This window comes from Aquimarina sp. 433 (genome assembly GCF_054054605.1).
Genome location: NZ_JBSWZK010000002.1, coordinates 1 through 57,671, shown reverse-complemented (window position 1 = coordinate 57,671; position 57,671 = coordinate 1). Strand labels below are relative to the sequence as shown.

Below are 57,671 nucleotides of genomic sequence, written 5' to 3'. Positions count from 1 at the left end.
TTTTAAAGCTGCAGCACAAAACCTTACTCATGTTCAGTTAGAACTTGGAGGAAAAGCACCAGCTATAGTATTTGCAGATGCAGACTTAGATCAGGCAGCAGAAGCCGCGTTCCACTCTAGATTTGATAATTGTGGACAGGTATGTACCTGTAATGAACGTATGTATGTACACGAAGATGTATATGATGCTTTTATGGAGAAATTTATGGAACACTTGAAGACGTACAAGGTTGGAAATCCTTTAGACAGAACTGTGTCTATGGGGCCAAAAGTAAATGCTTCAGAATTGAAAAACATGCAACATTTAGTGGAGGTAAGTATAAAAGAGGGAGCTACCGTTGCAACTGGAGGTAAAAGACCAGAAGGAGCTGAATTTGAAAAAGGACATTGGTTCGAACCTACAGTACTTACAGATGTAACTCAAGACATGACTATCGTACATGAAGAATCATTTGGACCGATATTACCTGTGATTAAATTTTCTGAGTTTGATCAGGTGATTGGATATGCTAATGATTGCGAATATGGACTGGCAGCCATGATTTTTACGAAAGATATGGCAACCATATTACGTTGTAATGATGAGTTAGAATTTGGTGAAATCTATGTGAATCGAGGTCATGGAGAACAGCATCAAGGATTCCATAACGGATATAAGCTTTCAGGAAGTGGAGGAGAAGACGGAAAGTATGGATTCGAGCAGTACCTAGAAAAGAAAACCTTTTATATGAATTATAAATCCTAAAAGGGAGAACAAACAAAACTTTTTAAATTTTGTAATAACATCAATGAGGTATCATTTTATCATATCATGTATTGTTCTTTCTACTATTTCTATAAGTGAAATAATAGGTCAAACTCAATTTAAGTGGTTTGATGAATCTCTATCTTTCGAGAAAAGAATCTCTTTGTTAATTCAAGAGATGACACTTGATGAGAAATGTAAACAACTATTGAACAATACACCTGCAATTCCTAGATTAGGAATACTCAAGTATGATTGGTGGAATGAAGCTCTTCATGGTGTTGCTCGTAATGGAAAAGCAACTATTTTTCCTCAAGCTATTGGTATGGCAGCTACTTTTGATCCTAAGTTGATTAAAACCGTTGCTTCTACAATAGCTGATGAAGGCAGAGCTAAGTTTAAAATTGCGAAATCAATAGGTAATAGAGAAAAGTATAGTGGTTTAACCTACTGGACACCTAATGTAAATATTTTTAGAGATCCTAGGTGGGGACGTGGACAAGAAACTTATGGAGAAGATCCTTATCTCACATCACAAATAGGAACTGCATTTGTTCAAGGGTTACAAGGAAATCATCCAAAGTATTTAAAATCTGTTGCATGTGCCAAACATTACGCGGTACATTCTGGTCCAGAAGCCTTGAGGCACTCTTTTAATGTTAACCCATCTAAGTTAGATCTTTACGAAACCTATTTGCCAGCATTTGAGAAACTAGTTAAAGAAGCAAATGTAAAAGGAATAATGGGGGCTTATAATGCTGTATATGAAGATCCTTCTTGTTCAAGTGATTTATTACTTAACCAATTGCTTAAAAAACAGTGGGGTTTTGACGGATACGTAGTATCGGATTGCGGTGCTTTGGGAGATATTTTCAAAGGTCACAAAGTGGCTAAAAGTGAACAAGAAGCTGCAGCAATGGCTTTGAAAGCAGGGGTGAATCTTAACTGTGGTTGGATTTATTCTAAACTTCCAGAGGCTGTAAAAGAGGGTTTAATCGAAGAAGCGTTAATTGATGAGCGTTTAAAGGATTTATTACTAATACGTTTTAAGCTAGGTTTTTTTGATAAGGAAGAGAGTAACCCTTTTAATCTAGTCAAATCAGATATCATCAATTCTGAAGAAAATCAAAAATTAGCAAAAACGGTTGCTCAAAAATCAATTGTTTTACTCAAAAATGATCAACAAGTATTGCCTTTGCGGAAAGACATTAGTTCTTTATACGTAACAGGACCTTTTGCCGCTTCAAATAATATTTTGATTGGTAATTACTATGGGATGTCCTCTAATTTAGTCACCGTTTTAGAAGGAGTGGCAGAAAAAGTTTCTTTAGGCACTTCATTAAACTATAGACAAGGTGTTCTTCCATTTCAAAAAAACCTTAATCCATTAAATTGGGCACCTCAAGTAGCTAAAACAATTGACGCTACAATAATGGTGGTAGGGATTTCTAATGAAATAGAGGGAGAAGAAGTTGATGCAATAGCATCTACAAATAAGGGAGACAGAAAGGATCTACAATTACCTCAAAGTCAAATTGACTATATAAAAGAAATTAGCGAAGTAAAAAAAGGACCATTAATTCTTGTTGTTGGTGCTGGTAGTCCAGTTTCATTAGATAAAATAGAACCTTTAGTAGATGCAATTTTGTTGATGTGGTATCCAGGTGAACAAGGTGGAAATGCGTTAGCCGATATCATTTTTGGTGATGTAGCTCCTTCAGGTCATTTGCCAGTAACATTTCCTAAAAATGTTGGGCAATTACCTCCTTTCGAAGATTATTCAATGAAAGGAAGAACATATAAATATATGACCAAAGAACCGATGTATCCATTTGGCTATGGATTGTCTTATAGTTCGGTAGCATTTACAAATCTTAATCTTAGTAAGACTAAGATCAAGAAAAATGAGGAACTAGAAATTTCTGTTACTATTCAAAACACGAACAACTCAAATTATGAAGAGGTAGTGCAGCTATATCTTATTCCAGAAGATAAAAAAGGTTTTCTACCATTCTACGCATTAAAAAGATTCAAAAGAGTGTTAGTATCTAATAAGTCTCAAAATGTAAAGTTTGTTTTAAATGAAAAAGATTTTGTTCAAACGAATTTAAATGGAGAAAAGGAGTGGATCAAAGGAAAGTATAGAATTAGCATCTCCAATGCATTACCCTCTGAAAGAAGTGTCCAGTTAGGAGCTTCAAAACCAATAAGCCAAATAGTAGAATTGTTATAGTATACTTTCAATGTACCTAAATTATGAACACCCAAATTAAAGATATAGAAGTTAGATTATTCGAAGTGCCTTTGCCAGAAGTACTTTCTGATGCCAAACATGGAGATCATTATCATTTTGAGTTAGTTACTACCACCATTACCTTAAATGATGGAAGTCAAGGTACAGGATATACCTATACCGGTGGTAAAGGTGGTAGAGCTATAAAAGCAATGATAGCATATGATTTTAAAGAAGCTCTAATCGGAAAAGATGGTGCTGATATTGAAGGAATCTATGATTTTTTAGAATGGCATATCCACTATGTAGGAAGAGGAGGAATTGCTTCTTTTGCCATTTCTACTGTAGATATAGCTTTGTGGGATATACACTGTAAAAGGCTAGGACAACCTCTTTGGAAAGTCGCTGGAGGAGCAAATAATACGTGCAAAGCGTATTGTGGAGGAATTGATTTACAATTTCCATTACCAAAGTTGCTACAGAACATGGACACCTATTTGTCTAATGGTTTTAACGCAGTAAAAATTAAGATTGGTAGAGAAAATTTAGATGAAGATATTGAGCGCATAAAGGCAGTAAGAGAGCATATTGGTCCTGATATTACTTTTATGGTAGATGCCAATTATTCTATGAGTATTGATAAAGCTATCGAAGCGATCAGTAGATTTAAAGAATATGATATTACTTGGTTCGAAGAACCTATCATTCCAGATCATTATAAGGGATATGGTGAAATAGTAGAAAGAACAGGTTTTCCTCTAGCGATGGGAGAAAATCTGCATACAATTCACGAATTTGAATATGCATTTGAGCAATCAAAATTATCCTTTGTACAACCAGATGCTTCTAATTGTGGAGGTATTACAGGATGGTTGCGTGTTGCCAAACTAGCAAAACAACATAAGATTCCGGTGTGTTCTCATGGCATGCAAGAATTGCATGTAAGTTTGGTATCGTCACAAGAAAATGCAGGATGGTTAGAGGTGCATAGTTTTCCTATTGATGAATATACATTAAGACCGTTAATTGTAGAAAACTACAGAGCAGTAGCTCCTGATATTCCAGGAACTGGTGTTGTTTTCAATTGGGGAAAATTAGAACCTTTTGAACAGCACTAATAACGATTCACATAAATTATTTAATAACCCACACATTTTAATAGTCAATGAAAGTAGAAAAAACAAATTTTGGTAATATAGAAAACGATCAGGTTTTCCTATATGAATTGTCTAATGATAATGGTGTGGTAGTAAAAGTATCGAATTACGGAGCAACGATTACGGCTATTCTTACACCAGATAATCAAGGTAACTCCAGAGAGATTACCTGTGGTTTTGAGAATATTGATGGTTATTTTTCAGAAGAGTATAAGAATAACGCTCCGTATTTCGGTGGAACAGTAGGAAGATGTGCTTCTCGTATTCATGAAGGAAAATTTACCTTAGAAGGTAAAGAATATTCCTTGGTTGGTAATGATAGAGGAAACCATCTACATGGAGGAACTCAAGGATTTGATAGAAGAATATGGACAGTAGAGGGTTATGATAATATGAAAGATGAAGTTACTGTCATCATGAATTTAAAAAGCCCCGATATGGAAGAAGGATATCCAGGAAATGTAAATGCTAAAGTTCGTTTTACACTTACCAACGAAAACGAACTAATTATTTCTTATAAAGCGAATACGGATAAAGCGACTCCAATTTCATTAACCAATCATTCTTATTTTAATTTATCTGGTTTCGAAGAAACTGTTCACAATCATAAAGTAACCATTCATTCAGATGCTTTTTTAGAAGGTGATGACAAAGGAGTAGCTCAAGGAGGAGTAATAGAGGTGGATGGAAGACCAGAAGATTTTAGGAATGGAAAGTTTTTTAAAGAAGCTTTAGATCATATGGAAACTGGTTTTGATCATTATTTTTTGTTCCCAAAAGATTTTGAGTTAAGGAAAGTAGCCTCTTTTGAGCATGCAGGAACCGGAAGAACCATGGAAGTTTCAACCACAGAACCAGGTATGTTATTCTATTCAGGGTATTTTACTTCTGATGCACTAAAAAGAGAAACAGGAGATCAGTATGGACAATACAAGGCATTTTGTTGCGAAACCCATCGATATCCGAATGGAGTAAATTTAGAAGATGCTCCTAAAACGGTTACCTATCCCGAAGAACCATTTACCAGTACTACGATATTCAAATTTTCCACAATCGAGTAGTCAAGAAGATATATAAAATTAATAGCACAATACTCAACTTTTAAAATTAATAATTATGACTATAGGAATATTATTTGCAGTCCTCGCTGGATTAATGCTTGGACTATATGCATTGCCCGAAAAATATACCAAAGGATACGAGTTTGAAAACACTTGGGGTATGATGTTTTTTATCAATATGCTAATTATTCCAATAGCTGCTGGTTTTTTATTAGTGAAAGATTTTGATGTTATCATTTCGAATATCCCAACTGATATCCTTTGGAAAATGGGAATAGCCAGTATTCTTTGGGGTATTGGTGTTATGATGTGGGGAAAAGCAATTAATTACATTGGCTTGTCCTTAGGTTTTTCGATTTTTATTGGTACCGTTATTCTTGTAGGATCTTTATTACCGTTCTTAGTGGATGGATTACCTTCCAATAATGTGTTTATGGTAATACTTTTAGGAATTTTGATAGTGTTATTTGGGGTTTCTTTTAATGGGAAAGCAGGAATGCTGAGGCAAGCAGAAGATCAAAAAAATAGTAGAGAAAAATTAGATGGAAAAGCGTCTTCGATGACTATTGGAATTATTATCGCGGTTATCGGAGGTTTATTAGCTACTGGTTTTAGTTATGCGAATGCATATGGAAGGCCCTATTTGCATCAGGCTTGTCAAGAAGCTGGAAATCCAGAGTGGATTACGGCAGTTATGGTAATGGTGATCATCTATGTTTCAGGAGCTATTTTTGTGATTCCTTATTTTATATATCAATTAAGTGCTAAGAAATTGTGGGGCAAATTCAATTCTTCACATACATCGAAAAACTTGTTTTATACGTTTATCATGGCACTTTTAAACTTTGCTGCTTCAGGAACTTTTGCCTTTGCAGCTTATAAATTAGGATCTTCTGGGAATACGGTTGGATATGCCATATTTAATACGGTATGTGTTGCTGTAGCCATAATTACTGGAATACTTACTGGTGAGTGGAGTAGCACGAGTGCTAAACCGAGAAAAATTCTTTATCTAGGATTAACTGCAATGATATTAGGAGTAATCGTAATTGCTTCAGGAAACGCAATGGGTTAAAATCCTGTAAAAGGAAGAATACTGTTGTTTTCAATTTTAAATAATTCTATCAAAATCTTATGGGTATTATCACTTTTCTTGGCTTTACCTTTCTGGTAGCTTTGATTTCATATTTAGCAACAAAAAAAACGGATGAGAAATCATATACAGGTTATTTTTTGGCTGGTAGAAGCTTAACAGCTCCAGTGATTGCAGGTTCATTATTACTTACTAATTTATCTACAGAACAGATTGTAGGGTTAAATGGGCAGGCTTTTTCTGAAGGAATTTTGGTAATGGCTTGGGAAACCTTAGCCGCAATCGCCATGGTAGTAACTGCCTTATATCTATTACCACGATATCTTAAAGAAGGATTAACAACAGTTCCTCAGTTTTTAGAAAGAAGATATGATGTTGGCACTAAAACGATTACTTCGGGATTGTTTCTTACAGGATATGTGGTAGTGCTTTTACCCATTGTTTTATATTCTGGAGCTCTAGCCATTAGTACCATTTTTGATATTCCAATATTACTCAATGTAGATAAAACAACCGCATTATGGATTACAGTATTTTCCATTGGAATTATTGGTTCTGTCTATGCAATTTTTGGAGGTCTTAAAGCGGTAGCGGTTTCAGATACAATCAATGCAGTTGGATTATTGATAGGAGGTTCGATTATTCCTGTTTTAGGTTTGATGTTAGTGGGTAATGGTAACATGATAGAAGGTTTTACGGAGATATGGGCGGCAAATCCTGATAAATTTAAATCAATGGGTAGCGAAGATTCTTCTGTACCTATCAGTACTATTTTTACGGGAATGATGCTGGTTCAATTATTTTATTGGGGAACAAATCAGGCTATTATTCAACGAGCATTAGGTGCAAAAAACCTTAAAGAAGGACAAAAAGGAATCCTTTTAGCGTCTTTCATTAAAATATTAGGCCCAGTATTAGTGGTGTTACCAGGAATTATTGCGTTTCATTTATACGGCGATAGTATTACCAATCCAGATGAAGCATATCCTACCTTAGTGCGCAAAGTTTTACCTACTTCATTGATTGGCTTTTTCGCTGCTGTACTTTTTGGTGCTATATTAAGTTCATTCAATAGTGCTTTAAATAGTTCTGTTACTCTTTTTGGAGTAGATATATATAAAGGCTATATCAATAAAAATGCTTCTGAAAAACAGATTGTAAAAACCGGAAAGGTATTCGGAATCATTCTCGCAGTATTATCTATGTTTATTGCACCATTAATTGCAAATGCACCTGCTGGTTTGTTTGGGTATTTACAACAAGTTAATGGATGCTATACAATCCCTATTTTAACAATCATAATTATGGGATACTTAACAAAGCGGATTCCAGCTGTTGCGGCCAAAGTAGCTATCATTTTAGGAGCAGTGGTGTACTTAATTTATGTTATTTTAGATAATACAGTGATGAAGGGTACATTTCCTCATTTTTTACACGTGCAAGGGGTGCTATTTGCCATTAACATTTTAATAATGATTATAATTGGTAAAATGTATCCACGAAAAGAAGCTTTTAAAATTGAATACACTAATGAAGTAAATATCATACCTTGGAAATATACCATTCCAGTAGGAATAGCTATTTGTGTAATTGTGATTTTGATTTACTTGACTTTTAGATAGTATTTTACCCAATTTCAGCCCGAAAAAGTGCTGATTTTACTGCTTTCCATTTTTTATGTTTTTGCTTTATAAATACTGCGGTTTTTGCGCATTAAAATATCGGAAATTTTCACTCAATTTGTAAAAGCAGTTTAATCCTATTTATATATTCTAGAGCCTATACTATAAAATTACTATTTGCACTAATAAACCTTTTAGCACTTTACCATAAACAGGTAGTTTTACTTATTTATAAGCACAGATTATATAGCTAGCTTTGATTTGCAGTGGACTGAGAACATTTTTATTAAAAAATGTTTGGCTACCCTTAAAGATCACACAAATCATAAATGAATATAAAGAGGGCTTTTATATTGGTGCTTTTTTTTCTCTTTTTTCAAAGTTATGCTTATTCGAAAAGCGTTACTTTGACTAAGGAATATTCCCTATACCAGGACACTACTAAGGTTTTGAAAAAGGCAAAGGGAAAATTAGGTTTTATTAAAAAGCTTTTTCACCATAGTGATTCCACCAAATTAGCACGAAAATTTATTCATCAACATCATAAAGAATTAAAAGAGAAACAATCTCCCACCTTTGTTACTGATACGGATACTGTAAAACTCAAGGATATTGTTTTTAAAACTAAAAAGAACTTCCAATTAGGATACGAAGTTTTTGGTTGGTATCCCTATTGGGAAAAAGATTATTACAAGTATCTTAATTACAAATTACTATCCACAATAGCCTATTTCTCCTACGAGGTAGATCCAAAAACAGGAAACGCTATTACCACACATGATTGGGATACAACGCCAATAGTAGATTCTATAAAAGCATATCCCGATAAGAAAATATTACTGACAGTAAGTAATTTTGGTGAAAAAAATAACAGAAAGTTCCTTAAAAATACCGAAGCGGTAAATCAATTAATAGAAAACTTGATCCAGCTGTTAGAGAAGAGAAAGGGAAATGGTGTATGTATTGATTTTGAAGGCGTGGCCAAGAGTCAAAAGGAAGAATATACTAGTTTTTTGCTCACTTTGTCCAACAAACTTAAAAAGGCTAATAAAGATTATTTAGTGTATATAACACTACCAAGTGTCAATTGGAGTGAGGCATTAGATTTTAACTCCATCAATCAAACTGTAGACAAGTTTGTAATTATGGGATATGACTATTACGGTAAAACCAGTTCTGTAGCAGGTCCTGTATCTCCTCTAAATAGCGATAAAACCTGGGAACCTTATAACTTAACCACTTCCGTTGATTATTATTTAGAGAATAAGATACCAAACAATAAACTTTTATTGGCATTACCGACTTATGGAAGTCTGTGGGAAACAAAAACCCAAAGTTTACAATCTAAAGTAAAGAACTATATAGGTAGCAGAACTTTTAGTTACATAAAGAAAAATATTGAAGGCAATGAACAGATTTACATAGAACCTATTAGTAAAAGTGCTTATAGTTCCTTTAGTATTAAAGGAGATAAAAACCAGTTTAGGCAATGTTGGTTCGAAAATGATTCCAGTTTTGTGTATAAAACAAAGCTGATTAAAGAGAAAAAACTAGCAGGTCTCGGAATATGGGCTCTTGGATATGATAAAGGATATGATGATATATGGAATGTCATTAGTGTCGAAATGGCTGTGGAATCAGAAAATTCAGATGAAAAGGAGCAAGATTCTGTAAAAAATGCCAGTTCTATATTCTCGAAAATTGTAAATACATTAGGATTAAAAGATCCTAAGAGTAAAATCAATACAGTAGAAGAGAAACTTGTATCTATCACAGACTACAAGAATGTATTACTATACACCATGTCTTTTGTTTTGTTTTTTGCCTGTGTAGGCTTTATTTGGGCTATGTTCTCTCCAAACACGAGAGCCGGTTTTTTTAATAACACTTCACTAAAAGGATATTACATCGGATTGATGTTATTGTTAGCAATTGTCATTTTTAGAATACTCGATGCTATTGATGATTTTATTGTCATGTTGATCATAGGTTTTCTTTTAGGGGTTTTGGCATTTTACATCGCCAATGGAATTGTAGAACGTAAGAAAAAAGAATTACCATGAGCACTAGTGTAATAGCAACCGATGAAAAGAAGCTAAAAGCCGAAGAAGGGAAACTGAAGAAAGTATTTTCTATGGTTAAGAAAATGTTTTCTAAAGAGTTGCTGTGGTTACTTTTTATAGCATTAATCTCAATTCCTATTGCCTTGATCATTTCTTACGTAATGTATCGATATGGATCCAAAGAAGTTCTAGATGTGTTTGAAGCACTAGCTGGCGATCAGCCAACATTTATGGTAGTATATATTATGTGTGCAGTTGGAATTTATTTTTCTAGAATAGTAGCCAATGCCATTAAGGTGCAATTAAAAAGTGCAAAAAAAGAATAGATGTTAGATAAAGCTTTATTATTCATAACGGATTATCTGAATAAAAACCTAAAGTTGACTTTTGGTTTAAATGAAGATGTTGTGGTATTATCCAGTCTCGTAAATTTAGATGGTAGTGTTACTAAGAATATTGAAAATAAGGTAATTCTTTCTATCATCAATTTAGAGCATGAAAAGACAGTCAAAAATATGGGAGGATATATTCCCGATTCGCGAGGTTCTTTTAGTAAAGTAGATCCTCCTGTATACATCAACGTGTTTTTATTGGTATCTGCAAATTACAATTCTGAAAACTATATAGAATCCTTAAAAATGCTTTCTGCAGTGATAGGAATTTTTCAATCACCTATCATTTTTACTAGAGATACGCATCCAGATCTCGATGTATTATTAGGGAGATTGTCTTTTGAAATTTTCAATACTCCCATTCAGGAGTTGAGTCATATATGGAGTGGTATAGGAGCAAAATATGTCCCCTCCATGATTTATAAAGTAAGAATGATAGCATTCCAGAAAGAGCGAGTAAAAGAAGAAGTTTCTGGAGTAAGCGGATTGGATACAAACATTAAGAAAAATTAATCTCGATCATATGAGCGTACAACTTCAACAATGGTTTAGTTTGGAAATTATGCATGAGTATTTTCATGAGCAGAAATGTACTGTTTTTGCATTAGTTCCTTTACTCAGAACGAAACAGTTGATGAAGAATTATGGAATACATATTAGACAAATAGAGAATACCTATACAGGATATGTTAGTGTAAAGAATGCGAGTAAAATATGGGAAGAATTAAGCATGGAGGAAGATCTTTATTTTCAGATGATTTGTATAGATAGCAATTTTAATAACTATACAAATACATCACCCTCTTTAAAGGAAGATACATTATTGTATATCTCAAACTTTCAGGTTGCTAATAGATTACATGCTGAAGAATCTATAAATCCTGAAAAATATTTACCTGTACAATCATTGAGATTTAATGTTTCTGTTCCTGTTGATAAGCAAGTTACTATTGATGTTAAAGATAGTAAGGGAAATAAAATATACTCAAAAGACTCTATAAGTAATGAATCCATTGTTTACGTAGATATAGAAGTTTTTGGAAGTGGAATGTATGAAATTTGGATAGACAATCAATTACAGAGTTCTTTTTTAGGAATCTCAGAAAGAATTGATGATCACTGCTATGGTATATTTCATATACGAATGAAATCCATTCTAGAATCCTTAAAAGAAAATACTATCCCTGCGATACAGGTAAATTTCAAATCCAGAGAAACATTTTGGCAATACTTGGTAGTCATACCAGAGGATAGAAAGATAATCATTCGAGAACTAGCCATAGAAGGAGAGGATCAAATTTCTTATATGGGACCAGAAGAAAAGGAGATTGTAGGAGGAGAAAAATCCAAAGTATTCACTTCTCCTAAAACCATTAAACTACAACAAAAAATAAGAGATCATCCTCTCCTGAAAATGAAATATAGTAACAGTTTTTCGGATACTATTCTGGAATTAGATATGAAAATGCCTTTGCCCAATGTATCAAAGATTGTTTCGGCAAAAGAAAACAATGAGAATATCTATTATTCTCCCACCATAATTTATGTATAACTCTTAAAGTCAATAAGAATGGCAGTAACAGCAATGAAAACACCAGGGGTTTATATCCAGGAATTGGATGCCTTTGGAAATGCGGTTGTTCCCGTACCCACAGCGATTCCAGCTTTTATCGGATTTACGGCACAAACCAATTATAATGGTAAAGATTTAGTAAATAAGGCGGTTAAAATAACTTCATTAGCAGAGTTTAATGCGGTTTTTGGAAGTAAACCTCCGCAAATTCAATTTAGTGTTTCAGCAATTGCTGAGACTCCGTCAAAACCTGCTGCAGATGCTAAAGCAGATGCTAAAGCAGATCCAAAAAAGAAATCAACGGATGCCGGAACTGCGGCGCCTGCAGCAGCTGCATCCACACCTGATTTCCTTATCGGAAGTAATGGATATGCATTAAATACAACTACTGTAAATTACAGATTGTATAGTGCTGTACGTTTCTTCTATGAAAATGGAGGCGGAACATGTTATATCGTTTCTACAGGAGGATATGATTATACACTTACTGGACTGGCTTCTACCAAACCTTTTGAAGATGCATTACAAGTGTTATCTAAGGAAACAGAGCCAACAATGATCGTGATTCCAGATGCAGTAGAACTAAAAGATACTACAGAAACAGATCTTGCAAAAAAATACGCATTATGCTACACCTTACAAGGAGAACTGATTAATCACTGTGGTGAATTAGCAAGTCGAGTAGCGATATTAGATATTCCAGGCGGATATAGTGAGCCTTTGGTAGGAACTACGAGTGTCGAAGGTTTTAGAAATGCGGTAGAACCTACCATAGCAAAATTCAATAGTTATGCAGCAGCATATTATCCTTGGTTGCACACTACGGTAAATCAATTAACGGATATATCTTATAAAAATATAGCGGTAGCTAGTTATAATGTAGTAAAAACAATGCTACAGGCCGAGTTTCCTGCTATTACAGACCCGAAAACAAAAGCATCAACACCTAATCCTATTAACAAATACATTAATGCTTTGTTTGCAGCAAAACCTGCAGCAGATGGCATAACACAAGAAAAGGCTGATGGAGTATTAAAAAACTTAAGTGCTTCTTATAAGTTGTTGTTAAAACACATGTTAGAGAAATTAAACTTGATGCCACCAAGTGCAGCAATCGCTGGTATATATACAACTGTCGATAACAATGAAGGTGTGTGGATCGCTCCTGCAAATGTTGGCGTACAAGGAGTAATAGCTCCAGCGGTAAAAGTGGATCACCAAGCTCAGGAGGATCTAAATATGCCATTAGATGGTAAATCTGTTTGTGCAATTAGAGCTTTTCCTGGTAAAGGAGTGTTGGTTTGGGGAGCAAGAACCTTAGACGGTAATTCTAATGATTGGCGCTATATCAACGTAAGAAGAACTTTAATATATATCGAACAGTCGGTAAAAGAAGCAGCAAGTGCTTACGTGTTTGCACCTAATGATGCAGTAACATGGGTAGCTGTAAAAAGTATGATCAGTAATTTCTTAACAGGATTATGGAATCAAGGTGGTCTGGTAGGACCGAAACCTGCAGACGCCTTTTCTGTATCTGTTGGATTAGGAAGCACTATGACTGGAGATGATATTCTGAACGGAAAAATGATTGTCGCTGTAAAAGTAGCAGTTTCGCATCCAGCTGAATTCATAGAAATTACGTTCCAACAAGAAATGCAAAAAGGATAGATAATTTCGAAACAAGTATCCCCTAATAATCAGGGAATTTAATTAATAAAAATTAACTCTTAAAATATACAATTATGGCAGATGATGGATCAGCACAAGGTGCAATTTGGCCGTTAACTAAATTTTATTTCACGGTAAATTTGGGTTCACAAGATAGCACGGCCTCTTTTCAGGAAGTTTCAGGATTAGAGACAGAAACACAAGTAGTAGAATACAGACATGGAGATAGTAAGACATTTAGTACTATTAAAATGCCAGGTATCGCAAAAGCGGGTAATGTTACTCTAAAGAAAGGTGTTTTTGTAAAAGACAACAATTTCTGGAAATGGTATGATTCTATAAAAATGAATACTATCAAAAGAGAAACAGTAGTAATTCAGTTGTTAGATCAAACAGGTGCACCAACGATGACTTGGACGCTTACGAATGCTTGGCCTACAAAAATTACAGCTACAGATCTTAAATCTGATGCTAGCGAAGTGGCTGTAGAAACTTTGGAATTAGCCCATGAGGGATTAACGATTGCTAATGGATAATTATGAGTGATTATCCAATTACTGGTTTTTATTTCAGACTCACATTTCCGTTAGAATTTGGAGTATTAGATACCTCTTTTAAAGAGGTGTCTGGTATGAGTATGGAAATGGGAGTCGAAGAAATTGCAGAAGGTGGAGAAAACCGCTTTAAACATAGAGTTCCCACTGGAGCAAAATATCAAAACCTGGTACTTAAACGTGGATTGACCACCAGCGTTTCTGCATTGTCATTATGGTGCGAAGCAATACTAGCTGGTGGTTTGTCTACTACTATTATCAAACAAACAGTAATCGTAAGTCTTATGAATGAAAACTCAACACCTGTTAAGAATTGGAGTTTTGTGAATGCATGGCCTGTAAAATGGGAATTTTCACCATTAAACTCTATGAATAACGAGATTGTGATTGAGACGCTGGAACTTACATATGATTATTCTTTAGTTATATAATATGCCAATAGAAATTAGAGAATTAGTAATTAAAGTCAAAGTCGAAGAAGCCACAAATAAATCTTCTGACAACTTGGATATGAATGAGATCCGTAAATCGATCACCTCGATATGTAAAAAAGAAATTAAAAAACAATTGGAAAAAAATAAGGAGCGATAGATGTCAAAGGATTTGATGGAAATAATAGCATATTCTGATAATGAATATTCTGGATCGGGAATTTCTAATTGTACGGTTCAGATAAATCCTGCATCCTATACTCATGAACATAGTATTTCTTATAACAATACAGTATCACAAGGAGCGCCAGGGACTACTTTAAAATTTAAAGGAACAGCTCCCGAAAAAATATCATTTGATATTTATTTTGATGCTACTGGAGCTGTAAGTACTGAAAATTTATTAGACTCACAGGTTCCTGTCGATGATCAAATTCAAACGTTTAAAGATGTTTGTTTTACATACAATGGAGATATTCATGAACCTAATTATCTCATTGTTTCCTGGGGTACACTGGTTTTTAAGTGTAAGCTTACTTCTTTGAGTATATCGTATACTTTTTTCCAAAGCGATGGTACACCATTGCGAGCAAAGTTAAGTGTGTCTTTTGAAGAAGCTGTGGATGCAGAACTAATTTCTAAAGAAGCAAATAATCAATCTCCTGATCTTACACACTTGATAGAGGTGAAAGATGGAGATACACTACCACTTATTTGTTTTAGAACATATGGTGATAGCAGCTATTATCTTGATGTAGCAAAGTATAACAACATTCTTAATTTTCGAGACATCACACCAGGAACAAAAATATACTTACCACCAATTAAATAAATACCCCTATGGCTAGTTCACCAATAGTAGAAGGAAATCATTTGGTAACCTTTACCATTACTTCAGGAGGTTCGGATATTCCCGATACATATCAGATATTAGATATTAAAACAACTCAAGAAGTTAATAAAATTGCAGAAGCTGAGATCACCATTTTAGATGGAAATACAGCTACCCAAGATTTTGAAATAACCAGTGCGGATACTTTTGCGCCAGGTGCCGAAATTGAAATTAGTTTAGGGTATGAATCCACAAATACGAGTGTTTTTAAAGGAATTGTAACAAAACAAAGTATAAAAGTCGATGGTTCAGGATCACAATTGTTGGTTACTTGTAAGGATGCGGTAATTACATCCACAGTAGGTCGAAAAAATGCGGTGTTTTTAGATAGTACTGATAGTGACATTATTGAGCAAATTGCAGGAAATTATAGTTTTAGTAACGCTGTAACAGCGTCTACGGCAATCCATGAAGAAGTAGTACAATTCTATGCAACTGATTGGGATTTTATAGTTAGTAGAGCAGAAGTCAATGGAATGATCGTATATACGGATAGTGGAACCTTAACTGTAGACACTCCCGATGTGAGTAGTGATCCAGAGTTAAGCCTACAGTTTGGATATGATATCATAGAATTAGATGCGCAGATTGATGCCGTAAGTCAGTATTCTTCTGTTGAAGGGAATTCATGGGATATGGATAATCAAGCATTAACCAATGTTACCGCGAGTGAACCAACAGTTAATGAGCAAGGAAATCTTTCTGGATTAACCTTAGGCGATGTGTTATCGGTAACTAATGTTTTGAATACATCCGTACCGATAACTTCTGATTCTGTACAAGCTTGGGCAGATGCAGCATTATTAAAATCTAGATTATCACGATTTAGTGGTACGATTGTATTTCAGGGGTCTGCTTTGGCAAAAGTGAATAGTTTGATTCAATTACAAGGTCTTGGGGATCGCTTTAATGGAAATGCCTTTATTTCTGGGGTAACGCATACTATAGAAGATGGACAATGGCATACCGAAGTAAAAATAGGATTATCGGTGGATTGGTTCACTCAAAAAAATAATACTACGGCTCCCGAAGCTTCAGGTTTGTTACAAGGAGTTAGAGGATTGCAAACCGGTGTTGTAAAACAAATTTACGAGGATGAGGGAGGAGAATATAGAGTTGAGGTTCAAATCCCATTATTGGATGATGACACGGCTACAGCTTGGGCAAGAATGTCTACATTTTATGCGAGTAATGGAATTGGGGCTTTCTTTTATCCAGAAGTTGGAGATGAAGTAATTCTTGGTTTTATGAATAACGATCCTCGATTTCCAATCATCCTAGGAAGTGTATACAGTACAGCATTACCACCACCTGTTGATATTGCAGATGCTAATAATTATATCAAAATGCTGATGACAAAAAGCCAACTTCAGATACAGTTTGATGATGAAAATATTGTCATGACAATGGTAACACCCAATAATAATACCATAGTAATTAGTGATCAGGATGAGGGAATTACCATTACGGATCAAAATAGCAATCAAATTCAGATGAATGGAGATGGAATTACTGTAGAAAGTCAATCTAGCATGACCATAAAAGCAGCGGACGATCTTACGATACAAGGATCATCCATAACCATAAGCGCAGATAATGATGTGTCTGTAAGTGGAGGATCTATTTCTATCTCGGCAGATCAATCCGTTTCTATGAGTGGTAATAGTGGATGTGATATCAGTAGCAGTGCAGAAACGAATATCAGTGGCTCAATGGTAAACTTAAATTAATGACTAAAATATAAACATGTGAAATACAAAACATCATTTTTAGGAACAGGATGGAGTTTTCCGCCAACATTTCATAAAGAAAAAGAGTTGGGAGTTGATATGGTGTCTTATGAAAAAGATATCGAACAGTCATTACATATTTTACTAAATACCTCCATTGGAGAGAGAATGATGCTCCCCAAATATGGTACAGATATCTATAGCTATTTGTTTGAATCAATTTCAAATTCTAGAGTTCATTTGATCAAGGAAATGCTAAGGACTGCTATTATAAAATTTGAGCCTAGAATCAAACTTATTAAGATTAATCTTGATGAATCTGATTATCTGGATGGAGTTGTTAAAATACATCTGGATTATATGATTCCTTTGACAAATACCAGATTTAATATGGTGTTTCCATATTATAAAATTGAAGGAACTGATATACCTCGATTGTATAAAAGGAAAGCTTCGAATCCAGAAGATTTATCAAAATCTATTGATGACCATTCTTAATGTATAGAACCATTTATAAGTATTAAAAATTAATGATCGAAAGACGAAAGGGAACCCTACAACATCAGAGAAGAAATGAACAACTGATTCGTCAGGATTTTAAAATAGATAACCGGTCCTTTGAAGACCTGCTAGGATATCTTACGTCTTATTTGGAACATATAAATTATTACAATACAGAAAACCAAATAGATGGTAATTGGAAAGCACTGGTAGAAGCAGACCCTATCATTTATATGGTAACTATGATTCAAGAACCAATAAATAATCTAAAGGTTCAAGAGGATGATACCAAAACCTTACAACTTATCTTTAAATGGTATGCAAAGATCCAGCAATGGAAAAGTAATTTGATCGATTTCAACGAGGAGCGATTAGCCAATAAAATCGGGAATATACTAACCGATGTGTTAGATTATCAAAAAAGGGATGCATCAGAATATCAAAAGAACATGGAAGAGGAACATCTAGAACCGGAGTCTTTTTCAGAAGCTGTAGCGATGTATTCAAAGCCGCCACCTCCTAAAAAAAAGCATATTGACCTTGCTGAAATTGTAGAAACATTCAAAAAAACTGTTTACCATATTCAAAACTTTACTCAAAAATATTTACGAAAATCTGTTTTCAAACGAGATAATCACCTGCCGAATAATGCAATGTACATCACGTTTATTATTTTATATAGAAAGTTACAAAATCACCTCAATGGATTATCTAAGCGACACCTTGATTTTTATTATAAAGAGATCCTTCAGCAAACAGTTAGTAAAGCAATTCCAACCAAGACAGTGGTTTGTTTTGAGATTGTTCCACAGGCAAGCACTATTTTAATTCCAGAGGGTACCAAGTTATCAGCTGGTAAATTATTTGAAAGTAAAAAAGAAGTACTTTTTGAAACCGATAAAACATTGTTGCTTGATCCTATCAGAATTCATTCTTTAGAAACGCTTTTTTTCAATAAAAGCTCTTTTATAAAATCAGGGACAGATGCTCCTATGATTTCTGGTGTGATTAAAAACCAATTGATTGAGCAAGGCAAAAAGAATATGGTCGCAGATAGTTGGGCTTTGTTTGGTGGTGATCAGGATACCTTAGTAAATTCTAAAATAGCATCCAAAACAATAACTAATATAGGATTTATGATTGGTTCTCCTGTGCTATTTTTAGAAGAAGGGCATAGAGAGATAACGCTTACCTGTACTCTAGAAAAAAATGCTGCAGAAGCAATTTTTTGGAAGTTATTGGATCAAATGGTCATAAATGAAGGATTACCCATAGATATCATTTTTAATAGAATTTTTGAAACAGCATTTACCATTTCGTATACCTCCGTAAAAGGATGGGAGCAAGTTTCTTTATATGATGCTTCTTATGAAAGAGCTTCGAATTCTTTTCGATTACATTTTACACTACGCAATACGGCTCCTCCAATCACAGCCTTACCTTTAGAAAAAGAGCACTCCGTTTGGCCGATGATTAAGGTCGAATTAGATGAGTATGCTCCTATATATGCATATTCTTTTTTTAAAAGTGTAGTCTTAGAAGATGTTCGTCTAGAAGTTGAGGTCAAGGAGATTAAAAACCTTTCGATTTATAATAATATAGGCAAGATGCCTTTAACTAAATCATTTGATCTTTTCGGGCCACTTCCTGGACAAGGAGGCTATATAATGATTGGAAAAAGTGAACTTTTTAAAAAAGAACTTACCCAATTAGATATTCATATAGATTGGGAAACAGTCCCACAGTATTTTGGAGGTTTTGAAACCTATTATCAAGAATATGAAGAAGAGTTTACAAATGATTCTTTCGAAGTAAAAATACAAGCATTATCCAATGGGTATTGGTTTCCAAGAGAAGGAGATGTCGAACAAAAAGAAAAACTGTTTACTACTGAAGATTGCAGAACTCCCGAAGGATACGAAAGTACCCTATTAGATTCTTCGAGAACATTCTCTTTAGAAAACCTTGGTCCTTTTGAGTTTTCAAGAGATTATCGTTTGCAGAATCCTTTGAAGTTTACTGTACACTCCCAAAGTGGATTTATTAAATTAACCCTATTATCTCCGAACTATGCTTTTGGGCAAGAATTGTATCAAAAAAACTATACGAGAATTGCAGCATATAATGCTATTAATCAAACGATGTTACCGTTGCCCAATAAGCCGTTTGTACCAAAGGTAAAAGCAATGTCCCTAGACTATAAGGCTAAGGATATAATCTATTTTAATAATTCTTTTTCTGACAATGATAATGCTGAGGCAGTAGCAGGAGATTTTTTACATATTACACCTTTTGGTGTTCAAAAAGTGGTGAGTGATAGTAAAGTATATAAGAATACGTTATTTGCTGATTATAAAAATGAAGGATATTTCTATATCGGATTAACTGGATTGAGCAGAGGAGAAAGTTTTTCTATGTTTTTTGATTTACAAAATCAAACTTCAGCTTCTGTTTCTGAACATAATAATATTTTATTTCAATTTGAAGAAACTGGAAATTGGGTAACACTTGCTAAAAAATATATTATCTCGGATAGTACAAATCAACTGACAAAATCTGGGATCATTGAATTGAGGATCCCGGAACATCTGGATATTAAAAAAGATCAAGTTTTTACAATTCGTTGTGTCGCTAGAACTAAAGCCTATACATATCCAAAGTTAAATGGAGTGTATACAAATGCGGTGACTGCTACTTGCATCTCTAAAAGTTTGGGTATTGCAGGAAAGCAAATCCCAGCTTTTTCAATAGCGAAAACCACTACTAAAATACCTAGTCTTAAACAAGTTCTTCAACCTGCACCATCTTATGGAGGAAAGCTGCCAGGAACGGAAGATATGCTATATTCTGAAGTAAGTGAACGGATACGCCATAAAGATAGAGCAGTGACACTTTGGGATTACGAACGATTGACCTTGCAATATTTTCATGAGGTAATTGCTGTAAAGTGTACCAATCTGGATGATAATTTTAGACCTAAAGCCGGTTGCGTAAGATTGATTGTTTTGAGCTCCAAATGGCAAAAAGAAAGTCATCATTATTTTAATGGAAATGAATTGTTTCAAATCGCGCAGTTATTACAGAAAAAGTCCAATTCCTTTATACAAATTAATGTTCAAAATCCTGAAGTAGAATGGTTATTGGTCAATTGCAGTGTCTCCTTTTATGAGGATGATAATGGCGGCTACTATATTCATCAACTAAACGAAACGATTAGCGATTATCTGTGTCCTTTACCAACTCAAAATAGCAATATCGAGGGAATTGGAGATGCTGTAGAACCCAGAATGCTGGTGAGTTACATCGAGAATTTACCTTATATACAAGAAGTTGAATATCTAAATATAGAACACATTATTAAAGAAGACATGAATGATTTTACCTTAAAAGTATATGAGCCAGGAGAAATCATTCGTCCTACAAAGCCTTCTTCGATTTTAGCGCCTGTAGCGAAACATCATATCAACTCTAACGCAGATATCGAAGAAAGTGATCAGGAACCATCAGATAGAGAACAATTAAACTTACAGGTTGGAATTGATTATATAATCGAAGGAGATAATTCAGAAAAAAAAGAAATTTCCAGTGAAAACAAACCAGTTGAAAAGATAGAAGTGACTAAAGAAAATATGGTAAAAAAACCTTTAGAGAAAGATATAGATACCGTACTGACATTTAAGATATGAATACTGTCAAATAATATCGAAAAGATATAAAGAAGTTAAAATAAGATTGAAGTGAAACAAGCCATAGCAACAATTTTGATGCACAGCAAAATGATTAATGGTGAATTCCATGTGACCTCTAAAAGAATAGTATAAACACATGAAAATAAAATTATTAAACAGAAAAAGCCTGAAGTCATTATTTAGTGCAGGCGCCAGACCGAAAGAAAGTAATTTTGCCAGTCTTATTGATTCTATGATTAATAAGATTGATGATGGAATTTCTAAAAGTGTAGAAGACGGACTCATATTAGCGCCCCAAGGAAAAGAATCAGATAGTGTTATTAGTTTTTATGAGAATGTTGAAGATGAGTTACCGCAATGGAGTATAGATTTAAACCAGGAAGGAGACAAAGGACTGTCATTTGTTACTCCAATATCAGATAAAGAAGCTACAAACGCGCTCCATTTTAAGAAAACAGGTTCTATAGGAGTACAAACTACAGAACCGAGAACCACTTTCGAAGTAAATGGAACATTAGGAATGAAATCCAGAATAGGAACTTATATTATTGATAGTGTTCCTGCGGATGGAGAATGGCATGATATTATTAAAGGCTTAGATGGTTTAGTAGCTTTTGAAATTGTAGCACAAGTAGGTAAAGAAAAAGCAGGAAAATATGCTCTGTTGCATGCAATTGCGATCAGTACTTTTGGGAGATCGAAGCATAAAATCCGAAAAACACAAGCACATTATGGATGGTTCTGGAATAAAATCGCTATCCGTTTTACCGGGAGTACCTATAACTACAAACTTCAACTCAAAACAAGATCCAATTACGGAACTGGTAAAAAAATTAAGTTTCATGTTTCCAAATTATGGGATACATCGATGTTAGAACTTTTTGATTAAGAAATTAGATTTCTAAATAGTGAATAAGAAAGGATACATAGATAAAAAGAAAAAGGGAACGGGTGTTTATGAAGAATTACATCTCGAAGGATTAGAAATTCTTCAGAAACTTAGCGGATCTATATGGACAGATTATAACGAACATGATCCAGGTGTTACTATCTTAGAAAATATCTCTTATGCACTTACCGAATTATTGCATAAAACAGAATTTCCAATACAAGATCTTTTGCTTCAAAAAGAAGATCAGGAATTACAATCGGGTGATAATGGATTATTTGTAGCATCGGATATTTTAACCACAGATCCTATTACGTTTAATGATTACCGAAAATTATGGATAGATCAGATTGAGAATGTAAAAAACATATGGATCCATCCTATGAATACAGGTTTTTCTAGCGATAATTCATTAAAGGGGTTGCTTTATGTATATGTTGAAAAATACACATATCAGCAAGAGCCGTCAGAAGAATTGGAGGAAAACCAAAGGATTATCAAAGAAGTAACAGCGCTCTATCACCAGCATCGTAATCTATGCGAAAGCCTTTATAAAGTAGAGGTATATGAACCGCTGTTTTTGCAAATGGAATTGCAAATATCACTTATAGAAGATACGGACGGAGAAGAAGTGTTAGCTACTATATTAAATGAGGTTAATGATTATCTTACTCCAGAAGTTAATTATTATCCTTTATGGCGGCTTCAGGAAAAAGGTATGGACGTAAATGAAATATTTAATGGTCCAAGCTTAGAAAATGGGTTCATATTAGATGAGGATTTAAAAGAACCGCTGGATGAGATCTTGATTTCAGATATTATTAAAATTATATCAAAAATTAAAGGAATACAAGGAATCCAAAATTTTAGATTGGTATATGAGGATAAAAATAAAAAGAAGATCCCTATAAAAAATCGATTTAAAGTTTCTGCAAATACTGCCCCAGTAGTTTTATTTCCAGAAACGAATGAAAACTTAATCTTTGAAAATTCGGGAGTATATTTTAAACCAGATCTTGATGAAACCAAAAAACAACTTTCATTTATTGAAGCCTTAGATTTTGGAAGTTTTAAAGCAGCTTCCAATTCATTAAATGATCTTCCAATTCCCAATGGGACATATCAAGAAATAGACACATATTATCCTATTAGGAAACAATTTCCTTTACTGTACGGAATTGGAGATATGGGAATCAGTAATAGGGCAACATTACTACGAAAAGCTCAGGTAAAACAGCTACAATCCTATTTGATGCCACTGGACCAATTGATGATAAATTTTTTAAGTCAATTAAGGAATATATATACGCTCTATAATGTGCAAGGCGAAGCAGGAGCATCCTATTTTACAAAAGAATTACCAGATGTAGCAGAGCTTTGGGATTTGATTACACCTCAAAATTCTACCAATGAAAATATGGATGTAACCTCGTATTGGAAATCTTTTCTTGAAAATATAAATACAAATTTTGATACCGATGCTATTGGTAGATATGATCAAATTGCAGATTCTTTATTAGCTAGATATAGCGAAGAATTTAAAACATATTCTTTGCGAAAAATTAATAGTAATAGTTATGGAGAAGCATTGACTTCAGAACATTTCGAAAAAAAAGCACTTGCTTTAAAGAGGAATTTCATCGCTTCGTACGACCAAATAGGATATACAAGAGCCAGATCATTTAATTACTTAGAACTTTCGGAGAACAAGTTTGATGCAACTAATGAGCAATTTATTCCTGGTTTATTTCGAAAAATTGCAATGCTTACGGGAATTAGTGAGTATCGCATACGTTCTTTAACTAAAGTAATTAAGGATTTTGAAATTGGTATCCATCCAAAAGAAATAGAGGTAAGTGTTATTCTGAAAGAAATTGATATTCATACACCCTTTCAGGATATTACTATTGAAATTGTTGAAAATATTGAGATCAAAGAGGTTCATGAAGATCTACATAAGGTGATGCATTTCGTGGGAAGTGAACGAAGCATTCTTACTGAAGTTTTGAAGAAAGGAGTTTTACAGCAGAATTATTCAATAAAAAAGGATAAGAAGCAAAAGGATAAATACTATGTTTTTTATCATAGAAATACAGAGAAATCTAACATAGCTCATATTTCCGATTCTAAGAGTGAAGCGGAAAGTGTAATAAAAAAAACAATAGAACATCTAGTTACGATAAATACCAAAAGTGAAGGTTTCTTTGCTGTAGAACATTTATTACTATTACCGCCATATCATCAAGATCATTTTGGTTTTATGGCTGATCTAACTTCATTTATAGGAGTTTCACTAAGAATTCAACATGTAAAACTAACTTCTTGTTACCATAGAAATCAAACCATAACCAAACTAGTACAAGGGATAACTTCTGATAAGCTATCCTATAAAATGGAAGAGTTTGAAGGCTGTTATCGATTGAAGATTTTTAGCAAGGATGGCGAGCTATTAGCTATATCTCAAGACCTTTTTGATACTGTCGAAGAATACCAGAAAACTATCGAAAAGTTAAAAAGTAATGGGATCACTATATCGAAGGAGGAATTATCAGATGTTATAAAATGTTATGTGTATTATGAAGAAAATCCGGTATCAGAAGATTTCTTTTCTTTTAAGCAGAGCATCCTATTACCAAACTGGCCCGTAAGATTTCAAAACGAAAGTTTTAAGATGATGTTCGAAAATACTGTTTATGAGCAAAGTCCAATTTACTTAGGAACCGAAGTACATTGGTTGGATTACGAAACAATGGATCTCTTTGAAGTGTACTACTTTAAATGGCTAGAGACATTAAATGATTTTAAAACAAATAAAAATACAATATACCAGGCATATCAATTAGTTACCATGTTGCAAGAGCTGGAACAGCAACGAAATGAATTTTGAAAAAGATACAATCACATATCATAAAGCGTCAATGTTATGAGATCATATTAGATGACGAATCCGATGCATACGTATATCAGAATAAGATCAGTCATGTGCAAGGATATCAAGTCAATTTCGTATTGCAGAAGGTGATGGACCAATATAGTAAAGAAGAATATTTAGATCAATTTGACGAAGTTTTATTGGATCTAGGAACCATTTCTCCCAACAATTTTGAGAAAGAAATTGTTTACAAGGTAGAAGAAGCACTTTCAACTTTTCTTAAAAATAATGTTTTTGAGAATGGAACATTAAAAACAGGAAAGCGGATTCAGTTATACGACAAAAAGATAGAACAGCTAGAATTCTTTTTAAAAAATGGATATGTAAATTGGAATGCAAGTGCTTCTCAAAAACCAGAAGAACTTGTAAAAGAACTCTTAAGTAATCACAGAGATCAAACGATACAGTTATTAAAAACAATAGGAAAAAAAGAAGCTATCCGTAAGCGTCTAATTACACAGATGGAAGATACATTTCTTGAAGAGATTGTAATTGGGGTTACAGGACATGAAGGAGAATATATTAATAAGTACCGGCAAAACCTTATTGAAAAGCAGAAACGAGAGCAATTGGTAGAAACAAACTCTGTAAATTTTAGAAGTGCTACTTGGGAAATTACGTTGGCGTATATTTTTGTAGAATCCAGTGGTTTCTATAATAGGAAAAACTTTTTGAAACTGCTTATTTATAAGATTGCTCAAAAGTATAGAGTAACCTATCAAAAATTGTTATATACTCTGATTCATGGAGTTCAGAATCAAGAAAAGCAGCGTTTTTGGGTTCCCGAATTCGAAAAATTACTCACAGTACTTCAAAAAGAAGAAAAACAAAAAGAACCTGTTGTACATAAAAATGTAAAAGAAAGATTCTTAGAAAATAGATATCAGAATTTTACAGAATTACTTCAATATTATATTACGTACAATTCATTGCCGGCTGAAGTTGCTATAGATTCTACAGAACACTTTCATAAAATACTGACGAAATACATTACTCAACATTCGTCAGAATTTCAGGATTTTTTGGATTCCTTTATCCAAAATAAATCCAATGCAAATTTGCTCATACAACGATTCTCTAATGAGGTGTTGTACACTATGATGCAACAATCAAAAAATGATGTAATTGGCAAACTTATCGACATCAACGAGCGTATTCTTAAAACGGCCAAAACCATTTCGAATACTTCCTTAGTATTGGATACACTAAAAAAAAATAAAGGAAATATTGTTTTAAGAACATACATCAGTTTACAAAGTAATCCAGGAATTTTATGGGAAGAATTTCTATTTCAAACAGCAAAATTAGGAGCTATCGACAATGAATTTATTACGGTTTTAGAATATGTGCAAAACGATGTAAATCAGCTAGCAAAAGAAAGTATTAATCGATGGGTGTCTGAAATAGTATTACCTGGGATATCAGTAGTAGATGCACAAGAAATAATTGGCGATCTAAAGGGTAAGGAGAAAGAGGTTGCAGAAAAGATATATTTAAAATTCAATAATAAGAAAGAAAATAATCTGCAGCAGTATTTCTTATTTCTTAAAAAGAACATTCATCAGGAAGATGCTATTAAGTTAACAGCGAATATACTTGAGCTATGCGACAAAAGTAGGAACTATACCGTTAAAGAGATCACCAAATGGACTGTCGATAGACTAAATGAGTTATCTAAAAAGCAGCAAAATATAAAAGAAATCATAGTACAAACGCTCCAAATTATAGCGTGGTTAGGGATTCAAAATAATATATATAATGGAGTAGCCGAAGCACAGATACAACTAGATAGCCTCAAAGACAATTTGATTACTGACAAGGGTGATCAAGAGACTCCAAAATACAATATTCCTGAAACGGTGTATAAGAAGATGATCAAGCAGTTAAATACACTTTTATATAGCCCAGAAAGACAAGATATCACAGCAGCATTAAGAAAAGTATTTGAGGATTTTTCCAAAATGCATAAGGTAACAACTGCCGAGTTGAAAGAAGGACTAAGAAAGCATATTATAAACCGAAATGATGTAAAATTTATCAAAAAAATAGTAGAAGAAGATAGCTGGAATGAGCATGATGGGAAAAATACTAAAACAGAAGAGAGTATTACATATCGAAGAGATTTGATACAGCATTATGTTACAACAGGAAGAATACCTTGGTGGAGCAAAGGCATTAGTTTAGTACAAATAAAACAATATATAAGAGATATGGTAGAAAGGCTGCCAGCTCAATTCGTAAGTTGGTTGAAGAAAGCAAAAAATCCATTACACATTTTGCAATTAATGGAAGAATCAACATACTTGAATTTACTTTCGTATGTGAATTCGAACGCAACAAATCAATATTTTAAAATCATTAAAATCACTAATAAGATATTAGATAATGAAGTTTCTTCACTTGGTTTTGTAACTCAAAAAACTAGAGCTGAGTTGCGAAGCTCCATTTTAGCATATATCGTACAAAATCAGTCTAACAATAGGATTGATTTTATGAAATATATGCTGCAAAAGATCGAAGATATTTTCTCTATTCCGCTAGAAAACACAAAGATTTGGATATGGGAACAAATGAGAGAAGATCATTCCCTGAAAGAAGCGTTGGTTTTCGACTTTTTAGAAAAAGAAATAAAGAAATTAGATAGTTCCCAAAATGATACAAAAAAGATGGTAACTTCCCTAGATGAAGTAAAAGATTGGGATACTGCAATAAACTTACAACCCAAAAGGGATATCATACCTAGACTAATTGAGATATATAAGAGATCACCAGATGAAATTCGATTCAATTTAAAGCGTACTCAATTTAGAAAACGGCTTTTACATACATTAAATCAAAAAGAACAGATCACCTTAATTAAAGAGCTAACAAAAGATAGATTACAAGATTCTTGGAGTAAAATGATTGTAGAGCTAGAAAAAATTAAGAAGCATATCACTACGTCTCAATATCAAAAAATTTGGAAAAATTTTACAGATAAAATCCTACTCTATCTGTCTGTTAATCAGGATAAAATTTGGTCTATTGATGATTGGAGTGCCTTATGGATACAATCTGTTTATGAAGAAAATAAAGAGTTTATATCTGATGTAATTCCTAAATGGCGAAAAGAAGTAGATAAAAACTTGCAGCCATCAGTACAAAAGAAGCTTGAAAAAATTGAAAAAGTAGAAAAAGAAATAATTCCCAAAGAAGAAAAAACATCAACTGATGGGCAAAAACTTGAAGAAGAGCAAGTGGGTGAAGCTATTTATGTAGAAAATTCTGGCATCATCATTTTAGGACCCTATATCGCATTGCTTTTTGAACGATTAGGACTTGTCGAAAATCAAGAGTTTAAAAGTGAAGAAGCAACGCAGAAAGGAATACATATTTTACAATACGCCATTACCGGAAAGGAGTATGAGGAGGAACAATTACTGATACTCAATAAAATTGTTTGTGGTGTAGATATTCATACACCAATCGCAAAAGAAGTAATACTGTTACCAGAAGACAAAGAGTTGGTAAATAGTTTATTAAAAGCAATTATTAGTAGTTGGAGTGTTTTGAAAAATACTACTGTAGAAGGACTAAGAGAAACCTTTTTATGCAGAGGCGGTAGATTGACTATTGAAGAAGATAGTTATGTACTTACTGTAGAGCAAAAAACGTTTGATATGCTGTTGGATCAGATTCCTTGGAGTATCACCAAACTTAAATTAACCTGGATGAAAAAAATGCTAGAAGTATTATGGAGACCATCATAAAAGATACCATCGCGAAAAAATTAGAGCAGGAAATTCAATGGCTTGAAGCTATTATAGATACGGCGTTGACCTTGTATTTTAAGAATGAAAGTAACTATACTTCAGTCAGAGAGATTCCTCCACCTGATATCGATGATTTGGATAATGAGTATTTTAAGTTGGTTCATAAATATGAGATGAGTTTTGAAGAAAGAGTAGTGCTCATTCTTACATTACTGCCCTACATAAAACCACAAGCATTAGATGTTTTTTTAATTAAGAATAAAAACATCGATGCAGAATTCTCAGAGTTTGGAGGGATTAAAGATGAAAAACGCTATGGATTTATCCCAACATTAGAAACAGCTTGTTTTATTGTAGGTGGTGCCGATGACATAGAACTCCGATTGAACTTTATGAAAAAAATCAATAAAGATCATTTCTTATATCAAGATCGTATTTTACACGCAGATAGTTATCCTATTAGGTTGCAAGAAAAGTTACAATTTTCAGATGAAGTTTTGTTTTCGATTATTTCTGACAAAAAATATATGCCAACCTATAGCTCTAAATTTCCGGCGCAATTAATTACCAGTAAATTGAATTGGGAAGATTTGATCGTAGAACCGAGAATTATGAATCAATTACTAGAAATACAACAATGGTTACGTCATAGCGAATTGATTTTAGACGAATGGAATCTAAATACATTATTGAAACCTGGTTATCGAGCATTATTTTATGGAGCTCCTGGAACTGGTAAAACGTTAGCGACCACTTTACTGGGAAAAACTACGAATAAATCAGTTTATAGAATAGATCTTTCTATGATCGTTTCGAAATACATTGGTGAAACTGAAAAAAATCTAGGTAACCTTTTTGATGAGGCATCTTCCAAAGATTGGATTTTATTTTTTGATGAAGCGGATGCCTTATTTAGTAAGCGTACACAAACCAATACATCTAATGATCGACATGCCAATCAGGAAGTTGCTTATTTATTGCAAAGAATAGAAGATTTTGATGGCTTGGTGATATTAGCTACGAATTTGCAAAGCAATATTGATGAAGCATTTTTAAGACGTTTTCAAATGGCTATTGATTTTCCAAAGCCTAAGTATAAAGAGCGAAAACAATTATGGGAACAGATGATAGGCAAGCATTTTCAAATAGAAGAAGGAGCAGAGGTACTCGATAAAATTGCAAAAGATTATGAATTATCAGGTGGAGAAATGATCAATGTAGTTCGGTATTGTGCAGTAAAAGCTGCAGAAAATAAGGAAAAAAGAGTACATTTAAGTAACATCATGACTGGGATAAAAAGAGAATATTTAAAAAGTAACAAAACCTTTAACTAAAACTAAAATTATGGCAAATCAAGTATGTAGCGGAGCTATTATTTCCTGCCCATTTGGATCTGCACCATCCACACTTACAGTACTTCCTACCAGTATGGTAAATACCAGTAATATGCCTGCCGCAACTATTATGGATTATACTCCTTTAGTAAATATTATGTCATTCGGTACTTGCTCATCTCCGTCTAATCCTACTGTTGCTGCTGCTACTAGTGCCGCGATGGGTGTGTTAACACCAATGCCATGTGTGCCAGCGACAGTATCGCCTTGGTCTCCAGGAGTTTCGGATGTGTGTATTGGTAAGTTAACAGCTTTAGATGATAGTAGTACGTGTAATTGTATGTGGGGAGGTTCGATTTCTATTACTTTTGCAGGACAAGTACAAACAACGGCATCATGATTCATAAAATAATGCAGATCGTCACTAGAATTGTAGAAAATTCTTATGTGAATATAATAATCGCTGTAGGATTAATTATCATTGGTTTCGAACAATTATATAACCAAGATACTGCCAATTTGGTATTGCATTGGAAGCATGGTATGAGCCTATATGGAATTTTAATGCTCTTTCAATCTGTATTTAAGATTTTAAAGGGAAGCACTAAAGCCTATCAACATAGCGTAGGTAAAAAGAAAAAGTTATAGGTTAAAAACTAAATTCTAATCCTGGATAATCGGGATTAAATTCTGATTTGTCCTTTGTACTGCTATAACCCATAGGACTTGCTAATTCTACTTCCGAAGAAGATTCACTAGCCATTTCTTTTTTGATTTCTTCTATACCTGCGACTGCCTCTTCATAAGCTATTTTACCTTCGTTGGCATTAAATTTATTTGCTTTAATCATATTGCTAGTAATTGCCTTTCTTGATTTGGCAACATTTGCAATTGTATCAGCTCCTTTTAAATCAGGTTTTGCTACATGTCGGACCTGCATGGTAGAGGCTCCGCTTAGAAGAATTGCAGCATTCTTTGTATGATGACTATCTAATAAAATTAGCTTTCCTGCTTGTGGATTTGCAGCAGTGGCAGTTCCAGTACTAAATGCTACAGGTGGTGGAGATACATTTACTTTACCTTTAGCAATTTCTGCAGCTCTTTTAATAACCTTATCTGCCTTGATACCTTGAAGAATTCCTCCCTTGTTATATTTTCTTGGTATCATTTTTGCCATACCTTTTTCTTTAGTGCCCATCCAAGCTTGCTGATTGTATACTTTGTTTACTGGAACCGTATAGATTTTTTGATCCATTCCTGTAAGTGTTTCTTGTGCAGTTCCTTCACTTTCAGTAGTCCAAGCACATTGTATAACTTTTTGGTATCTCTGTATGGGTTTTGATTTCACAGGATTGATTTCAAGATTGTTAAATGAAGGTGAATTGGTAGTTTTCATTTGTAAGGCTTTGGCTCCCATCACATCAGCTTCTCTTTCTAATCCTGCATCATTATTAATGTTAACATTTCCTTTCATCTGCATCGTCGGTTGTACACGTCCTTGTTTTTGTTGTACCACATGCCATGCTTCATGAGGGAGATGTTTTTCTTGTCCTGGAGCTACATGAATCTGGTTGCCCTGCGCATAGGCATGAGCTTGCAATTGTGAGGGTTTTGAAGAATTATAATGTACTCTGGTATCACTCATATCCATACCAGAAAGGCTTTCAATTCCTGATTTTAATTTATCAGGTAATCCAGTGTTGTTTTCCTTTTTTTGTATAGGTTTTTGTAGGGAATCCATCTTTTTTCTTTGTGCTGCCACTCTAGGACTTTGCTCCAAAGAGGAACTTATAGTATTTTGATGTTCTCCTTCAGGTCTAAGATCTTTGAACTGTATAGCAGTTGCTTTAGACTTTGAATTCTTTACTGAGGATGTGCTGTCTTGTTTCTTATCTCTTGTGTACATTATTAAGCTGGCTTATGATTATATTAAAGATACATAAAAAAGCAGTTATAAAATCGGGGAAAAATACCTGTTTTTTATCTTGGGTGACTCATAAAGTGGATAAGCCTATAAGTTTTAGCTTTGTTATACAATAAAAAACTGCCTGAAATTTATTTCAGGCAGTTTTGGTTATGAATTGCTAATTGTAATTGATATAAAGCCCCTTAATTCTCTATACAATAATTAGCAATTTTTTTGATTATCAAATCAAGCAAAAGATAATCGTAGTATGATGTAAAACATCAATCCGTAAAATACCAGTAAGGTCATGGTCAACCTATCTGTTGTAATCTTTTTTATGTTCATATGTATATCGTTTAAATCAGTTTTTATCTACTGAGATTTTTAATTTCTGGTTTCCCATGCTTATTGCGTAGGTACTACATCTCTTTTTCATAAGCAATAGGCACAGGTAATTGTATGCTATATTACCTTTTCATAACTCGTTTTACCGTATTTCCTTTGTTTGTGAAAATATGCACTAAGTAGACTCCTGATCTATATGATGACATTTCAATACTATTGTTATTAGTTTCTAGGATTTTTTGCCCTGTAATCGTGTAGATAATTACTTTTTCAACTTCTCTGGAAATGAACAATGTATCTGAGGTTGGATTTGGATATATTTTTAAATTTTCAATTTCATTCTCTTCAACATTAAGAATGGCAGATACATTTACTGTTCTAGTTACTTCTGCTGCAGTATTTCCTGCTGCATCTACTACATTGTAAGTAATCGTATAGGTTCCTTCAACAGAGGTGTCTACTGGATTCACAGTAACAATATCTGCTGTAATATCACCATCCAAAGAGTCAAAAGCTGTTGCACCTGCATCTATATAAATTTCTCCTTGTGCTACTTCTATTGGATTATCTCCGATCAAAGTAATTATTGGTAAGGTGGTGTCTACAACAGTTACTTCTCTACTGACTTCTGTGGCAGAATTTCCAGCAGAATTCGTTACGTTATAGGTAATGGTATACACTCCAGGAACAGTTGTGTTCACAGGATTTACGGTAACAATAGCTGTCGTAATATCTCCATCTACAGAGTCGGATGCTGTAGCTCCTTTATCCGTATAGGTAGTTCCTGCTTCTACAGTTACTGTTGCATCACCTAATAGTGTTATTACTGGTACAGACGTATTTACTACGGTTACTTCTCTGGTTACTTGTACTGCATCATTACCTGCAGCGTCACTTACATTATAAGTAATTGTATATACTCCTGGAATAGTAGTGTTTACTGGATTAACGCTAACAATGTTTGCGGTAATATCACCATCCAAAGAATCAAAAGCAGTAGCTCCTGCATCAGAATACGTTGTTCCTATCTCTACGGTTACTTTTGTTGCTCCTAATCGAGTAATAACTGGTATGGTTGTATCTACTACTGTAACTTCTCTAGTAACTTCTACAGCATTATTTCCAGTAGCGTCACTTACGTTATAAGTAATTGTATACACTCCTGGAATAGCAGTGTTCACTGGATTTACGGTTACAATAGCTCCTGTAATATCACCATCAAATGAATCAAAAGCAGTAGCTCCCGCATCAGAATATGTAGTTCCTGCTTCTACAGTTACAGCTACATCTCCTGTTAAACTAATCATTGGGATTGTTGTATCAGATACGGTTACTTCTCTAGTAACTTCTACAGCATTATTTCCCGCAGCATCACTTACATTATAGGTAACAGTATACACTCCTGGAATAGTAGTGTTCACTGGATTTACAGTAACAATATCTGCTGTAATATCACCATCCAAAGAGTCAAAAGCCGTTGCACCAGCATCGGAGTACGTAGTTCCTGCTTCTACAGTTATAGTTGCACCTCCTGTTAAACTAATCACTGGGAGCGTTGTATCAGATATGGTTACTTCTCTGGTTACTTCTAAAGCATTATTTCCTGCCGCATCGCTTACGTTATAGGTTACTGTGTACACTCCTGGTACGGCAGTATTTACTGGATTGAGGGTTACAATGTCTGCGGTGATATCACCATCCAAAGAATCAAAAGCAGTAGCTCCTGCATCAGAATACGTAGTTCCTGCTTCAACAGTCACAGCTACATCTCCTGTTAAACTAATCACTGGGATTGTTGTATCAGAAACAGTTATTTCTCTGGTTACTTGTACTGCATCATTTCCAGCAACATCATTTACGTTATATGTAATTGTATATACTCCTGGAACATTGGTGTCAACTGGATTTACGATAACAATATCTGCGGTGATATCGCCATCAAAAGAATCAAAAGCAGTAGCCCCTGCATCAGAATACGTAGTTCCTGCTTCCACAGTCACTGCCGCATCTCCTGTTAAACTAATCACTGGGATCGTTGTATCAGATACGGTTACTTCTCTAGTAACTGCTACAGCATTATTTCCAGCTGTATCGCTTACATTATAAGTTATCGTGTATACTCCTGGCACGGCAGTATTCACTGGATTTACAGTTACAATGTCTGCGGTGATATCTCCATCAAAAGAATCAGAAGCAGTAGCACCCGCATCGGAATACGTAGTTCCTGCTTCTACGGTCATAGCTGCATCTCCTGTTAAACTAATCACTGGGATCGTTGTATCAGATACGGTTACTTCTCTAGTAACTTCTACAGCATCATTTCCAGCTGTATCACTTACATTATAGGTTACTGTATATATTCCTGGTACGGATGTATCTACTGGGTTTACTATAACAATGTCTGCAGTGATGTCTCCATCCAAAGAGTCGCTTGCTGTAGCTTCAGCATCAGCATAGGTGCTTCCTGCTTCAACAGTTACTGCCGCATCTCCTGTTAAACTAATTACAGGAACAGTAGTATCTGCTACAGTAACTTCTCTAGTTACTTCCACTGCATCGTTTCCAGCCGCATCACTTACATTGTATGTCACGGTGTATACTCCAGGAATAGCAGTGTCTACTGGGTTTACTGTAACAATATCAGCTGTAATATTCCCATTTCTATCATCTAATGCAGTAGCTCCTGCATCAGAATAGGTAGTTGCAGCCTCTACTGTAACAGCAGCGTTACCGTTTAAAGAAATTATTGGCGCGGTAGTATCAGGAGTAGCTTCAGAAGAATCAAAGGTATCATTGGTAATTTGTACTCCTGGGTTGTTTGTACAATCAGGTAAGCCAAAAGTAGCAGGCCCACAAGCGGTAAAGAACTGATCTAAAAATACAGCACCAGTTTCGAAAGCAACTGTTGGTTCTTCATTGGTATCTTCATACTTAATTTTTATGCTGAATAGATGTTTTGGGGTACTGGTAACATTATTTGCAGTAATAGTACCACTACTTAATCCTTGTTGAAAAGAAGCGGATACTCTAGAATTTGTATTATCATTAGCAATAAAAGACGAGTAAGCAGGAAAACCACTATAGGTTTCTGCTAAAATGGAACCGTCAGGTTGTAAGTATTCAAAATTTCCGCTACCATCTATATTTTCACCAAAAGCAGCGGTATTGTAGGTGAAATAAATTTGTCCTGATCCTAGCTTAAAATCAGTAGAAGATTCAATATAAATATCAGCTTCATAAAAATCATCTGTTCCATCATTGGTGTTTCTGGCATTCTGAAACGTAAATGTTATGTCCTGCGCACCAACCATAGCGGTAAGAAGGAAACATATAATCAAAAAGGTAATTTTTTTCATCATTTTATAGGTTTAATATGTTCTAGCTATTTTGAAAATTGCTTAAAATTTGGGCAAACAGATCCCTATTAGCTGCGCTATGGGGAAAGGGTAAAGCGGAGTACTGCAGCTAATAAAAGGATACTATGTTGCCTGCGTTATCTCTTAGTTATTCTTTGATTAACTTGTAACTTTTCTGGGAGTTTTGAGTGTCTATTTTTACAAAGTATACACCGGTTTGTAGTTGTGAAATATTAATGGTGTTCTGTAGTGGATGGCTAGGTAGCATTTGTACCAATTTGCCATTGATATCTGTAATATGAATATCGGTTTCGATATTGCCTAATCCTTGTATTAAGAAATATTGTTGCGCTGGATTGGGATACAAACTAGCTGCTGTAATACCTTGCTCTTCTACACTTAAGGTTTGCAAGGAAGCACCGCTAGAATCATACGTGTCATTGATCAATTGTACACCAGGTAGGTTCGCACAATCAGGAAATCCTGCCTTGGTACCTGTTTTAAGCATACTTCCGCATGCAGTAAAGAACTGATCCTGAAATACTGATCCTTCTTCAAAAGCAACTATTGGATCTTTGGTAACATCTATATACTTTAATTTTACATGTAATAGAGGTTGAGCAGTAGTGGTAACATTTTCTTTGGTAATGGATTCAGCACTAACTCCTTGTTGAAATGTAAACGATATACGATTATCTGTGTTATCGTTTTGAACAAAACCTCTATATGCAGGAAGCACATAATTTTCACCTAAGATGTAACCAGATTCAGATGTATATGCTATTCGATTGTTTTTAGAAATATTAGTTCCAAAAGCTTCAGGATCGTAGGTTAGATAAATTTGTCCAGATCCTAATTTGAAAGCTTCAGTACTTTCGATCATGATATCGGCTTCATAATAATATTCACCATTATCAATGGTGTTTTGAGCATTCGCAAAAGTAAAGTGAATATCTTGAGCACTAGTGACCAAGATGGCGAAAACAGATAGTATGAATGTGATCTGTTTTGTATATGCGTTATTCGTTAATTTCATAGATTTATCTATTAAGGGGTTTATAAAGTATGTATATGTTTTTTTATTCATATAAACTTCAATGCAATAGTACATATGATGGTTTTACAAACCAATAAAACAAGGGGTGCATATTGGGGTGCAAGGCTGTATTTCCTTGTTTTACAGGTGATTTTGTTAACATGTGTACTGTATAAGTTATACATTTAGTATATAGTTAAAACTGTTCACCTTTTCCTACATTAGGATTCATCAGGTTGTTGACGTCAATATTTTGGATTTGACCATTCATATCTATATCAGCATTGTGATAACCAGAACCTCCCAATAATTGAATTACCGAATTGATATCAGAATTTTGGATCTGGCCATTTTCATCAAAATCTCCAGAAATCATCGCAACAATCCCGTTATTCATATCAACAACAGCGTTTGCTCCTCCGGCAATATTAGTGCTTGAAGTGAAATCTACACTCGCTGTAGTACTTGATAAACTGATAGCGGATGAGGACATAATATTTAAATGATTTCTATGTTTCACCACTATGTAGTAATTACCAGGATTAACACTAAAAGCTAGTGGAGTACTTCGATCATCGGTAGTTGCTACAATATCTCCATCACGTTGTAAAATTCCTGACTGTTGAGCCACAATTATACTTGTATCATTAGCATCTCTTAATTCTATCCAAACCCAATCCACCGTAGCATCTGATCCAGCATCATCTAATTTTATGTCGTCTGAAATAGTAGCATTATCACCATAAGGGCTTACCGTTGGAAGTATTGTACTAACACGTAAATCATCGCGCATCAGGCTTTCTTCTCCAGAATTTGGATTGGTGAACGCTCCTTGAAGAAAAACAGTAATATCAACATGTAGATCACAAGAAACTTCGTTAAAACTAGTATGATCATCAGTATTTGTCCAATTGGTAGTGCTGTAGGTTGCATCATCCACCAAAACACAACTTAATGATGAATTACCAGTCATGTAAATAATTAGAATATTAGTGTTATTCCCATTTTGAAGATTCAAATAACTCAGTTCGTTATTTGAAACATTCAATTCTGTTAATGCTGTATTCTTTGATAAATCGACACTTGTCAGGTCGTTATTAGACATTCTCAATTCATATAGCAGTGTATTTTTGGTTAGATCTATACTAGTAAGACTGTTATTTCCTATATGTGCTGTTTCTAGTAACGTATTGTTAGATATATCGATATTTGTCATTCCTGAATTAAAAGAGCAACGTAGATCAACTAGTGCGGTATTTTTAGAGAGATCTATCGATGTTAACGACATGGCATCTAGTCTAACAAATTCTAATAAAACTAGATTTGCTATATCAATACTTCCAGCGCTGTTATTTCCAACATCTAAATAGGTTAATCCAACAAAATCTTCGATCCCTGTAAAATCAGTTATTGATTCACCATTTGCAGTTAATGAAGTAACACTTTCAATTAATACAGTAGGTACTTGTCCATCACCAGAAATATCGTCATACCCTAAAGACTCTAATCGAGCTTCAAAATTTGCATCTGGAATGGTAGTGTAACGACAGTAGTTATTTGTGAAATTAGCAGTATCATCAACTCCAAGCCAATTAGTGGTGCTATAGGTTGCATCATCAACAGAAATACATGTTAAATTACTGTTTTCAGTAGCTACAAAATTGGTCACATTTGTATAATTTCCATTTCTAACATTCAAAGAAGTTAGCGCATTATCATTTACAATAACCGAAACCAATCCTGTTTGTGCTGAAAAATCTAATACCGTAATCGAGTTGCTTTGGCACCAGATAGAAGTTAATAAGATGTTATTTGAAACATCTAATGCTGTTAGACTATTATTTCCACAACGTAGATCTAGTAGTGCTGTATTTGAATCAATATTTAAACTACTTAGATTATTATTGTTACACTCTAAATACGTTAATGCTGTGTTATTTGAAACATCTAAAGTTGATAAATCATTAAATGAACATACTAAGGTATCTAAGTTTGGACAGTTATTAATATTTAGTCCTGTAAGAGGGGTTAATTTTGTAATAACAGAGGTCAGTTCAGTATTATTAGAAAGATCTAAACTTGTAAAAGTATTATTGGCACAGTTCAAAGTTTTTAAAGCAGTAAAATCTTCAATACCTGTGATATCAGCAATGGATTTTCCGACGATAGTTAAGTCTTCAACACCTTCAATCAATGCTGTTGGTACTTGTCCATCACCAGAAATATCATCATAACCTAATGCCTCTAAAGCAGCTTCAAAATTAGCGTCTGGAATGGCTGTGTAGCGACAATAAGTATTGCTAAATACTAAACCGCTTGGGATATTTGTCCAGTTTGTGGTACTATAACTAGAATCATCAACTAGAACACAGTTCAGATCAGGGTTGTTTTCGATTTCAAATGTGGTAACATTGGCATTATTACCATTTCTAACATTTAAATTATTTAAACTGGTATCATGTCCCCATAATTGTTTAAATGCCGTATTATTACTTAAATCTAGACTTGTAATTTCTGTATTATTAACACGCAATGTTTCTAGTTTCGTATTATTACTTAAATCTAATACAGTAACATCCGTTTCATCTACACGTAGTGCTCTTAATTCAACATTATTCGAAAGATCTATTGAGGCTAGAGAGGTTCTATACGCCGAAAGTATTCTAAGTTCTGTATGAATACTTAGATCTAAGGTCGACACACCCGAGCTATAGGTATATAATTCTCTTAATTCAAGATTATTACTCAAATCTAGAGTGGTTAATCCTCCATTTCCTTGCACCCAAAGATCTCTAAGGTCTGGATTATTAGATAGATCTAGTGAAGTGATACTATTAGACCCTATATTTAAATTTCTTAAAACAATATTTTTGGATATATCAATTGAAGACAGATTATTACTATTAATATATAAATGCTCTAATAAAGTATTTTGACTCACATCTAAAGCAGTGAAGTTATTTCCTCTAGCGTTTAAAGTTACCAGAGCTGTAAAATCTTCAATTCCAGTTAACTCATCAATACTAAGGTCATTGACAGTTAAACTTGTTACTACTTCAATTAAAGCAGTTGGAACTTGTCCGTCTCCTGAAATATCATCGTAACCTAATTCTTCCAATCTAGCTTCAAAAATTGGATCAGGGATAGCTGTATAATTGCAATAGGTATCACTAAAGCTTGTTGTAGCATCTATAAGTCTCCAGTTGGTAGTACTGTAAGCGGCATCATCAACCAAAACACAGGCTAAATCAGGGTTGTTAGTTACATTAAATGCAAATAGCTGAACATTCATATTATTCCCATTTTGAATGTTTAAAGAACTTAAATTTCCATCGTTAGCTACCAACACGGTTAAAGCTGCTTGATTGCTTAGATCTAAGCTTTGTATACCTGTATCATTTATACGAAGTTCCGTTAGACTTGTATTATTGGATAGGTCCAATACGGTAATATTAGTAGTGAACAGACGTAACAATTCTAGCGCTGTATTCGTGGATAAATCTAAAGATGATAATGGCGAGTCATTAGCTTCCAGATTTCTTAACAGCGTATTGTTTGTGGTATTTAATGCCGTAATATTGGTTTCAGAACAATCGATTTCTTCCAAAAGGATATTATTACTAATATCAAAATTGGGTAGATTCGTATTTCTTTGAATATACAATTGCTTTATTGCAGTATTATTGGATAGGTCAATAGCACTTAAATCATTAGAAAATAGGTATAGGCTTTCTAGTAAGGTATTATTGGATAGATCTACTGTTGTTAAATTATTCTGAGCTGCATTGAAATATGCTAGTTGTATATTTTCAGTAATATCAATTGTAGTTAAATTATTCCCATTACAGTTTAGGTAGGTCAAAGCGACAAAATCCTCAATACCTGTTAAATCATTAATATTCTTACCATCTACATCGAGGCTTGATAATACTTCAATTAAAGGTGTAGGAACTTGCCCATCTGCTGAAATATCATCATACCCTAAAGCTTCCAATTCAGCTTCAAAATTAACATCTGGAATAGCAGTGTAACGACAAAATGTATTGTTAAAACTTGCAGTACCATCGATATTCGTCCAGTTAGCAGCACTCCATGTAGCATCATCAACGATAATACATTCTAACGAAGGATTTCCTGTGGTTATAAAATCTGTATTTGGCATATTAATATTATTACCATTTTTAAGATTTAAATAGGTAAGATCATTATTTTCACATTCTAAGCGTACTAAAGCTGGATTGTTGGATACATCAAGGTGTGTAAAACTATTATCTGCAATTCTTAACTGGGTTAACGCTGATAAATTAGAAACATCTATCGTATTAAAATTTACGCGTTCAATAACGATAACTTCTAATAAAAGGTTTTGGGAAACCTCTAAACCAGTCAAGGCTGTATCCTGAAAATATAAAAACTTAAGATTGGTATTATTACTGATATCTATACTCGTCAAATTCGAGTTACCTCTTAGGTTGATGGTTTCCAACAATGGATTATTGGATACATCTACTGTGGTAAATAAATTGTCTCTAAGATTTATAAATGTTAGATCAGAATTTTGACTTACATCAATTGTCGTTAATTGGTTGTAACGCCCTTCGATAGAGGTCAAATTTGAAATTGTTCCTAAATTTAAATTCGCAATACTATTATTATCAAAGTTCAACGTTTGAAGGTTTGTATTGTTACTCAAATCTAAGCTGGTTAGTGTATTCGTATCCAGATTTAAATCCGTAAGTGCTACGAAGTCTTCAATTCCAGTAAGATCTGCAATATTTTGATTGCTGATGTTTAATGTGGTTACTGGTTCAACTAAAGCAGTTGGTACTTGTCCGTCATTAGCAATATCATCATAGCCTAATGCATATAATACAGCTTCAAAATTGGCATCTGGAATCGCCGTGTAATTACAATAGGTGTTACTAAAACTCATTGTACCATCGATATTCGTCCAGTTAGTGGTACTATAAGCTACATCATCTACCACTACACAGTTTAGATTAGGTGTATTATCAGCGTGAAACTGTGTGAAGTTTGTATTATTTCCATTCTGGACATTTAGAAAATTAATGGGTGAATTATCTACATAAACGTGTATTAGACTACTTTGATTAGATAAATCCAGCTTGTTTATATTGGATTGATTTACTCTAATAATTCTTAAGTTCAGATTATTGCTTACATCTAAATCTGTAATCCCCGTATTATCTAATCGTAATTGATCTAATTGAGTTAGGTTTGAAACATCTAATTTTGTTAAATAATTGTTGTTGTATAACTGTACATTTTGTAAAAGTGGATTGTTGCTAAAATCATAACTCACAACATCCGTATTGTATGCTTTTAGTGTTGCTAAATCTGGATTATTACTGGTATCCAATGAAGTAATATCATTATATAAAATATCTAATCGCTTCAGTAATTTGTTATTGGAAATGTCAATTGAGGTTAAGTCATTCGCTCCAATAATTAAAGTTTCTAATACAGTGTTTTGTGATAGATCAATACTGTTGATATTGTTTGCGTTAGCTGTTAATTCTATTAATACTATATTGTTAGAAATGTTCAAGGCTGTAAGATTATTAGATTGGCATTCTAAAACCTGCAATGCTTTAAAATCTTCTATCCCTGTTACATCTGAAATGCTTTTATTGCTAACATCTAATGTTGTTACCGCTTCTATTAAAGTAGTAGGCACTTGACCATCACTAGAAATGTCATCATACCCTAGAGCTTCTAAGGCAGCTTCAAAATTCGTATCAGGAATTTGTGTATAGATACAATACCCTGAATCTCTAAAAGTTGTCACAGGTTCTATAGCTGTCCAATTATTTGTACTATAAGTTGTATCATCAACCTTAACACAAGGTACTGGTGTTCCTACAGTTTCAAAAGCAGCAATATTTGTATTTGTACCATTTTGAATGTTTAAACCTGTAAGCGTCGTAATATTTTCTGCATATAAAAATCTTAAGTTTATATTGTTTGACAAGTCTAACTCAACCAAACTAGTACCATCAATTTCTAAACCAGTTAAATTAATATTTGTACTTAAATTTAATGTTGTAATATCAGAATTCTCTAAATCTAAAGAAGTTAAACTTGTATTGGTACTTGTGTCGAGTGAAGTAAGACTGCAATCTGTACACATAAACTCTATTAACGCAGAATTATTAGAGATATCTAATGAAGTTCCTGAATATTGTATTCTAAAATCTTCAAGTGCTATATTGTTACTAACATCTATGGAAGAAAAATTATTATTTCCACTTCTAATCCAAAGTACTTTTAAAGCAGTATTATTAGTTAGATTAATAGCTGTTAAATCATTACCATTTGCTTTCAATTCTTCAAGGGCAGTAAAATCTTCAATTCCGGTTAAATCTGTTATTCCTTTATTACTAATGTTTAAAATAGTAAGCGATTCAATTAAGAATGTTGGTACTTGTCCGTCACCAGTAATATCATCATAACCAAGAGCCTCTAAAGCGGCTTCAAAATTTGCATCTGGTATAGCTGTGTAAGCTGCTTGATTTATGGGAACTGTTCCTAAATCTAAAATGCACGAACCCCCATTATATCTTGCTTTTAAATCATACGAGCCTACTCCAAGATTAGTTATTGTACCAGTTAAGGCGTCGTCATTAAATGTATATGGAAAGGTTGTTCCTCCATCAATACTAAACTGGATTTCAGTTCGTGTAGCTTCATCACTAAAGTTGAGGGTTATCGTGGCATTATTTTGTCCAATAAAAGCCTCCGTAACTTCTGTAACCGAAGCGGTTGGAGTTATGGTACTTGCTAAAGGTACAAAATGAATTGCTCCAGAATTTGAAGGTGAATCGTCTTCATTTTGTCCTATCAGTAAATAGGGATAGGAAACTGCTACGGCTCTGTTTGAAAATTCATTCCAACCACTACCAGAAGTAATTTTACTTAATTGCGACCAATTATTGGTACCATCATCTTTAAAAATATATACAGCATCTGTATTACTTGAACCATTTCCATAAGTCCCAACATATAAAAAATCATTTTCTATGACAACATCTGCTCCAAAACGTTGATCGTTATAACTGTCTTTATCGTTATTTTGAATCATAACACGATTAGTTTCTAAATAATCGCCGTTACTGTCTGCTTTATAAACATAAACTCTTCCTTGGTCTGCTTCTGGTGTTGAAGATGCTTCATAATTATACGCACCTATAGCTAAATAATCACCTAAAACACTTATCGAACTACCGAAAGACTCCGAAGATTCGGTACCTCTTAATCGGTGTGTTCGTGACCACGAACCATCATTTGCTTGATCCCATATTTGAACAGAACCCGCAAAGGCATTCCCTACCGCTGAATAATCCCGTAGACCACTTACATAAGCACGACCATCTTTAATCAAGACATCATAACCAAAACGCGCTCCAGAATAATTAGACTGTACTTGAGGTTCTAATTTAGTTTCTGAATAGGTAAAGGTATTGGTGCCGTCATTTTCGTATACATAAGCACATCCACCTATACAACCATCTCTAGATCCAATTAAAATTAAATTTCCTTCTATAGAAGCCGATACTCCAAAACGATCACCAGAACTTCCATCACTTGGTTCAAATATGGCAACCTCTGTCCAAGCACCAACACCATCATATTCAAATAAATATGCTGCTCCAGTATCTACAGCTGAAGAATTTGTTTGAAAGCTAGCTCCAACAACCAAGTAATTACCCTGTAAAGCTATGCTAGATCCAAAATTATCGCCTGCAAAACCATCACTTGCTGTAAGCGTGGTTTGCTGTGTCCAGTTACCAGCGCCATCATTAATAAACACATAGACTTTACCTGCAGCAGCACCATTACTACGTGATACTGTTACAGCTATATTACCATCTATTGCAACACGTTCTCCAAATCTATAGTTTGAAGTAGCATCGCTTGCCTTTATTTTTGTTCCTCCAACTTCTGCAGTGGTAAATGTTCCTGTAAATTTAGTTTCGTCTAAGGAACAATCTGTTTGTGCATTCGTATGTATTGTCGTAAGAAAAAGTAATAGTAGGAGTAATTTTAACTTCATACCATATAGATTTTGGGGTTAATATTTTTTATTTTTTACTAGGCGTTTTATTTGTTTTTCGAGATCTACATACATCTTTAAAATGTTGCTAACTTTCAAATAGTAGCGTACCATCATCAATTGTCTTTGATGAAAGAAGTATGTTGTTAGTTTTAGTTTTTTTTGTTTATCCCGTATTAAAAACAAATAAGGCAAGCGCTCTTATTTCTGTTGCCAAAATTATGAGAGAAACCATATTTATTCCAAAAAACGATAGGGTGCAAATCGGGGTGCAATAATTTAAATAATTGATATTCAATTGTTTAAATTAATTTATCTGTAATGCCTAGGAAGTGAACTATGGTTCAAATTTTAATCAAAAAAAGGTAAGTTTCACGAACTCAATATGTGTATTTTGTGGACAATTCGTCTTTTTTTAATCGCATCTGAGACGAATTAGTAAGCAAATTTTGACATCATTTTTGACCAGTTCTAGATAAGTCTTTTAGCTTTTTAATAAACTTGAAATTGAATTGTCTGATAAGTATTAATCCAGTTTTTTATTTTAGCAATAATATCGTTAATTTCATAGTATCAATTCTTTTCTAAGTAATGAAAAAACTAATTTGTCTTTTTCTAATTCTTGCCTCTTGGTTTTCTTTCTCTCAAGAAGAAGATCCTAAATTACTTGAACTCAAAGAAGCTATACAAAATGCGGACAACGATTCTCTCAAAATAGTTAATTATTTAAGGCTAAATAAATATTATCATTTTCGTGATTTAAATAAAGCAGATTCTCTTTTGAGTAAGATTTTAGTAATGTTAGATACTGTCAATTATGATTCTCGAATACATCGTGGACAAATATTTGATAGAAGAGGAGTTATTTCGCGTATAAGAAGTAATTATCCAGAATCATTGCTCAATTATAATAAAGCAAAAGATATTTATGAGGAAATAAAGGATACCAATAAATTAATCAATGTGAACACCAATATTGGTAATTTATATGATTATCAATATGATTATGTAAATGGTGCTAAATATTTTAAAAAATCTATTGAGATTAATACAATCCCTTTCAAGGAACAACTAGGCGTAAGCTATAGATTACTTGCGGGTAATTATAATCACAGGGAGATGCGGGATTCAGCTTTTTACTATTTAAAGAAAGCTAGAAGAATTTTTAAAGAGACAAAAGCTGATGTTGAATATTTTGCTTCTAATATTCAGTTTGTTAGGTATTCGTTGGAGGATTTGGATGAAAATGATTCTTACGATGATTTGATTAAAATGACTAAACAAACTATAAGTTTTTTTAAAACTAAAGGGCACAAACATTATCTAAGTGAAAGTTATCGTGATTTAGCAGTTATAAACTTTCGGTTGAAGAACTATACCTTAGCAAAAAAATACACTGATACTACTATTGCTATAGCGAACCAAATAGAAAAAAAACACCTCGAGTCTAGGGCATATAAATTAAGAAGTCGCGCTAACGAAAGGCTGGGTAAATTCAAAAATGCTTTAAAAGATTTTAAAGTATATGAAAAAACTCAAAATGAAATTTATACGGAGAAGAAATCTAAAGAAATAATCCGGATAGAGGTTGCTAATGAATTTGCAAAGAAGAAAATGAAAGACAGTATTCTCTTTGTTAAACAGAAAGAGATATTAGTTTTAGAAAAAGATAAGGCCTTAGCTCAAAATAAATTTATCGGCTTATTAAGTTTTATTGGTCTAGTAATAACATTCTTTGTGATTAGAGGTCTTCGAAAAAAATGGTTAAAAGAACGTAAGCTAGGAGAACAGTTTGAAAGGAAGTTAAAACAAAGTGATGAAAAAATTTCTGTATTAAACTCTGAAGTAGCTACTAAAAAAGAAGAGGTAAATCAACTCTTAACAGAAACTGTAATTCATTTAAATACGAAGGAAAAGCTTGCCGAAAATTTAGCAAAATTATCAAAAGAAGAAGGAGATGTGACGCTCAAAGGTATCATCGCAGATTTAAAAGCGGACAAATTAGAAGATGCAAAAATCTTAATGCTGAAAAAGAATATCGAAACATTGAACTATGATTTCTTAAAAAGTTTAAAAAGTTCGCATCCTAATTTGACCAAAACTGATATTGAGGTTTGTTCTTTTATAAAAATTGGTCTTTCTCGAAAAGAAATTTCCAACTTAAGAAATACAAGTTTGGATGCTATCAAATCTACCCGTTTTAGGCTTAAAAAGAAGCTTCAGTTATCTGCAGATCAATCCCTTGATGACTACATAAAATCCTTATAGTTGTTTTTTAAAAGAAGTATTTTGTACCTTTAAAAGAAAAGTCCCTTTGATTGCTAAAATTCTACTAAATATTCTTTTTATAATAGGTGTTATTTCCCCGATTTTTTGTCAGGAAAATCAAAACTCTGATCGCATCATAGAAGTAACAACGATTGGTTCAGATGATTTGTTAGGTACCTATTTATATTACAGTAAAGATGTACCGCCTGAGTATGATATAGAGCAAGCACAAAAATTACCATATCAACTTTCTACTAAGGATATTTTGAATCTGGGTTTTAGCGATGCATCCGTTTGGCACCGATTTAAAATTAATAATGCTTCTGATACCATCGTAGAGCGTATGTTGCGAATCGAAAAACCTCTGCAGGATTCTTTGCAACTTTATTATAAAAAGAATAATCGTTGGGTGGTTTCAAATACTGGGTATATGGTGCATACCAAGGACAAAGATTTTAATGGATCCTCCTTATACTTTTCTTTAAAATTTGAACCTAATTCAGAACAGACCTTTTACTTGAGAACCAAAAGTAAATATGGTCGATCCTATTCCATGAAACTTTTAGAGGAAGAAGATTTTAGAAGAATGGAGCGTAATGAACTTATGTTGGTATGTCTTTTAATAGGGATATTAGTAACGATCGTTTTTTACAACCTGATTTTAGGATGGGGATTGAAGGATTCTATTTATTTTCTGTATGGAGGTACTGTTATTGGAGGCCTTTTAACCCAAATCTCGGTTAGAGGTTTTTTTAAGCAGTTTTTAGTGGATGAAAACCTTTTTATACAAGAGTGGTGTGCTCCATTTTTATTGCCTTTGGTACTGTAGTAACTGCACAATTCTGTGTTAAATTTTTAGAAACTGCTACATACGATAAATTATCACACAGATTGTTGAAAGGTATTATTTGGTTTCAGGTAATTGCCTTTATTTATGAGATCATACGATTTGAGGTATTTGGGTATTATACTACCAACAAATTGGTTGCTGTGGGATTGATGATTTTTGGTTTTCTTGCGTTGATTTCTGGTATTAGAGTGTATATGGCGGGAAATCAATTTGCAAAATATCTTGTAGCAGCCTGGACAAGTTATTGTATAACCATTGTGATGTATGTGTGTACACTTTTGGTGATTATTCCTATCAATGGAGTTACAGTGAATGCCTACGTAATTGGTTCTGTTCTGGAAGCTATATTATTATCGTTAGCGGTTGCAGATCGTTACCGAACTTTACAGAGTGAAAAATTGGAATTAGCAACCGAAATAATTTCTAAAGAGCGGGATATTTCTGTGAAGTCAAAAGAGATCATAAAATTGCAAATGGAAACCGTACAACAGTTACGATCCAAAATAGAGATTGCTGATAATCTTAAAAAATTAGACAAAGATGAAGGTGGCGTGACCTTAAAAAATATACTTGCAGATGTACGAAGTACCAAGTTCGAAGATCAAAAAGCACTATTACTTAAGAAAGAATTAGCTGAATATCATACGGAGTTTATAAATAAACTAAGCTCTCAATTTCCTAATCTTACAAAAACAGATATCGAAATTTGTTCTTTTATAAAAATAGGTCTTTCCCGAAAGGAAATTTCCAACTTAAGAAATACAAGTTTGGATGCTGTTAAATCGAGTAGATTTAGACTCAAAAAGAAGCTAAATCTATCTCAAAACGATTCCTTAGACGAGTATATTCGATCTTTATAAACGTACATTTTAGCACATTTTTTTCATCTGGGAACCCTATTAAGCGTTTATTGAAAATATCTGAAAAGTATTGCAAAATAAGGGTTTTCGGATGTTGCACCCTCATTTGCACCCTCAATTTTTTTTAATTTATAAAGTTTCCATTGTTATTTAGCGGTGTGAAAATGGAATCCTCACACTATAGTGTTTTAAGAAGTTTCTTATATATAAGATCTACGTATCTACACTATGATAAAAAAACAATTTACAGTGTTATTTGGATGACAACTTTTACCCCAAAAAAAGTAAGAATTAAAAATAATTGAGAATGAGAATTAAATTACAATGCACACTATGGATCCTTTTGATAAGTATATTAGGATATTCGCAAACACCACAAGGATTCAATTACCAATCGGTCGTGAGAGATGCTGCAGGAGATATATTAGCGAATACTACTATAGGAGTAGAATTTAAATTACATCAAACTACCACAGATGGTACTGTGGTGTATACAGAAACCCATACTCCCACTACAAATGCCTATGGGGTTTTTGATTTAATTGTAGGGCAAGGTACGACTACAAATGATTTTTCAACTATTACTTGGTCTTCAGATTCTTATTTTTTAGAAGTTAGTGTAGATACTGCTGGTGGTACTAGCTATACAAGTATGGGAACTACACAACTATTAAGTGTTCCATATGCTCTACAAGCTAAATATGTAGAAAACGGAGATAATTTAGGAAATCATACAGCTACTGAGAATTTTCAAACGGGCGGACATTGGATTTCTAATGATGGCGATGATGAAGGACTTCTAGTGAATTCTGAAGGAAGAGTTACTACATCCAATAAATTATATCTAGGAAGCAATATTAACCTAGCTACTCATTGGATTAATGGTGATGGAACTAGCAATAATGGAATTCAATTTGATGCTAGCGGAAATGTGATCACATCAGCAAAAGTTTCTTTAGGTGGAAATGTACAGTTAAATAATAACTGGTTATCAAATGATGGTGATAGCGAAGGGATACGTATTACGGATGATGGAGTTGTAGTTTTAGGAGGAAACGTAAGATTAAATAATAAATGGTTTTCTAATGATGGAGGTGATGAAGGTATCGCAATTGACAATACAGGAAATGTAACCCTTTCTGGAGAATTAGCTGTAGACGGAAATATTAAGCTAAATAATAACTGGATTTCTAATGATGGTGGTGATGAAGGCTTACAAATTGATAATAATGGGAATATAACTACTTCTGGAGATGTAACATTAGGAGGAAATTTTGAGTTTGATGGTATACTAACTACTACGAATTCAGAAAACCAAATCTTCGGTAATTACGATACTACAAGTAACCTTGCTAATCTTGGTAACAAAAACGTAATCATTGGAACTCAAGCCGCCGAGAACGCAACTTCAGGTGCCAACAATGTTGTTATCGGATATTTTGCTGGTTATCAATTAAATGGAAGTTCTAATGTAATTATAGGTGCTGGGGCTGGAACTTCTGGGACGCCATTTTCAGATCGCTTATATATTAAAGATTTGATCTATGGAGAATTTGATAATGACTTATTACAAGTAAAAGGAGAATTAAAAGTTGATGAAAACATAGCAACTGATGGAAATGTAATTATCGACCAAGATGGTGATGATCTTAGAGCTGCGGGTGCAGCTAATAACGTAGAAATGATTTCTGTAATAGTGAACGCAGACGGTTCTTTAAACTCAAACGTTACGAACTCTTCAGGCATAACAGCTTCGAGAAGTGGAAATATTTATACAGTGAACTATTCAAACCATTTTTCTGCTCTTCCAGGTGTGACTATTACTTGTATAGCTTCTACTTCTCAAACAAGAGGAGCTCAAATAACTTCTTTAGCACAAGGTAAAGTAGAATACTTAATAAGAAGCTCAAATGGTGATGCTAAAACTGATGCTGCAACGGTATTAACAATCATTGGTAAAAGATAAAAAATGAAGATTATGAAACCATGTATATTCATTGTAGCCTTGCTTTTTTTTAGTGCTTTGTCTTCTCAAAGTATAGAACGAACTGTAATTGGATCCAGTGGAACAACCTTGAGCAATGCCAGTGTAAGCCTAGATTTTACAGTTGGAGAATTAATGGTGACAACTTTGTCGAATGGAACCACAACACTAAACCAAGGATTTCATCAAGAATTGATCATCTTGCAATTGAAACTTTCTCCAGTTGTTTTTCTGCAAGGGCCTTTGATAACTTCTGGAACTGTTATCATGGATGATAGTTTACGAAGTAATGGTTTACTTCCCACTACGAGTCCATATGCGGATAGTCTAACCTGTGAGGCAAGGGTTTTTGATATCACAGGAAATAATGCTATTGTAGATTGGGTTTGGGTAAGCTTACGTGATAAAAATGATCCAACTGTAGTACTCGCCAGTCAATCTGCATTCGTACAAGCGGATGGAGATATAGTGAGTGTTGATGGAACATCAGCTTTAGCATTTGATTCGCCTTCAGATAGCTATTATATAGCGGTAAACCATAGAAATCATATAGCAGTGATGAGTGCCAATACAGTTGCTCTAAACGAATCTACAGCAACTACTATTGATCTTAGTGATGCTACAGCATCCGTATTCGGAGGCTCAAATTCGGTAGTAGATATGGGAAATGGAATTTTTGCGATGATTGCCGGAGACTTTGATGAAAATGAACAAATTCAAAACACGGATACAAATGCAGTGATACAGTTACTTGGTATTTCTGGTTACAATAAAGCAGATATGGATATGAATGGTCAGGTACAGAACTCGGATGTCAATGGTATTTTAAATACAAATATTGGTAAAGGAGTACAGTTTTAAATAAATGAATCCCAAAGTCCATATCACATAAAATTAATACTACCCCTTGGAAATTTTCTTTCCTTACTTTTTTTGTTTTTTAAGATTTGGGCTATTACCCCAAACAAGAAAGCCGAATCAACTGATTTGGCTTTTTCTCTGTTGTATGGTCGGGTAGAGATTTATCAAAATTTTTTGATGGAGGATGGGAAGTTTCATATTTGCGTGCAGTTCTCATAATAAATTGTTGTAGTATAAACTTATGTAGTTCAACAAAAATCTCGCTTATTTAGATCGGATCTTATTAATAACATTCTCTTTAAAAAGGTAACGTTTTTTTTAATTTTTCTTCAAGTATAGAACACGTTCAGTTAACGGGTTTACAAAAATCAAGAATTAGTTTTGACCTCAATATAAGTATAGTCAGAATTAAGAATAAACGTAAACTTAAACTAACACAAATTATGAAACTTAGAAAGTTAATATTAGGGATTTTAATGATTTCGGTGGTGAACATCGCATTTTATAGCTGTGAGGATGGTCGTGATGGAATTGACGGAATCGACGGTGTCGATGGTCAAGATGGAGCTGACGGTCAAGATGGTGTAGATGGTATGGATTTAACACTTGAAGAGTCTGAACCTTTAGAAAGTTCTGTTGTTTCTAACGATGTTTTTGAACTTAAAGGAAGTTTTGCTTCTTCTGCCGATTTAGAAATGATATTAACATCAGCGGATATACTTCCTTCTGATTCTACCTTCGTTTATGGATCTTTTATGGATGGAGCTGCTCTTTATCCTGCTGGGAATGACATGTACGCATTTATTAATAACCTAGAATCTGACTTTTCTATCGCTAGAATTATGATGAATTCGGATTTACAACCTTTACAAGGTGATTACATTGTAAATGCAACTGCTACAGCCTTTACGGCACAATGTTCAGGTTCTTCTATCACTACTGAGGAGCACGGTTTTGGTCCGCTTTACCTTTCAGGTGGTGAGTGGGGTGGAAATGCTAAAGGTGTTTACCGTGTAAATCCATTCCGTTCTACAGATGATAGAGTAGAGGCTGATAGATTACCTGCACTTGGTGAATGGTCAACAGAAAATGCAGTAGTTATTGGTAAAGATGCATATCCGTCGCAAACAGTAGTTTTTATGGGAGATGATGATAGTAGTAATGATTATCCAGAAGCTCACTTTGCTATGTATGTTGGTGCTAGAGGAGATTTAAATGGAGGAAGCTTATATGTTTTAAGAGGAACAAATCCTACTGAAACAGCTCCTGGTGCTGGTGGTCAACTTTTCGAAATGGGTATGGCAGAAGGTACATCATATGATGTGGAATGGGTAGAAGTTACAGAGAGAACTTTAAATGAATTGAACCAAGAAGCAATAGACTCTTTAGCTATCGGTTTTCAGAGAATTGAGGATATCGACTGGAGAAGAGGCTCTGCAGATGCTAACAGAGAGGTATATTTTAACGCTACTGGAAGATACAGAAGTGACAATCCTGATTTAGCAAACAGAGGTACAACTTTTGGACGTGTGTATAAATTAGTAATGAATCCAGACGATCCTACTGGACCAGCTACTTTAGAAGTAGTTATGGATGGAGACCTTGAGGGTGGTAAAGCTGATGGTATGCATTCTCCTGATAACATATTAGTAACCGAAAACTATGCTTACATTCAAGAAGATCCTAATGGTTACGCAGATTTGAATGCTGATATTACAGGTTATGCTAAATTATGGCAGTTAGACTTGAATACTGGAGTAGTAACCGAAGTAATGGAATGTAACCAAGTTGCAGCAGCCGGAATGGGTATTGGAAATACAGATAGCTATTGGGAAATAACTGGTTTAATTGATGTTACCGATATTATAGGTGCTACAGAGTCTACTTTCATTGGTGGGGCACAAGTGCATGGATGGAATTACAGTAGTCAACCTGAATCAGCTGTACGTGCTGATGGTGCTAAATTCTACGATCCTACTGCAATCGATGAGTCTTCTGCTAGACTTGAAGGTTCATTCTTGTTTAAGATCACTGGATTACCAAGATAGATATAAGATAACAAACTTAAACAAAAAGTTCCCTAAGTATTAGGGAGCTTTTTGTGTATTTAAAATTATTTCTTCCGCTATGAAAAATATGTATTGTTTTTTTACAACGTTTGTCTTAGTTCTTACCATTTCTTGTAAAAAAGAAGAAAAGCTATTGGCAGTGTCAACTTCATCAAAAGCTGAATCGATGTTCAACGACGTTATTAGAAATCACTATTTTAAAACTTTAGATAGTGCTGCTTTTTATATTAAGAAGATAGATACGTTGAAGACATTAGAAGAAAATAAAAATAGTTTTCTAGAAAGCAGAAAATGGTACAAACGTGCAGAGCCTATGCTCATAGCTTATGACTATGAGAATTACCTTTCAATGAATGCTCCGAATTTGCTGAAAATCGAAATGGAGGATTATCAAGATATTAAAAAATCAAAGCCCAAAAGTTACCAGGTTCTAGAAGAATTATTATATGCTGAAGAAAACCCTGAAAATAAAGAGATATTTAGGGTTGCACAGTATCTACAGGTTCGTATCCCTTACATTAGGAAGAATCATATCATTATAAAGCAACGTGATAGGCATCATTTAAAAATGTTGCGTGATGCCATCGTGAATATTGCTACAAAAGGTATCACAGGTTTTGATTCACCCATGTTAGCAAATTCTCTAAATGAAGCCATTTATAATTATGAGACTATTAATGAAGTTCTTGGTATGTATAAAGAAGCTTTCGCTTCAAAGGAGTTATATCAATCTTGGGTAAAAGAAATAGATAATACGATTTCAGAATTAAAATCAGGAAACTTTGATACGTTTGATCGGTATACATTTATCAAGAACCATACGAACAAACAGTTAGAGCTTATTAATTTAACATCAAAAGATTGGAAGGTAACTTTAAACACCTCTCGCGCTCTTAATCCATCATCGACCAATCTTTTTGATAAAGACTTTTTTAATATGGCTCAATTCTCAACGCCACGCTCACCGGAAATTACTGATGAGCGAGTTGCTTTAGGAAAAATGCTCTTTAATGATGAATCCTTATCGGGTACAGGCACCATTAGTTGCGCTACATGTCATCATAAAGACAAAGCTTTTACGGACGGACTTAAAAAAGCAAAAGGAATTGATAATATTGAATTACTCCGTAATACACCGACATTATCTTACGCAGTTTTTCAACGTACATTCTTTTATGACGGTAGAGCCGCTAGTTTAGAAGATCAAATTGTAAAGGTAGTTAATGATCAAAATGAATTTCATTTAGATCTAAACACTATAGAGCAGCGTATTCGTTCGAATCCTACTTATGTAAAGCAATTCTATTCTTTATATGATGGAAATATCTCAAATCGTAATGCACGACATGCCATAGCTACATATATCAGAAGTTTATCTCCTTTTGATTCGAAGTTTGACAGAAACATGCAAGGTCTTGAAAATACGCTTACTAATGAAGAAATTACAGGTTTCAACTTATTTATGGGAAAAGCTGCTTGTGCAACCTGTCATTTTCCACCGACATTTAATGGTACGGTTCCTCCTAAATACTTAGAAACCGAATTTGAAAACCTTGGAGTTCCTAAAAATGCAAGTTTTGAGCACCCAATATTGGATGAAGATCCAGGCCAATATTATCCGTATGAAGTAGAAGAAAAACGAAACTTCTTTAAGACATCGACTGTTCGAAATGCGGAATTAACCGCACCTTATATGCACAATGGAGTATATGACAGTTTGGAGGAAGTTATTAAATTTTATAACGTAGGGGGTGGACAAGGAATGGGATTGGATGTACCCTATCAAACGCTACCGGCTGATTCACTGAATTTAGCTGATAATGAATCTAAAGCTTTAATTGCATTTATAAAAACGTTGAACGATAAACAGTTTGAGAAAGGAGATTAAACTTTTGTAAAACTCAAAGAATTTGTAAAATAAAAAAGCTGAATCATTTGATTCAGCTTTTCTTTTATCGTGCGGGCGGAGAGACTCGAACTCTCACACCTCGCGGCACTAGATCCTAAGTCTAGCGTGTCTACCAATTCCACCACGCCCGCATTTTTACTATTTTGTACCACTTAGGACTTAGTACAAAATGACCCACTATTGTTAGTAAGCGGGTGCAAATATAAACAATACTTTTAAAATAAAAACAACCTTCTTAAAAAATATAAACTTTTATTACATTTAACGAAAATTAACTCATACGAATGCAAAATATTAAATCTTACGTTCAGGAACATAAAGATCGTTTTATCAACGAACTTTTAGAACTACTCAAAATACCGTCGATCAGTGCAGATTCTGCCTATAAAAATGATGTGATTAAAACTGCTGATGAGATTAAAAAGAGTCTCGAGAAAGCAGGGTGTGACATGGTTGAAATTTGTTTAACTCCAGGATATCCAATTGTATATGGTGAAAAGATTATCGATCCAGATTTACCAACAGTGTTGGTATATGGCCATTATGATGTACAACCACCAGATCCTATAGATCTTTGGGACAGTCCTCCGTTTGAACCTGTTATTAAGGCAACAGAGTTACATCCTGAAGGAGCAATCTTTGCAAGAGGAGCTTGTGACGACAAGGGACAGATGTATATGCATGTAAAAGCCTTGGAATTAATGACGAAGACTAACCAGCTTCCTTGTAATGTAAAATTTATGATAGAAGGAGAGGAAGAGGTAGGAAGTAGTAGCTTGAGTTGGTTCGTAGAAAATAATCAAGAGAAGTTAGCAAACGATGTAATACTGATTAGTGATACTGGTATGATTGCAAAAGATGTTCCTTCTATTACTACAGGTTTGCGAGGTTTGAGTTATGTAGAAGTTGAAGTTACTGGTCCTAACAGAGATTTACATAGTGGATTGTATGGAGGTGCAGTAGCAAATCCAATTAATGTTCTGACAAAAATGATCGCCTCACTTCATGATGAAAACAACCATATTACCATTCCAGGATTTTATGATAAAGTAGAAGAGCTTTCTAAAGAAGAGCGCGCAGAAATGGCAAAAGCTCCATTTTCTTTGGAGGATTACCAAAAATCATTAGATATCAAAGCGGTATATGGCGAAGAAGGCTATACTACTAATGAGCGTAATTCTATTAGACCAACCTTAGATGTTAATGGGATTTGGGGAGGCTACACTGGAGAAGGTGCAAAAACTGTGATTGCTAGTAAAGCATACGCTAAAATATCCATGAGATTAGTTCCTAATCAGGATTGGGAAGAAATCACAGAGTTGTTTGCAAAACATTTTGAAGCAATTGCTGCAGAAGCAGTAACAGTAAAAGTCACTCCGCATCATGGAGGACAAGGATATGTTACCCCAATCGATAGTGTTGGATATCAAGCAGCGAGTAAAGCCTATGAAGATACTTTTGGTAAAACTCCAATCCCACAACGTAGCGGAGGTAGTATTCCAATTGTTTCTTTGTTTGAAAAAGAACTGAAAAGTAAAACTATTCTTATGGGATTTGGACTAGATAGCGATGCGATTCATTCCCCTAATGAACATTTTGGAGTTTGGAATTATTTAAAAGGAATAGAAACTATTCCGTTATTTTATAAATATTTTACCGAATTGTTTAAATAAGTTTTTCCCATAAAACTAACGATATACCGCTCTAAATGAGCGGTTTTTTTATTCTGGGAGGGTTTAATACCCCGAGGCTTGCCTCGCATGAAAAAAAATAGTAATCTTGAGCGTGAGCTCAAGCATCCATATTCATAAAAGTCACAATGTTTCCCTGTTGTTATATCAT

The 57,671-nt window shown here is 34.0% G+C and carries 34 protein-coding genes, 1 tRNA gene and 1 pseudogene (1 of these 36 running past the window's edge); 31 read left to right on the top strand and 5 right to left on the bottom strand.

Translation table 11 applies throughout. The features are described from left to right. From aldA to ACWNT5_RS04300, 24 genes are all read left to right on the top strand, one after another. On the top strand, window positions 1–745 hold the 3' portion of the coding sequence (aldA, locus tag ACWNT5_RS04415; protein WP_456516728.1) for an aldehyde dehydrogenase. The gene continues 707 nt to the left of window position 1, outside the view; 745 of the gene's 1,452 nt are visible here — the last part of the coding sequence; the start codon falls outside the window, past its left edge; the stop codon is at window positions 743–745. A gap of 43 nt (window positions 746–788) precedes the next feature. Then, a complete protein-coding gene (locus tag ACWNT5_RS04410; RefSeq protein ID WP_456516727.1) occupies window positions 789–2,978 on the top strand; it encodes a glycoside hydrolase family 3 C-terminal domain-containing protein in 2,190 nt (729 codons plus the stop codon). Window positions 2,979–3,001: 23 nt separating this feature from the next. Then, window positions 3,002–4,096 (top strand): mandelate racemase/muconate lactonizing enzyme family protein, encoded by a 1,095-nt coding sequence (locus ACWNT5_RS04405; RefSeq protein WP_456516726.1) that lies wholly within the window; start codon window positions 3,002–3,004, stop codon window positions 4,094–4,096. Window positions 4,097–4,143: 47 nt separating this feature from the next. Next, on the top strand, window positions 4,144–5,196 hold the full coding sequence (locus ACWNT5_RS04400; protein WP_456516725.1) for an aldose epimerase family protein: 1,053 nt from the start codon (window positions 4,144–4,146) through the stop codon (window positions 5,194–5,196). Between the two features lie 55 nt (window positions 5,197–5,251). After that, on the top strand, window positions 5,252–6,271 hold the full coding sequence (locus tag ACWNT5_RS04395; protein ID WP_456516724.1) for an L-rhamnose/proton symporter RhaT: 1,020 nt from the start codon (window positions 5,252–5,254) through the stop codon (window positions 6,269–6,271). A 59-nt stretch (window positions 6,272–6,330) separates the two neighbouring features. Then, window positions 6,331–7,911: a solute:sodium symporter family transporter gene (locus ACWNT5_RS04390; RefSeq protein WP_456516723.1), complete on the top strand. Its 1,581-nt coding sequence runs from the start codon at window positions 6,331–6,333 to the stop codon at window positions 7,909–7,911. 449 nt (window positions 7,912–8,360) lie between these two features. Beyond that, entirely contained in the window at window positions 8,361–9,974 is a 1,614-nt protein-coding gene (locus ACWNT5_RS04385) for a glycosyl hydrolase family 18 protein (protein ID WP_456516722.1), read from the top strand. Further along, a complete protein-coding gene (locus tag ACWNT5_RS04380) occupies window positions 9,971–10,300 on the top strand; it encodes a hypothetical protein (RefSeq protein WP_299605389.1) in 330 nt (109 codons plus the stop codon). Before ACWNT5_RS04385 ends, ACWNT5_RS04380 begins: the two co-directional genes overlap by 4 nt. Then, the gene (locus ACWNT5_RS04375) at window positions 10,301–10,879 is read left to right on the top strand and encodes a DUF4255 domain-containing protein (RefSeq protein ID WP_456516721.1); all 579 of its coding nucleotides are present in this window, start codon (window positions 10,301–10,303) and stop codon (window positions 10,877–10,879) included. 10 nt (window positions 10,880–10,889) lie between these two features. Beyond that, a complete protein-coding gene (locus ACWNT5_RS04370) occupies window positions 10,890–11,918 on the top strand; it encodes a hypothetical protein (RefSeq protein ID WP_456516720.1) in 1,029 nt (342 codons plus the stop codon). Window positions 11,919–11,936: 18 nt separating this feature from the next. Further along, complete coding sequence (locus ACWNT5_RS04365) at window positions 11,937–13,607, top strand: phage tail sheath family protein (protein WP_299605398.1); 1,671 nt, start codon at window positions 11,937–11,939, stop codon at window positions 13,605–13,607. Window positions 13,608–13,681: 74 nt separating this feature from the next. After that, entirely contained in the window at window positions 13,682–14,143 is a 462-nt protein-coding gene (locus tag ACWNT5_RS04360) for a phage tail protein (protein ID WP_299605401.1), read from the top strand. Window positions 14,144–14,145: 2 nt separating this feature from the next. Beyond that, the gene (locus tag ACWNT5_RS04355; protein WP_299605403.1) at window positions 14,146–14,592 is read left to right on the top strand and encodes a phage tail protein; all 447 of its coding nucleotides are present in this window, start codon (window positions 14,146–14,148) and stop codon (window positions 14,590–14,592) included. Between the two features lies 1 nt (window position 14,593). Then, entirely contained in the window at window positions 14,594–14,752 is a 159-nt protein-coding gene (locus ACWNT5_RS04350; RefSeq protein ID WP_366141451.1) for a DUF5908 family protein, read from the top strand. Beyond that, entirely contained in the window at window positions 14,753–15,424 is a 672-nt protein-coding gene (locus ACWNT5_RS04345; RefSeq protein WP_299605405.1) for a CIS tube protein, read from the top strand. It begins immediately after the preceding gene. An 8-nt stretch (window positions 15,425–15,432) separates the two neighbouring features. After that, window positions 15,433–17,214, top strand: a complete 1,782-nt coding sequence (gene vgrG / locus ACWNT5_RS04340; RefSeq protein WP_456516719.1) for a type VI secretion system tip protein VgrG — start codon at window positions 15,433–15,435, stop codon at window positions 17,212–17,214. An 18-nt stretch (window positions 17,215–17,232) separates the two neighbouring features. Next, window positions 17,233–17,712, top strand: coding sequence for a GPW/gp25 family protein (locus ACWNT5_RS04335; RefSeq protein WP_456516718.1), 480 nt, complete (start codon window positions 17,233–17,235; stop codon window positions 17,710–17,712). 32 nt (window positions 17,713–17,744) lie between these two features. Beyond that, a complete protein-coding gene (locus ACWNT5_RS04330; protein ID WP_456516717.1) occupies window positions 17,745–21,401 on the top strand; it encodes a hypothetical protein in 3,657 nt (1,218 codons plus the stop codon). A gap of 139 nt (window positions 21,402–21,540) precedes the next feature. Beyond that, on the top strand, window positions 21,541–22,293 hold the full coding sequence (locus ACWNT5_RS04325) for a hypothetical protein (RefSeq protein WP_456516716.1): 753 nt from the start codon (window positions 21,541–21,543) through the stop codon (window positions 22,291–22,293). Window positions 22,294–22,312: 19 nt separating this feature from the next. Continuing rightward, window positions 22,313–25,180 (top strand): hypothetical protein, encoded by a 2,868-nt coding sequence (locus tag ACWNT5_RS04320; protein ID WP_456516715.1) that lies wholly within the window; start codon window positions 22,313–22,315, stop codon window positions 25,178–25,180. After that, window positions 25,177–28,974: a contractile injection system tape measure protein gene (locus ACWNT5_RS04315; RefSeq protein ID WP_456516714.1), complete on the top strand. Its 3,798-nt coding sequence runs from the start codon at window positions 25,177–25,179 to the stop codon at window positions 28,972–28,974. Before ACWNT5_RS04320 ends, ACWNT5_RS04315 begins: the two co-directional genes overlap by 4 nt. After that, window positions 28,959–30,311, top strand: a complete 1,353-nt coding sequence (locus ACWNT5_RS04310) for an ATP-binding protein (protein WP_456516713.1) — start codon at window positions 28,959–28,961, stop codon at window positions 30,309–30,311. The genes ACWNT5_RS04315 and ACWNT5_RS04310 overlap by 16 nt, the downstream gene beginning before the upstream one ends. Before the next feature lie 10 nt (window positions 30,312–30,321). Further along, window positions 30,322–30,711 (top strand): DUF4280 domain-containing protein, encoded by a 390-nt coding sequence (locus ACWNT5_RS04305; RefSeq protein WP_343909652.1) that lies wholly within the window; start codon window positions 30,322–30,324, stop codon window positions 30,709–30,711. Further along, window positions 30,708–30,959, top strand: coding sequence for a hypothetical protein (locus tag ACWNT5_RS04300; RefSeq protein ID WP_456516712.1), 252 nt, complete (start codon window positions 30,708–30,710; stop codon window positions 30,957–30,959). The genes ACWNT5_RS04305 and ACWNT5_RS04300 overlap by 4 nt, the downstream gene beginning before the upstream one ends. Window position 30,960: 1 nt before the next feature. Here ACWNT5_RS04300 and ACWNT5_RS04295 read toward each other — a convergent pair whose 3' ends face one another. The 4 genes from ACWNT5_RS04295 to ACWNT5_RS04280 all read right to left on the bottom strand — a co-directional run bounded on the left by ACWNT5_RS04295 (window position 30,961) and on the right by ACWNT5_RS04280 (window position 45,028). Beyond that, window positions 30,961–32,217 carry an eCIS core domain-containing protein gene (locus ACWNT5_RS04295; protein ID WP_456516711.1) on the bottom strand — a complete coding sequence of 419 codons (1,257 nt, stop codon included), beginning with the start codon at window positions 32,215–32,217 and terminating at the stop codon, window positions 30,961–30,963. A gap of 467 nt (window positions 32,218–32,684) precedes the next feature. Beyond that, the gene (locus ACWNT5_RS04290; RefSeq protein ID WP_456516710.1) at window positions 32,685–35,921 is read right to left on the bottom strand and encodes a beta strand repeat-containing protein; all 3,237 of its coding nucleotides are present in this window, start codon (window positions 35,919–35,921) and stop codon (window positions 32,685–32,687) included. Between the two features lie 145 nt (window positions 35,922–36,066). After that, entirely contained in the window at window positions 36,067–36,954 is an 888-nt protein-coding gene (locus ACWNT5_RS04285; RefSeq protein WP_456516709.1) for a T9SS type A sorting domain-containing protein, read from the bottom strand. 196 nt (window positions 36,955–37,150) lie between these two features. Then, the gene (locus ACWNT5_RS04280) at window positions 37,151–45,028 is read right to left on the bottom strand and encodes a hypothetical protein (protein ID WP_456516708.1); all 7,878 of its coding nucleotides are present in this window, start codon (window positions 45,026–45,028) and stop codon (window positions 37,151–37,153) included. 591 nt (window positions 45,029–45,619) lie between these two features. Here ACWNT5_RS04280 and ACWNT5_RS04275 point away from each other — a divergent pair. The 6 genes and pseudogenes from ACWNT5_RS04275 to ACWNT5_RS04250 all read left to right on the top strand — a co-directional run bounded on the left by ACWNT5_RS04275 (window position 45,620) and on the right by ACWNT5_RS04250 (window position 55,808). Next, window positions 45,620–47,296: a hypothetical protein gene (locus tag ACWNT5_RS04275; RefSeq protein WP_456516707.1), complete on the top strand. Its 1,677-nt coding sequence runs from the start codon at window positions 45,620–45,622 to the stop codon at window positions 47,294–47,296. Between the two features lie 46 nt (window positions 47,297–47,342). After that, window positions 47,343–49,006, top strand: a pseudogene (locus ACWNT5_RS04270) (7TM diverse intracellular signaling domain-containing protein). A gap of 307 nt (window positions 49,007–49,313) precedes the next feature. Next, window positions 49,314–50,972 carry a hypothetical protein gene (locus ACWNT5_RS04265; protein ID WP_456516706.1) on the top strand — a complete coding sequence of 553 codons (1,659 nt, stop codon included), beginning with the start codon at window positions 49,314–49,316 and terminating at the stop codon, window positions 50,970–50,972. Between the two features lie 12 nt (window positions 50,973–50,984). Next, window positions 50,985–51,851, top strand: coding sequence for a hypothetical protein (locus ACWNT5_RS04260; protein WP_456516705.1), 867 nt, complete (start codon window positions 50,985–50,987; stop codon window positions 51,849–51,851). Between the two features lie 443 nt (window positions 51,852–52,294). Then, entirely contained in the window at window positions 52,295–53,899 is a 1,605-nt protein-coding gene (locus tag ACWNT5_RS04255) for a phosphatase (RefSeq protein ID WP_456516704.1), read from the top strand. Between the two features lie 79 nt (window positions 53,900–53,978). Beyond that, a complete protein-coding gene (locus ACWNT5_RS04250; RefSeq protein WP_456516703.1) occupies window positions 53,979–55,808 on the top strand; it encodes a cytochrome-c peroxidase in 1,830 nt (609 codons plus the stop codon). A 70-nt stretch (window positions 55,809–55,878) separates the two neighbouring features. Here ACWNT5_RS04250 and ACWNT5_RS04245 read toward each other — a convergent pair. After that, window positions 55,879–55,960, bottom strand: a tRNA-Leu gene (locus ACWNT5_RS04245). A 153-nt stretch (window positions 55,961–56,113) separates the two neighbouring features. Here ACWNT5_RS04245 and ACWNT5_RS04240 point away from each other — a divergent pair. After that, window positions 56,114–57,502, top strand: coding sequence for a dipeptidase (locus tag ACWNT5_RS04240; protein WP_456516702.1), 1,389 nt, complete (start codon window positions 56,114–56,116; stop codon window positions 57,500–57,502). The last annotated feature ends 169 nt before the right edge of the window (window positions 57,503–57,671 follow it).

Coding starts and splice junctions, on each gene's coding strand:
- ACWNT5_RS04410 (WP_456516727.1), top strand. CDS start 789: ATGAGGTATCATTTTATCATATCATGTATTGTTCTTTCTACTATTTCT.
- ACWNT5_RS04405 (WP_456516726.1), top strand. CDS start 3,002: ATGAACACCCAAATTAAAGATATAGAAGTTAGATTATTCGAAGTGCCT.
- ACWNT5_RS04400 (WP_456516725.1), top strand. CDS start 4,144: ATGAAAGTAGAAAAAACAAATTTTGGTAATATAGAAAACGATCAGGTT.
- ACWNT5_RS04395 (WP_456516724.1), top strand. CDS start 5,252: ATGACTATAGGAATATTATTTGCAGTCCTCGCTGGATTAATGCTTGGA.
- ACWNT5_RS04390 (WP_456516723.1), top strand. CDS start 6,331: ATGGGTATTATCACTTTTCTTGGCTTTACCTTTCTGGTAGCTTTGATT.
- ACWNT5_RS04380 (WP_299605389.1), top strand. CDS start 9,971: ATGAGCACTAGTGTAATAGCAACCGATGAAAAGAAGCTAAAAGCCGAA.
- ACWNT5_RS04375 (WP_456516721.1), top strand. CDS start 10,301: ATGTTAGATAAAGCTTTATTATTCATAACGGATTATCTGAATAAAAAC.
- ACWNT5_RS04370 (WP_456516720.1), top strand. CDS start 10,890: ATGAGCGTACAACTTCAACAATGGTTTAGTTTGGAAATTATGCATGAG.
- ACWNT5_RS04365 (WP_299605398.1), top strand. CDS start 11,937: ATGGCAGTAACAGCAATGAAAACACCAGGGGTTTATATCCAGGAATTG.
- ACWNT5_RS04360 (WP_299605401.1), top strand. CDS start 13,682: ATGGCAGATGATGGATCAGCACAAGGTGCAATTTGGCCGTTAACTAAA.
- ACWNT5_RS04355 (WP_299605403.1), top strand. CDS start 14,146: ATGAGTGATTATCCAATTACTGGTTTTTATTTCAGACTCACATTTCCG.
- ACWNT5_RS04350 (WP_366141451.1), top strand. CDS start 14,594: ATGCCAATAGAAATTAGAGAATTAGTAATTAAAGTCAAAGTCGAAGAA.
- ACWNT5_RS04345 (WP_299605405.1), top strand. CDS start 14,753: ATGTCAAAGGATTTGATGGAAATAATAGCATATTCTGATAATGAATAT.
- vgrG (WP_456516719.1), top strand. CDS start 15,433: ATGGCTAGTTCACCAATAGTAGAAGGAAATCATTTGGTAACCTTTACC.
- ACWNT5_RS04330 (WP_456516717.1), top strand. CDS start 17,745: ATGATCGAAAGACGAAAGGGAACCCTACAACATCAGAGAAGAAATGAA.
- ACWNT5_RS04325 (WP_456516716.1), top strand. CDS start 21,541: ATGAAAATAAAATTATTAAACAGAAAAAGCCTGAAGTCATTATTTAGT.
- ACWNT5_RS04310 (WP_456516713.1), top strand. CDS start 28,959: ATGGAGACCATCATAAAAGATACCATCGCGAAAAAATTAGAGCAGGAA.
- ACWNT5_RS04305 (WP_343909652.1), top strand. CDS start 30,322: ATGGCAAATCAAGTATGTAGCGGAGCTATTATTTCCTGCCCATTTGGA.
- ACWNT5_RS04300 (WP_456516712.1), top strand. CDS start 30,708: ATGATTCATAAAATAATGCAGATCGTCACTAGAATTGTAGAAAATTCT.
- ACWNT5_RS04295 (WP_456516711.1), bottom strand. CDS start 32,217: ATGTACACAAGAGATAAGAAACAAGACAGCACATCCTCAGTAAAGAAT.
- ACWNT5_RS04290 (WP_456516710.1), bottom strand. CDS start 35,921: ATGATGAAAAAAATTACCTTTTTGATTATATGTTTCCTTCTTACCGCT.
- ACWNT5_RS04285 (WP_456516709.1), bottom strand. CDS start 36,954: ATGAAATTAACGAATAACGCATATACAAAACAGATCACATTCATACTA.
- ACWNT5_RS04280 (WP_456516708.1), bottom strand. CDS start 45,028: ATGAAGTTAAAATTACTCCTACTATTACTTTTTCTTACGACAATACAT.
- ACWNT5_RS04275 (WP_456516707.1), top strand. CDS start 45,620: ATGAAAAAACTAATTTGTCTTTTTCTAATTCTTGCCTCTTGGTTTTCT.
- ACWNT5_RS04265 (WP_456516706.1), top strand. CDS start 49,314: ATGAGAATTAAATTACAATGCACACTATGGATCCTTTTGATAAGTATA.
- ACWNT5_RS04260 (WP_456516705.1), top strand. CDS start 50,985: ATGAAACCATGTATATTCATTGTAGCCTTGCTTTTTTTTAGTGCTTTG.
- ACWNT5_RS04255 (WP_456516704.1), top strand. CDS start 52,295: ATGAAACTTAGAAAGTTAATATTAGGGATTTTAATGATTTCGGTGGTG.
- ACWNT5_RS04250 (WP_456516703.1), top strand. CDS start 53,979: ATGAAAAATATGTATTGTTTTTTTACAACGTTTGTCTTAGTTCTTACC.
- ACWNT5_RS04240 (WP_456516702.1), top strand. CDS start 56,114: ATGCAAAATATTAAATCTTACGTTCAGGAACATAAAGATCGTTTTATC.